At 43.7% G+C, this 57,671-nt stretch carries 47 protein-coding genes, 1 tRNA gene and 1 pseudogene (1 of these 49 running past the window's edge); 26 read left to right on the forward strand and 23 right to left on the reverse strand.

The window, feature by feature from the left end; all coding sequences use genetic code 11:
* Positions 1 to 112: 112 nt before the first annotated feature.
* From KF839_RS09750 to KF839_RS09760, 3 genes and pseudogenes are all read right to left on the reverse strand, one after another.
* Positions 113 to 289, reverse strand: coding sequence for a hypothetical protein (locus KF839_RS09750; protein ID WP_292917652.1), 177 nt, complete (start codon positions 287 to 289; stop codon positions 113 to 115).
* Positions 290 to 311: 22 nt separating this feature from the next.
* On the reverse strand, positions 312 to 536 hold the full coding sequence (locus KF839_RS09755; RefSeq protein ID WP_292917653.1) for a TrbJ/VirB5 family protein: 225 nt from the start codon (positions 534 to 536) through the stop codon (positions 312 to 314).
* Between the two features lie 3 nt (positions 537 to 539).
* Positions 540 to 2,095: pseudogene (locus tag KF839_RS09760) on the reverse strand (IS3 family transposase).
* Between the two features lie 73 nt (positions 2,096 to 2,168).
* On the opposite strand from KF839_RS09760, the gene flgJ reads away from it, so the two are divergent.
* From flgJ to flgL, 3 genes are all read left to right on the forward strand, one after another.
* Positions 2,169 to 3,044: a flagellar assembly peptidoglycan hydrolase FlgJ gene (flgJ, locus tag KF839_RS09765; RefSeq protein ID WP_292917655.1), complete on the forward strand. Its 876-nt coding sequence runs from the start codon at positions 2,169 to 2,171 to the stop codon at positions 3,042 to 3,044.
* A 79-nt stretch (positions 3,045 to 3,123) separates the two neighbouring features.
* Complete coding sequence (flgK, locus tag KF839_RS09770) at positions 3,124 to 5,022, forward strand: flagellar hook-associated protein FlgK (protein WP_292917656.1); 1,899 nt, start codon at positions 3,124 to 3,126, stop codon at positions 5,020 to 5,022.
* A 25-nt stretch (positions 5,023 to 5,047) separates the two neighbouring features.
* Complete coding sequence (gene flgL, locus KF839_RS09775; RefSeq protein WP_292917657.1) at positions 5,048 to 6,256, forward strand: flagellar hook-associated protein FlgL; 1,209 nt, start codon at positions 5,048 to 5,050, stop codon at positions 6,254 to 6,256.
* A 12-nt stretch (positions 6,257 to 6,268) separates the two neighbouring features.
* Here the strand turns inward: flgL and purD are convergent, their stop codons facing one another.
* The 5 genes from purD to KF839_RS09800 all read right to left on the reverse strand — a co-directional run bounded on the left by purD (position 6,269) and on the right by KF839_RS09800 (position 11,713).
* Positions 6,269 to 7,585, reverse strand: a complete 1,317-nt coding sequence (gene purD, locus KF839_RS09780; RefSeq protein ID WP_292917658.1) for a phosphoribosylamine--glycine ligase — start codon at positions 7,583 to 7,585, stop codon at positions 6,269 to 6,271.
* Between the two features lie 9 nt (positions 7,586 to 7,594).
* Complete coding sequence (gene purH, locus KF839_RS09785; RefSeq protein WP_292917659.1) at positions 7,595 to 9,154, reverse strand: bifunctional phosphoribosylaminoimidazolecarboxamide formyltransferase/IMP cyclohydrolase; 1,560 nt, start codon at positions 9,152 to 9,154, stop codon at positions 7,595 to 7,597.
* Positions 9,151 to 9,393: a helix-turn-helix domain-containing protein gene (locus KF839_RS09790; RefSeq protein WP_292917660.1), complete on the reverse strand. Its 243-nt coding sequence runs from the start codon at positions 9,391 to 9,393 to the stop codon at positions 9,151 to 9,153. The genes purH and KF839_RS09790 overlap by 4 nt, the downstream gene beginning before the upstream one ends.
* 3 nt (positions 9,394 to 9,396) lie before the next feature.
* Entirely contained in the window at positions 9,397 to 10,404 is a 1,008-nt protein-coding gene (dusB, locus tag KF839_RS09795) for a tRNA dihydrouridine synthase DusB (RefSeq protein WP_292917661.1), read from the reverse strand.
* Positions 10,405 to 10,540: 136 nt separating this feature from the next.
* A complete protein-coding gene (locus KF839_RS09800; RefSeq protein WP_292917662.1) occupies positions 10,541 to 11,713 on the reverse strand; it encodes an FAD-dependent monooxygenase in 1,173 nt (390 codons plus the stop codon).
* 337 nt (positions 11,714 to 12,050) lie between these two features.
* Here KF839_RS09800 and KF839_RS09805 point away from each other — a divergent pair, with 337 nt between their 5' ends.
* Both KF839_RS09805 and KF839_RS09810 read left to right on the forward strand, forming a co-directional pair.
* Positions 12,051 to 12,800: an ankyrin repeat domain-containing protein gene (locus tag KF839_RS09805; RefSeq protein ID WP_292917663.1), complete on the forward strand. Its 750-nt coding sequence runs from the start codon at positions 12,051 to 12,053 to the stop codon at positions 12,798 to 12,800.
* Between the two features lie 90 nt (positions 12,801 to 12,890).
* The gene (locus KF839_RS09810; RefSeq protein WP_292917664.1) at positions 12,891 to 13,565 is read left to right on the forward strand and encodes a tetratricopeptide repeat protein; all 675 of its coding nucleotides are present in this window, start codon (positions 12,891 to 12,893) and stop codon (positions 13,563 to 13,565) included.
* Between the two features lie 43 nt (positions 13,566 to 13,608).
* Here the strand turns inward: KF839_RS09810 and KF839_RS09815 are convergent, their stop codons facing one another.
* Positions 13,609 to 14,658 (reverse strand): class I fructose-bisphosphate aldolase, encoded by a 1,050-nt coding sequence (locus tag KF839_RS09815; protein ID WP_292917665.1) that lies wholly within the window; start codon positions 14,656 to 14,658, stop codon positions 13,609 to 13,611.
* Between the two features lie 186 nt (positions 14,659 to 14,844).
* On the opposite strand from KF839_RS09815, the gene KF839_RS09820 reads away from it, so the two are divergent.
* Positions 14,845 to 17,259 (forward strand): DNA internalization-related competence protein ComEC/Rec2, encoded by a 2,415-nt coding sequence (locus KF839_RS09820; protein WP_292917666.1) that lies wholly within the window; start codon positions 14,845 to 14,847, stop codon positions 17,257 to 17,259.
* 37 nt (positions 17,260 to 17,296) lie between these two features.
* On the opposite strand, the gene KF839_RS09825 is transcribed toward KF839_RS09820, so the two are convergent.
* From KF839_RS09825 to KF839_RS09840, 4 genes are all read right to left on the reverse strand, one after another.
* Entirely contained in the window at positions 17,297 to 18,571 is a 1,275-nt protein-coding gene (locus KF839_RS09825; RefSeq protein WP_292917742.1) for a sensor histidine kinase, read from the reverse strand.
* A 183-nt stretch (positions 18,572 to 18,754) separates the two neighbouring features.
* Positions 18,755 to 19,144: a response regulator transcription factor gene (locus KF839_RS09830; protein ID WP_292917667.1), complete on the reverse strand. Its 390-nt coding sequence runs from the start codon at positions 19,142 to 19,144 to the stop codon at positions 18,755 to 18,757.
* 253 nt (positions 19,145 to 19,397) lie between these two features.
* Positions 19,398 to 20,132: a bifunctional demethylmenaquinone methyltransferase/2-methoxy-6-polyprenyl-1,4-benzoquinol methylase UbiE gene (gene ubiE / locus KF839_RS09835; RefSeq protein ID WP_292917668.1), complete on the reverse strand. Its 735-nt coding sequence runs from the start codon at positions 20,130 to 20,132 to the stop codon at positions 19,398 to 19,400.
* 77 nt (positions 20,133 to 20,209) lie between these two features.
* Positions 20,210 to 20,587, reverse strand: coding sequence for a gamma-butyrobetaine hydroxylase family protein (locus KF839_RS09840; RefSeq protein WP_292917669.1), 378 nt, complete (start codon positions 20,585 to 20,587; stop codon positions 20,210 to 20,212).
* Positions 20,588 to 20,676: 89 nt separating this feature from the next.
* Between KF839_RS09840 and phoB the strand changes: the two genes are divergently transcribed.
* On the forward strand, positions 20,677 to 21,399 hold the full coding sequence (gene phoB, locus KF839_RS09845) for a phosphate regulon transcriptional regulator PhoB (protein ID WP_292917670.1): 723 nt from the start codon (positions 20,677 to 20,679) through the stop codon (positions 21,397 to 21,399).
* A 97-nt stretch (positions 21,400 to 21,496) separates the two neighbouring features.
* On the forward strand, positions 21,497 to 22,822 hold the full coding sequence (phoR, locus tag KF839_RS09850) for a phosphate regulon sensor histidine kinase PhoR (protein WP_292917671.1): 1,326 nt from the start codon (positions 21,497 to 21,499) through the stop codon (positions 22,820 to 22,822).
* 138 nt (positions 22,823 to 22,960) lie between these two features.
* On the opposite strand, the gene KF839_RS09855 is transcribed toward phoR, so the two are convergent.
* Positions 22,961 to 23,344, reverse strand: coding sequence for a hypothetical protein (locus tag KF839_RS09855; protein WP_292917672.1), 384 nt, complete (start codon positions 23,342 to 23,344; stop codon positions 22,961 to 22,963).
* Between the two features lie 211 nt (positions 23,345 to 23,555).
* Between KF839_RS09855 and KF839_RS09860 the strand changes: the two genes are divergently transcribed.
* The gene (locus tag KF839_RS09860) at positions 23,556 to 24,437 is read left to right on the forward strand and encodes a DUF6279 family lipoprotein (protein ID WP_292917673.1); all 882 of its coding nucleotides are present in this window, start codon (positions 23,556 to 23,558) and stop codon (positions 24,435 to 24,437) included.
* A gap of 304 nt (positions 24,438 to 24,741) precedes the next feature.
* Positions 24,742 to 25,932, forward strand: a complete 1,191-nt coding sequence (locus KF839_RS09865) for a DesA family fatty acid desaturase (RefSeq protein ID WP_292917674.1) — start codon at positions 24,742 to 24,744, stop codon at positions 25,930 to 25,932.
* 112 nt (positions 25,933 to 26,044) lie between these two features.
* On the opposite strand, the gene KF839_RS09870 is transcribed toward KF839_RS09865, so the two are convergent.
* Positions 26,045 to 26,476 (reverse strand): glycine zipper family protein, encoded by a 432-nt coding sequence (locus tag KF839_RS09870; RefSeq protein WP_292917675.1) that lies wholly within the window; start codon positions 26,474 to 26,476, stop codon positions 26,045 to 26,047.
* Positions 26,477 to 26,639: 163 nt separating this feature from the next.
* A complete protein-coding gene (locus tag KF839_RS09875; RefSeq protein WP_292917676.1) occupies positions 26,640 to 27,704 on the reverse strand; it encodes a cytochrome-c peroxidase in 1,065 nt (354 codons plus the stop codon).
* 398 nt (positions 27,705 to 28,102) lie between these two features.
* On the opposite strand from KF839_RS09875, the gene KF839_RS09880 reads away from it, so the two are divergent.
* The 4 genes from KF839_RS09880 (at position 28,103) to KF839_RS09895 (ending at position 32,852) form a co-directional block, all read left to right on the forward strand.
* A complete protein-coding gene (locus KF839_RS09880; protein WP_292917677.1) occupies positions 28,103 to 28,732 on the forward strand; it encodes a Spy/CpxP family protein refolding chaperone in 630 nt (209 codons plus the stop codon).
* Positions 28,733 to 29,626: 894 nt separating this feature from the next.
* A complete protein-coding gene (locus KF839_RS09885) occupies positions 29,627 to 31,315 on the forward strand; it encodes a bifunctional protein tyrosine phosphatase family protein/NAD(P)/FAD-dependent oxidoreductase (RefSeq protein WP_292917678.1) in 1,689 nt (562 codons plus the stop codon).
* Between the two features lie 8 nt (positions 31,316 to 31,323).
* A complete protein-coding gene (locus tag KF839_RS09890; RefSeq protein WP_292917679.1) occupies positions 31,324 to 32,145 on the forward strand; it encodes a sulfite exporter TauE/SafE family protein in 822 nt (273 codons plus the stop codon).
* Between the two features lie 197 nt (positions 32,146 to 32,342).
* Positions 32,343 to 32,852, forward strand: coding sequence for a DUF1269 domain-containing protein (locus KF839_RS09895; protein ID WP_292917680.1), 510 nt, complete (start codon positions 32,343 to 32,345; stop codon positions 32,850 to 32,852).
* A gap of 189 nt (positions 32,853 to 33,041) precedes the next feature.
* Here the strand turns inward: KF839_RS09895 and KF839_RS09900 are convergent, their stop codons facing one another.
* From KF839_RS09900 to KF839_RS09910, 3 genes are all read right to left on the reverse strand, one after another.
* Complete coding sequence (locus tag KF839_RS09900; protein WP_292917681.1) at positions 33,042 to 34,427, reverse strand: hypothetical protein; 1,386 nt, start codon at positions 34,425 to 34,427, stop codon at positions 33,042 to 33,044.
* A gap of 81 nt (positions 34,428 to 34,508) precedes the next feature.
* Positions 34,509 to 36,764: a bifunctional diguanylate cyclase/phosphodiesterase gene (locus tag KF839_RS09905; RefSeq protein WP_292917682.1), complete on the reverse strand. Its 2,256-nt coding sequence runs from the start codon at positions 36,762 to 36,764 to the stop codon at positions 34,509 to 34,511.
* 326 nt (positions 36,765 to 37,090) lie between these two features.
* Positions 37,091 to 37,501: a hypothetical protein gene (locus KF839_RS09910; RefSeq protein WP_292917683.1), complete on the reverse strand. Its 411-nt coding sequence runs from the start codon at positions 37,499 to 37,501 to the stop codon at positions 37,091 to 37,093.
* Between the two features lie 111 nt (positions 37,502 to 37,612).
* Here KF839_RS09910 and KF839_RS09915 point away from each other — a divergent pair, with 111 nt between their 5' ends.
* A complete protein-coding gene (locus tag KF839_RS09915) occupies positions 37,613 to 38,056 on the forward strand; it encodes a DUF1810 domain-containing protein (protein ID WP_292917684.1) in 444 nt (147 codons plus the stop codon).
* Here KF839_RS09915 and KF839_RS09920 read toward each other — a convergent pair.
* Positions 38,046 to 39,593, reverse strand: coding sequence for an NAD(P)H-hydrate dehydratase (locus tag KF839_RS09920; protein ID WP_323802061.1), 1,548 nt, complete (start codon positions 39,591 to 39,593; stop codon positions 38,046 to 38,048). The genes KF839_RS09915 and KF839_RS09920 overlap by 11 nt on opposite strands.
* A 77-nt stretch (positions 39,594 to 39,670) precedes the next feature.
* Here KF839_RS09920 and purL point away from each other — a divergent pair, with 77 nt between their 5' ends.
* From purL to KF839_RS09940, 4 genes are all read left to right on the forward strand, one after another.
* Positions 39,671 to 43,660, forward strand: a complete 3,990-nt coding sequence (gene purL / locus KF839_RS09925) for a phosphoribosylformylglycinamidine synthase (protein WP_292917685.1) — start codon at positions 39,671 to 39,673, stop codon at positions 43,658 to 43,660.
* 38 nt (positions 43,661 to 43,698) lie between these two features.
* Entirely contained in the window at positions 43,699 to 44,928 is a 1,230-nt protein-coding gene (locus tag KF839_RS09930; protein WP_292917686.1) for a ChaN family lipoprotein, read from the forward strand.
* 18 nt (positions 44,929 to 44,946) lie between these two features.
* Positions 44,947 to 46,986 (forward strand): M1 family metallopeptidase, encoded by a 2,040-nt coding sequence (locus tag KF839_RS09935; RefSeq protein WP_292917687.1) that lies wholly within the window; start codon positions 44,947 to 44,949, stop codon positions 46,984 to 46,986.
* 1,032 nt (positions 46,987 to 48,018) lie between these two features.
* Positions 48,019 to 48,831: a hypothetical protein gene (locus KF839_RS09940; RefSeq protein WP_292917688.1), complete on the forward strand. Its 813-nt coding sequence runs from the start codon at positions 48,019 to 48,021 to the stop codon at positions 48,829 to 48,831.
* 83 nt (positions 48,832 to 48,914) lie between these two features.
* Here the strand turns inward: KF839_RS09940 and KF839_RS09945 are convergent, their stop codons facing one another.
* A complete protein-coding gene (locus KF839_RS09945) occupies positions 48,915 to 50,201 on the reverse strand; it encodes an ankyrin repeat domain-containing protein (protein ID WP_292917689.1) in 1,287 nt (428 codons plus the stop codon).
* 85 nt (positions 50,202 to 50,286) lie between these two features.
* On the opposite strand from KF839_RS09945, the gene KF839_RS09950 reads away from it, so the two are divergent.
* The 4 genes from KF839_RS09950 (at position 50,287) to KF839_RS09965 (ending at position 53,870) form a co-directional block, all read left to right on the forward strand.
* The gene (locus KF839_RS09950) at positions 50,287 to 51,024 is read left to right on the forward strand and encodes a hypothetical protein (protein WP_292917690.1); all 738 of its coding nucleotides are present in this window, start codon (positions 50,287 to 50,289) and stop codon (positions 51,022 to 51,024) included.
* Between the two features lie 166 nt (positions 51,025 to 51,190).
* Positions 51,191 to 52,591 carry a replication initiation factor gene (locus tag KF839_RS09955; RefSeq protein WP_292917691.1) on the forward strand — a complete coding sequence of 467 codons (1,401 nt, stop codon included), beginning with the start codon at positions 51,191 to 51,193 and terminating at the stop codon, positions 52,589 to 52,591.
* A 2-nt stretch (positions 52,592 to 52,593) separates the two neighbouring features.
* Positions 52,594 to 52,941, forward strand: coding sequence for a helix-turn-helix domain-containing protein (locus KF839_RS09960; protein ID WP_292917692.1), 348 nt, complete (start codon positions 52,594 to 52,596; stop codon positions 52,939 to 52,941).
* Positions 52,860 to 53,870 carry a tyrosine-type recombinase/integrase gene (locus KF839_RS09965; RefSeq protein WP_323802062.1) on the forward strand — a complete coding sequence of 337 codons (1,011 nt, stop codon included), beginning with the start codon at positions 52,860 to 52,862 and terminating at the stop codon, positions 53,868 to 53,870. The genes KF839_RS09960 and KF839_RS09965 overlap by 82 nt, the downstream gene beginning before the upstream one ends.
* A 25-nt stretch (positions 53,871 to 53,895) precedes the next feature.
* Here KF839_RS09965 and KF839_RS09970 read toward each other — a convergent pair.
* A tRNA-Lys gene (locus tag KF839_RS09970) sits at positions 53,896 to 53,971 on the reverse strand.
* A 279-nt stretch (positions 53,972 to 54,250) separates the two neighbouring features.
* Between KF839_RS09970 and cysC the strand changes: the two genes are divergently transcribed.
* The 3 genes from cysC (at position 54,251) to galU (ending at position 57,161) form a co-directional block, all read left to right on the forward strand.
* Entirely contained in the window at positions 54,251 to 54,817 is a 567-nt protein-coding gene (gene cysC, locus KF839_RS09975; protein ID WP_292917694.1) for an adenylyl-sulfate kinase, read from the forward strand.
* A gap of 347 nt (positions 54,818 to 55,164) precedes the next feature.
* Complete coding sequence (galE, locus tag KF839_RS09980) at positions 55,165 to 56,199, forward strand: UDP-glucose 4-epimerase GalE (RefSeq protein WP_292917695.1); 1,035 nt, start codon at positions 55,165 to 55,167, stop codon at positions 56,197 to 56,199.
* 68 nt (positions 56,200 to 56,267) lie between these two features.
* Positions 56,268 to 57,161, forward strand: coding sequence for a UTP--glucose-1-phosphate uridylyltransferase GalU (gene galU, locus KF839_RS09985; RefSeq protein ID WP_292917696.1), 894 nt, complete (start codon positions 56,268 to 56,270; stop codon positions 57,159 to 57,161).
* An 86-nt stretch (positions 57,162 to 57,247) separates the two neighbouring features.
* On the opposite strand, the gene KF839_RS09990 is transcribed toward galU, so the two are convergent.
* On the reverse strand, positions 57,248 to 57,671 hold the final stretch of the coding sequence (locus tag KF839_RS09990) for a penicillin acylase family protein (protein WP_292917697.1). Its footprint extends 1,895 nt past the window's final position; only the last 424 of its 2,319 coding nucleotides appear in the window; its start codon lies off the right edge, out of view; it ends in the stop codon at positions 57,248 to 57,250.

Consider the following 57,671-nt stretch of genomic DNA (forward strand, 5'->3'; position numbering starts at 1 on the left):
CATTGACAGAAAATGCTGCCAGGATTATCAGGATTGTAAAATTAATAAGACTTATCTTTCGCATTTGCTTATCCTCTTAGCTAATTAAATTACAAATCAATTGCTAACCTGTTTATTCACCAAATTCTTCGATATCCATTACAGACCAACTTTTTCTTTCTGGTAATTCGCTTAATTCTTTTTTTGGCTCCTTTGTTTCGATAACCCCATCACCATCCTTGGAACAAGCCGGTAATAGAAACAAAGGTAATAAACATACGATGAAAATAATCAGGTGTTTCGTTCTCATGATGATCTCCTTTAAACAGAATTTAATATGCATCCCTAACTGACCATTTTTTTCCGGGTGGCAATGTTTGCGGGCTCAATCGTTTTGTGGCTGCTTCCCGCGCGGCCTGCCACATCGCTTTCTGGTCGACATCGGCCTGGTTCTGGGCATTAATGGCATTGTGTTGCGCTATGAGTAAATGGCGGATTTGCAATAGTTGGTTTGCCTGGTGACGGTAGGTGTCAACATACTTTTCGCCTGAATACATCATTTAAGCAACTTTTTTCTCGCAACTTCCGGTGGGTTGCTCATTACCGGGATTAAGCTTCACAACAGGCTCGTGTGCCCAGTTTCTGGTTTTACCTGACCAACGTTCCGGATGTTTCCTTTTTGCTTTCTCATACACGCGTTTTCGTTGTTCCAGAATAGTGATATCCTCACCATTATGGCGTTGCGCTGGCGTTACATATTTTATACCGCTATGGCGATGACAATCGTTATACCAGTCAACAAAACGAAGCACCCACTGACGTGCTTCATCAAGGTTTTCAAAAGGTTTTGATGGATAAGTTGGCGCATATTTCATGGTTCTGAACAGCGCCTCTGAATAAGGATTGTCATTACTCACCGATGGACGGCTGAATGAGGGAACAACGCCGAGTTTTTGCATTGTTGCCAGCATGGTTGCACCTTTCATCGGACTGCCATTATCGGAATGTAATACGACCTCATGACCCGCAGGTAATATCTCAGTCAGGCGCGCCTTTCGCAAGACCTCTGCTGCCTGCTCTGACGACTCATTCTCATAGACTTCCCAGCCAACGATTTTACGACTATAAATATCCATAAACAGATACAGGTAAAAGAACACGCCTTTAAGCGTGCTGGCCAGGTAGGTGATGTCCCATGACCACACCTGGTTGGCCCCATCTGCAATATAAGCTGCCGGTTTCTTTATTGTGGCTGGATTAGCTGAACGCCCCCGGTGATGTAACTGACCGGCGTCACGCAAAATACGATAGAAGCTGCTCTCCGATGCCAGATAAATCGCTTTATCCGCTAATGCAGGCACAATCTGTTTGGGTGTCCGGTTGCAGAATTCTTCGCTGTTACAAACGGCGAGAATGTGTTTTCTTTCCTGCTCACTGAGTTTGTTAGCGGGCGTTTTCCTGATTGTCTGCCGACGATCTTCTGTGCCTGTAACCCGCCAGTGTTGTAACGTGCGACAGCTGATGCTGACGACTTCACAGGCCAGGTGCTGTCGCACACCTTGGTCCACTGCTTCTGCTATCAGTTTTATGGCCATCTGGCGATCCTGCGAAGATATTAGTCTTCCTCGCTTATTCCCCAGATGGCCTCGCACTTTTTTGACAATACCAATAGCGCAGCTGCTTCTGCCAGCGCTTTTTCCTTACGTTTGAGTTCAGACTCAAGACGTTTTATCTGTTTCTTGTCTTCATGGCGGCAGCGACTTTTCTCTTTCTCAACCTGAGCGTTACGTTGATAGCCTGACAAAGCAGCCGTTTTCCACTGCTGAACCTGCTCCGGATAAAGACCTTTGCTGCGGCAATACTCACTCAGTTGCGCACTGTTCAAGCCAGCCGTTTCAATTACAACCGCTAATTTATCTTCCGCCGTCCAATTCTCCGATTTGCTGTGATCTCCCGGCACTGCGATTCCTCCATTCCGATATTCTTTTCTCCATTTGTAAAGCGTAACATCAGATACGCCGGTTTCTTTACACAATTGCGGGGCAGACACCGGGTTGGGCGGCATCATTCTTTTGATTACTGAATCTTTAAATTCTTTCGAATAACATTTTTGCATCGTATCCTCTCGCTTCGCCCTTCAGGTTTTTAAGTTTTAAATGAGGCGAAAGGTATCCTGACACGTAGGGTTCATGAATATGCTTCTTAAAAGTATGCGCGACGCCACCCCAAAAGATGGGCTGTTTGAGAGTCAACAAACGCAGTTTTTTACTGAAATGTATGATCAACAGCTTGCACAACAATTGTCAAAGCGTGGAATAGGCATTGCCAATATTATGGTTAAACAATTGGGTCGGAATAGTGATTCGATTTCATCGCAATCATCGATAAGCCAAACGGATGCAATCTTGTCTTCCCTTGATACTATTAATCAATCGCCACTGGCAAAAAATGGGCATCCCAATGATAAATCAGAAAACTTATGGCCAGGTTCTCTAAGCTCGATGGAACCGATGACTCCAGCATATAGCGAGAAATCAATAAGTGAGGTTTTTAATAAACCAACTGAGAACGATCCACAATTGAGAATTCCATCGAATTCATCGACTAATTTTATTGAAATGCTTCTTCCTCATGCAAAAACAGCCGCTCAATCGACGGGAATCCCTCCGCATTTTATGTTGGCACAAGCTGCGCTTGAGAGTGGGTGGGGTAAGCATGAGATACGCTATGCTGATAACAGCCCTAGTTATAATTTATTCGGTATCAAAGCTGGAGCAAATTGGAAGGGAGATGTGGTGGAGACAGTAACTACCGAATATATTAATGGCGTACCACAAAAATCGATTGAAAAGTTTCGCGCCTATAGCTCTTATGCTGAGGGTTTTCATGACTACGCGAAGCTCCTAATGGACAATCCTCGATATGCGAAAGTCCTGCAATCAACAGATGCGGTGTCTTTTGCAAACGGCTTGCAACGTGCGGGTTATGCGACCGACCCCAAATATGCGGAGAAGTTGATTCGAATACTTAATAGTGAAAGATTACAAAATCGGGAATTTATTTAACCAGCGAATTTTTTAACTCTTTTATTTTTGCGCCGATATCAACTCTATATTTAATTTTTTAAAGAATTAGTTATAAATCATGGGAAATAGTATTCTTGATGTTGGATTTTCGGGGTTATTAACATCACAAAATCAATTATTGACGACAAGCCATAATATTAGTAACGCAAATACACCCGGCTTCAATCGTCAGAAAGTACTGCTAACCACTAACACCGCTCAATCAACTGGCTCAGGATTTATAGGGCGCGGTGTCAGTGCAACAACTGTTCAGCGCGTTTATAACCAATTTCTGGTTGGTCAATCTTTACAAATTCAGACACAGAGTCAAGCGCTAGACAATAACTATACTGAGATAAAGCAGTTGGATAATATGTTTGCCGAAACCACTTCCGGACTTTCTCCAACTTTACAGAATTTTTTTACTGCTATACAGGATGTCGCAACAAATTCATCGGTAATTCCATCGCGACAATCTATGCTTAGTAATGCTGAAGCGCTTGTTTCTCGTTTTCATAGTATGGATCAACGTATTACACAAATTAGAGATGGAATCAATACCCAGATAACGAGTGCAGTTACAGAAATTAATTCTCTTGCTGGTCAAATTTCTCAGATTAATCAACAAATAATTTGGGCGGAAGGCGCAGCGAGTGGGCAACCTGCTAATGACATGTTGGATCAACGCGATGAGCTTATTAATCAATTAAATAAAATAATAAATACTGATACGGTACGTCAGAGTGATGGTACTGTGAATGTATATGTTGGTACAGGTCAAGCGTTAGTCGTTGGTGCTCAAACACTGACACTCCAAGCGATCAAATCTCCCGATGTCCCCGAGCAATTAACAATCGGACTTATGAATGGTTCGAGTACCATTAGGCTTCCGGAAAACCAGATTTCCGGTGGAACTTTAGGTGGGTTGTTAGCCTTTCGTAACGACACACTTGATAAAGCTCAAAACACATTGGGAAGAATTGCAATCAATCTGGCACAATCATTCAATGAGCAGCACCAGCTAGGTATGGATCTGAATGGAGACATGGGAAAAGATTTTTTCGCTCTACCAGCTCCAAAAATTATCTCAGCGCTGAGCAACAATGTTGCTTCGAATATTACTACACAAATAACTGACTATAGTGCTTTAACAACCAGTGATTATCAGTTTTCTTATGATGGTACAAATTACACGTTAACGAGATTATCTGATAATACTTCTACTACTCCATCAAGTACATTTCCGATAACTCTTGATGGAGTAACGGTAACTACTGCTTCGATGCTGCCAAGTGAAAGATTTCGTATTCAACCGACCGTTAATGGCGCAAAGGATATTGCCGTAAATATTACTGATACCACCAAAATCGCAGCTGCTGCACCTAATCGCACTAGTGCGGCATTGACAAATACTGGCACAGGAACGATTAGTGCAGGTTCAGTCAATCCTTTACCACTGGATGCCAATCTACTGCAACCGCTCACAATCACATTTACAGCATCGGGTTTATTTGATGTGACGGGTATTGGTACTGGGTTACCGGCGACAAATCAAGCATATAATGCTGGTACAGACATCAGTTTTAATGGTTTTACGTTCCAAATTAATGGAAATCCGGCAGCGGGTGATGTTTTTACGGTGATACCCAACAGCAGTGGTGTTGCAGATAATCGGAATATATTGAAGCTGGGAGCATTGCAATCAGCCAATACAATTCAAAATGGTACGGCAACTTACCAATCTGCCTATGGACAGTTAGTTAGCGAGATTGGTAATAAAACTCGAGAGCTAGAAGTTACAAGTAAAGCTCAAGCGAACTTATTGACGCAAACTCAGAATTCGATTCAATCGGTTTCTGGTGTTAATTTGGATGAAGAAGCGGCAAATCTGCTGCGATTCCAGCAAGTTTATCAGGCCTCAAGCAAAGTCATTGAATTAAGCAAGACTTTATTTGACTCTATTCTTCAATTTGGTTAAATATTATTAATTGAAAGGCGGGATTATGCGTATCAGTACTAATACCATATATGAAGCTGGAACTAATATGATGCTTCAGCAGCAAGAGAAGCTGATGAAAACACAACAACAGCTTTCCACAGGTAGAAGGATACTTACACCTTCCGATGATCCTATTTCGGCAGCGCAAGTGTTAAATATCGCACAATCAGCTTCGCTAAATGAGCAATACTCCGTAAATCGAGGTAGTGCCAGCTCATCGCTATCATTAGAAGAAAACGTATTGAGACAAGTAACAACGGCGCTTCAAGACCTTCACAGTACAACAGTCTATGCCGGAAACTCGTCATTAACTGATAATGAACGCAAAATTCTGGCGACTGAGTTACGCAGTAATTTAGAATCTCTCGTGGGTTTGGCAAATACGACGGACGAAAAGGGGCAATATCTATTCTCGGGATATCAAGCACAAACGAAACCTTTTGTGCAGACGGGGCTCTCGGTTACATATGCTGGTGACCAAGGGCAGAGAATGAATCAAGTCGGTTCTGCGCGACAGCTTGCTATCAGTGATTCGGGTACAGATATTTTTGAGCGTATCAAGAATGGTAATGGCGTTTTTTCAACAGCTGCAAATCCTTTAAACACTGGTACAGGAGTCATTGACGTGGGTTCGGTGATAACCCCAGCAAGTCTTACCGGTGATAATTATGAGGTGACTTTTAATGTATCAGGTAGTGTGACAACTTACGATATAGTCGATACTACAACTGCTACAACTATTTCATCAGGGAATCCTTACACAAGTAACAATACAATTAGTTTTGCTGGAATGCAGTTGAGTATTAAAGGTGATCCCGCTAATGGCGATAAATTCTCAGTGTCACCAAGTCAAAATCAGAGCATTTTTGATACTGTGAGTAATTTGATAACAGCGCTTGAAACACCATCAAGTGGTCAGCCTGGTGGTACACGGCTGGCAAATAGCCTGAGTTCCGTGCTGCAAAATGTTAATAATAGCTTGGAACATGTACTGACTAAGCAAGCATCCATAGGAGCTCGACTACAAGAAATCGAAACGCTTGAAAGCGTTGGCGATGATCAAAGCATTCAATTTGAGCAATTACTTTCAAATCTGCAGGATGTTGATTTTGCTAAAGCGATATCCGATCTAAACAGGCAACAACTTTATCTGGAAGCGGCTCAACAATCTTATGTGAAGGTATCCGGGTTATCGCTATTTAATTATATTTGATAGTGCATCACTTTAATTCGGAATATTTTTTTTCTGATAATTGATTCCCTGGTATCCGATATCATGGCGGATTTGAGAGCCGTCAAAGTGGATTTTTTCTATAAGCTTATAAGCAAATTGTTGCGCAAGTTTAATATTTTCTTCTAGCGCCACTACACATAAAACACGACCACCAGCTGTAACAATTTCATCATCTTTACCTCCCAAAGCAGTTCCTGCTTGAAAAATATGAAAATTATCAGTTTGCTGTTGAACTGCAATTAATTCTCTCAAACCGCTGATGGCATCATTCTGTCTTGGTTTCTCAGGATAGCCCGAAGAAGCCATTACTACTCCCAGCGCAGTTCGGCGGTCCCATTCGATATTAGCTTTATCCAATGTGCCATCAATCGCATGTTCAATGAGTGCCACCAGATCACTTCTTAAACGTAACAGGATTGGTTGAGTTTCAGGATCACCAAGGCGGCAATTGAATTCCAATACTTTCACCTGATTCTCAGGTGTAATCATCAAACCCGCATATAGAAAACCGGTGTAGGTGATGCCTTCCTTCATCATCCCATTGACTACTGGATCCATGATATTGCGCATAATTTGAGCGTGCAAGCTGGGTGTGACAAAAGGTGTGGGTGAATATGCACCCATGCCACCTGTATTGGGTCCAAGATTTCCATCTAAAAGACGTTTATGATCCTGGCTGGTTGCTAAGGGCAGGATATGAACACCGTCGGTCATGACGATGAAGCTGGCTTCTGTTCCTTCGATATATTCCTCAATAATAATCTCGTTACCCGCTGTGCCAAGATTATTTTCAACGAGTAATGCATTAACGGCTGCATGAGCTTGCTCTGCAGTTCTGGCAATGAATACGCCTTTTCCTGCTGCTAAGCCGTTAGCCTTTATTACCAATGGCGCACCATGCTGCTTTTCTATATAGGCATGAGCAAGATCCGGATGCTCAAAACTTGCATAGGCGGCGGTCGGTATGTTATGCCGCGTCATGAATTTTTTAGCAAAAGTTTTTGACGTTTCAAGTTGCGCGGCTTGCCGTGTTGGTCCAAAAATTTTTAAACCGGCCGCTCGAAATGCATCGACGATACCAGCGGCAAGCGGAATCTCCGGGCCAACCAGTGTTATGGCAATTTGTTCTTTTTTTGCAAAATCAATCAAGTCCGGAAACGAAGTGATTGGAATATTTTGTAGCGCTGGTTCCAATTCAGTTCCGGCATTACCTGGCGCAACAAATACTTTATGTACTCGAGGCGATAAACTGAGTTTCCATGCTAACGCATGTTCCCTGCCGCCATTACCAATAACCAACAATTTCATATAATGTCGTCAATGTCTAAAATGTCGAACACCGGTGAAAACCATCGCGACGCCTTGTTCATCGGCGGCTGCGATTACTTCGTCATCACGAATACTGCCGCCCGGTTGAATGATCGCTGTGGCACCAGAATTAATCACGACATCAAGACCGTCACGGAATGGGAAAAATGCGTCCGATGCAACGACTGAATCGATCAGTGAAAGATCCGCTTCTTGTGCCTTTATTGATGCAATACGAGCACTATCAATACGACTCATTTGGCCTGCACCGATACCGACTGTTTGGCCATTACGGCAAAATACAATGGCATTTGATTTAATGAATTTTGCAGCACGCCAGGCAAACAATAGATCCTCTAATTGACGCTGGGAAGGTTTTACTTGCGTAACAATGCGTAAATCGGAGGTCGTAATATTGAGGATATCCGGTGTCTGAACCAGAAGGCCGCCGCCCACTTTTTTTAAATCATAATTATGGTATCCAGTTTGCAATGGAATGATCAGTACCCGGATATTATTCTTTTGCGCTAATAGTTGTTGAGCTTCTGGGGAGATATCGGGTGCGATGATCACTTCTACAAACTGTTTAAGAATTGCTTCTGCGGTAACACCATCGATGGTTCTATTGAACGCAATGATGCCTCCAAAGGCGGAAACCGGGTCCGTGGAAAAAGCGAGCAGATAAGCCTGCAGTGTGGTTTCAGCAACTGCTATCCCGCACGGATTGGCATGCTTTACAATTACACAAGCAGCCTGATCAAAAGTTTTGACACATTCCCACGCCGCATCCGTATCTGCGATATTGTTATAGGATAATTCTTTCCCTTGCAATTGACGGTAATTGGCTAAACTACCCGGAACCGTAATTTCATCCCGGTAAAATGCCGCTTTCTGATGAGGGTTTTCACCATAGCGCAAATGTTGGGCGACACTGAAGTTCAAATTCAGAGAATCAGGAAAATCTTTGCGGCAATAGTTAGCATCCAAAGCAGTTAGATAGTTACTGATTGCGCTGTCATAAGAGGCGGTGTGAGTAAAAGCCTTTTGCGCTAGCATAAAACGTGTTGCGAGGCTTGTTGATCCCTGATTGGCCTCCAATTCCTGACACAGTAAAGAATAATCTTTGGGATCGGTTACGATGGTTACTTTTTGATAATTCTTTGCAGCAGCGCGCACCATGGTAGGACCACCGATATCAATATTTTCGATGGCGTCTTCCAAGGTGCAGTCTGGCTTTGAAATTGTTTGCTTAAATGGATAAAGATTCACTACTACCACATCAATATTCGGGATTGATCTTGCTCTGAGTGTTTCTTGGTGTTCAGCTAAGTCAGGTCGAGCTAGAATGCCGGCATGAATTTTGGGGTGCAGTGTTTTGACTCGACCATCTAACATTTCCGGAAAGTCAGTATACTGACTGACTTCAAGTATCGGCAGATCGACTTCGAGTAATAATTTTGCAGTACCTCCGGTTGAAAGCAGCGTAAAGCCATATTGAATCAGCTGGCGAGCAAGTTGCGTGAGTCCGGTTTTATCTGAGACACTGATAAGTGCATATTTTGTAGTCATTTAATTTGATATTGTTTCATTTTTTGACGTAGCGTATTACGATTGATTCCGAGTAACTCGGCTGCTCGTGTTTGATTACCTTTTGTATATTGCATGGCAATTTCAATTAACGGTTTTTCAACACTTTGAATGACCATATTGTAAATATGTCCGGGCTTCTCACCGTCCAAATCGTTAAGATAACAACCAATCGCTTTACGTATACAGGATGCAATTTCGTTTTCTTTGATTGCATTCATAAACTAATTACTCTCCTCTTTGGTGTAACTTAATCTGTGTCCAATCTCAGCCAATTTTGAGAAAAATGTATTGGTTTCGAAGATTTGTTGATTACTTGTTTGCAATTGATTCATTGATTGACGGAAGTTTGCCGAACCCATCAATCCTTTGGTATACCACGATATATGTTTCCGGGCGATGCGAACACCCGCATACTCACCATAGAATTCATAAAGCTCGTACAAGTGTTTAATTAGCACGTGATGTATTTCGGATACCTCTGGTGATGGCAGTTTTTGTCCGGTCGTAAGGTAATGATCAATTTCACGAAATATCCAAGGCCTACCTTGCGCGGCACGACCGATCATAATCGCATCCGCCTTTGTATACGATAGAATTTCTTTGGCTTTCTCTGGAGTAGTGATATCGCCATTCGCGATAACCGGGATATTAATGGCAGTTTTAACCGCTGCGATGGTGTCGTACTCAGCGGTGCCGGCATAAGCGCACGCCCGGGTGCGACCATGAATGGCCAGTGCTTGCACACCTGAGTTTTCTGCAATGCGTGCAACGGATAATGCATTTTTATGCTGTTTATCCCAGCCAGTGCGTATCTTTAGTGTGACTGGCACATCCACTGCTTTAACTACGGAATCAAGAATACGTCCTACCAATTTCTCATCTTGCAGTAGAGCCGACCCTGCCATTACATTACATATTTTTTTTGCGGGACAACCCATATTGATATCGATAATTTGTGCACCGTTGTCGACATTATATCGAGCCGCGGTAGCCAGCATCTGTGGATCGGCGCCTGCAATCTGGACTGATATGGGAGATACTTCGCCATCGTGATTAGCGCGTCGTTGGGTTTTTATTGAACCCCATAGTAGAGAGTTGCTTGATACCATTTCTGATACCGCCATTCCAGCGCCCATTTTCTTGCATAATTGCCTGAAAGGGCGATCGGTTACGCCCGCCATCGGAGCAACAATCAGTTTATTTTTCAAAGCATGGGAGCCGATTCGCATAAGAATGTGATAGTGCAATAAAGTTGTTAGATGGTGATCAGATTAAATTTTTCAAAAAAACAGTTTGATTGATGGGCAAATGCATTCCTCCATTTTCCCGGTTATAGTTTTTGTTTAAGCGAGATGAAGAAGCTTATTAGCCGCGCACTCCAAATATCATGCGGCGAGCTACAAAATGCTTGAGCGAAGGAATACCATCCAGAGCGCTCAATCCAAGCCCGCATGCCTGTTGTAATAATCGATTATTATTAGAAAAAATATTTATCAGAGAATCTGTAAACATTCTACTGGCACTGCTGTCGATTTTTCTGTTTTGATAAAAACTTCTTAACATTGCTGCCGAACCGATATCTTGCAATCGGTTCGATGCATTAATAATTTCTCTGGCCAATTCATAAGCATCGCGTAAACCCAGATTAAATCCTTGACCTGCCACGGGGTGCAGGGTTTGTGCCGCATTGCCGATCAACGTCACCCTTTGTGCGGTTGTTATGGGTGCATATTTAAGTGATAACGGAAAAGCTGAGCGTTTTCCTGCACGAACAAATTTTCCGAGTCTGTCGCCAAAATGCTGATGTAAGCGAGCTAAAAAAGTATCGTCATCCATCGCAATGAACTCTTTAACAGTAGTAGGAGAAACAGTCCATACTAAAGCGAAATCATCCGCATTGGGAAGCAATGCAACCGGACCATCAGACGTGAAACGTTCATAAGCGATACCGGTTTGCTGTTGGGTGGCTTGAATGTTCGCTACGATGGCCCATTGCTGATAGTCATGGATTCTGTATGATAAATTAGGGATTTGTTTGGCTAATTGCCCGCCATCTGCGAGAACAATAAGCTTTGCGCTAATGTTTCTTTTTTCGTTTTGATAAGTAAAAAGAACCTCTCCCAAGTTTCTTGTGGTTTCGAGTCGGGTAACCGTTGCTCCGGCGATATAGTCTGACTTGTTTGTCATCAATTGCTGATGCATTGCGCAAAAGAGATCGTGATAATTTACTACGAAGCCAAGTGCAGGGACATCAGCGTCGCTCGATGTTAATATGGTTCTTCCAAAAACACCGCGATTGGATATATGAATCGTCTTGATCGCTGTGGTCCGTGATAGATCGCGCCAAACTCCAAGCCGTTCCAGAATAAGATGGCTTCCATACGATAATGCCAGTGGTCTTGGATCTTCTTCTTTTTCTGGGATACCGCGCGCTTCGAGCAGGATACTTGAAATCTTTGTTTGCCGTAGAGCCAGCGCTAAGGCCATACCTACTGGACCACCGCCAATGATAGCGACATCGTAATGATCAGTGATCATATAATTTGCACTTTTGAAAATATTAACAGTGTATGGATTTCAGTTGTAAAGGGATGCCACCTAAGGAAGTTCAGGAGACAGCTATCAAACCGACCAAGCAATATCAGCTAAGCAATATCAGTTAATCAGTTTACCCATAAGAATAACATAGAGCCATTGTTGTTGGAATCGGTGATAGGGTATTGTTTGATGAATGATGAGACGGCAATGTTACTAAAATTGTATAATCCTGCGCTTATCTCATAGATTGGGAGCTGATAAGCTTCAAGCGTACTATACATATACATTAGAGTATTTGCGTATACGAAGTTTATATTGTCATAAAAAGGGATTTTGTATGTTGAAGTTGCTGAATTACAAGTTACTGTGCTGGTTGATAGTCGCGATTTTCATTATGAGTGAGAATGCATGGTCGCAAAGTGCAGACACCGAATTGACTGACGCGGTTGATAAGTTAAATTTTTCACGCGTAAAAATAATCTTAGAAACCAATCAATTTGAGAAAGAGCAGTTAAATCATGCTTTTCAGGTTGCTGTTAAAAGAGGAAGTGCTGAAATAGCTGCATATATCCTACAGCTTGGCGTAGACATCGATAGCCGGATCGATGGTGATTATACACCATTGCTACAAGCCGCACGTGATGGCCGTGAACAAATTGTACAGATGTTACTTGCAGCCGGAGCCGATGTGCATGCTGTATCCGATGATGGCAGTACGGCTTTAATTCTTGCAGCAGGGAAAGACCGGAGGAACGTGATAGATTTGTTGCTGGCGGCGAAGGTCGATGTAAATGCGAAAAGAAACGATGGTATGACTGCGTTGTTATTGGCGGCGCAAGAGGGTCATAAACAAGCCATACAAACTTTGGCTAATGCGAACGCGGATGTCAATTATCAATTGGAAAATGGTGCGACAGCATTAATGATGGCTGCGCAGCATGGTAATCTTGGCGCTGTTTATGCGCTCATAGCCGCGAAAGCGGATCCTAACCTGAAAGCTAGCAACGGCGTAACCGCATTGACACTCGCCAATCAATATCGCCATCGGGAGATTTCAGAATTATTAAAAAAAGCAGGTGCAAGATAGTAAATAATCAACCGATTCCCAGTATCAATGGGCTATGGGAATAGTTAAGCGGTACTGTATTTATCTCGGATAATAAAGGAAAAGACACACATGAGATTTTTGTATGGTTTATTGTTGGTGGCAGCAATTAATTTTATCGTAGGCTGCGGTGAGTCACCGAAAAATAGTAAGCAGGAGACCGATCAGTCTTCGATGCCGTTGAGTGAGGTCACCAAACTTGGTGAAATTCCATCATTTATGAGTGAAGGGCTATCTGATGAAGAAAAAACGGAATTGAAGAAACAGATCCTGCCGCATGATATCGACGATGTCAGTGTAGCTGAGGAAAAATTCAGGGCACTTACGGAAAAAGCGAAAGCCGGAGATCCGGTGGCGCAGAATCATTTAGGCGTCATGTACTATACCGGAGAAGCGGTTTCTAAAAGTCCGAGCGGCCAGATTATGAATAACGATCCTGAATTAGCAGCAGGATGGTTTTTTCGTTCGGCTGAACAAGGCTATGCCGACGCACAATTCAATTTAGGATTGATGTATGTGAATGGTGAAGGTGTGTCGCAAGATCTTATGCATGCTGTCGAATTATTTCGGAAAGCTGCTGAACAAGGTCATGTCGATGCACAAAATAATTTAGGAGCCATGTATTTTATCGGAGAAGGCGTGGAACGAAATGTCAATAAAGCTATTGAATGGTTTGAGAAAGCTGCGGCCCAAGGTAATGAAGAAGCTCAAGCTAATCTAGAGGCGATAAAAGCATCTCAAAAGTAATTGTCTTTTGTTTTGTAAAAAACAAAAGGTACTTGGCATCAATCTAAGCAATTGTCACTTTGTCAGATAAGTATACGTCCTGGATGGCATGAAGCAGTTTGACACCGTCAGAAAATGGTTTCTGAAAAGCTTTACGACCTGAAATGAGTCCCATGCCACCAGCACGTTTGTTAATAACCGCCGTTCTGATAGCCTGATGCAAATCATCGCTACCCGATTCACCGCCAGAATTAATCATGCCGATCCGCCCCATAAAACAATTAGCAACTTGATAACGCACCAAATCGATAGGATGTTCTGTTGTAAGGTCGCTGTATACCTTGGGGTTGGTTTTCCCAAATTTTAGGGCGGTATAACCACCGTTGTTCGTAGCCATTTTTTGTTTGACGATATCGGCGCCGATAGTTACTGCCAGATAATTCGCTTGCCCCGTCAAATCAGCGCTGACATGATAATCTCTGTCCGTGGTTTTAAACGCGGAATTGCGAGTATAAGCCCATAGTATGGTGACCATTCCTAAGTTGTGCGCGTGCTCGAATGCTTCTGAAACTTCCAAAATTTGACGGCGTGATTCATCAGACCCGAAAAAGACAGTGGCACCAACAGCACAAGCTCCCATTTCAAAAGCTTGCTCGACACTGGCAAAAAGCGTTTGGTCGAACTTGTTCGGGTAAGTGAGTAATTCGTTATGATTGATTTTAAGAATCATTGGAATCTTATGCGCATATCGGCGCGATACGATTCCCAATACACCCAGTGTCGATGCAACGCCATTGCAACCACCCTCGATCGCGAGCTCAACAATATTCTTGGGATCGAAGAACATCGGATTGGGAGCAAAAGAAGCGCCTGCCGAATGCTCAACACCTTGATCGACGGGTAACAGAGATAAATAGCCGGTTCCCGACAGACGGCCATGATTGTAGAGTGCTTGAAGATTACGTAACACACCGGGTTTTCGATCGCTTAAACTCATAACTCGATCGACGAAATCGGCGCCGGGTAGTTCCAAGTTATTTTTAGGAATGGTGCTGCAAATATGATTCAGCAATGTATCACTCTCATTGCCGAGGATTTCTGTAATGCCTGTCATTTCTGCTCCTTCGTTTTGATGATGGCTTGATGACTAGAGATGCGATGATAGTACGCTAAGTCATTCGACAAGAAAATAAATATTTCCAAAATTTTACTTATTTCATTAAGAGTCGATAGAACTTTGTGCTCTTACTCATGATAATTGCACTTTTTTCTGTTTCAATCATTGAAGAGGTATATAGACTTGTTTCTGCAATTGAATATTCTTGCGTTTGTAGCCGGTACTTGGTTATTGCAGCAGCAAGCCAATTTGCCAGAAGCGGATAAAGCCTGGTGGTTGTTGCCCATAGTGTTATTAATTCGATTGCTTTGGCGTGCTCAATCGAAGATTAGTATTGTAATAAAGCGAATCTTAATTTCGGTTTTCATAGGAATGATTGGGTTTTTCTGGGCAGCTACAGCTGCGCACTGGCGTTTATCCGATGCATTACCAGAGAATTGGGAACGGCGCGATATCCAAGTCATTGGCGTGATCGCCAGTGTTCCTAACTCAAATGATTATGGTACACATTTTTATTTTGATATTGAAAAGATTATTACAGAAGACGCAATTGTTCCCAGGCATGTCTCTTTAACTTGGTATAAGGATACTCAACCAACCGATCAGCAGACCGGAAGACCCATGCTTCGAGCCGGAGAGAGATGGCAATTAACCGTACGACTCAAGCAACCTCATGGCAATGCAAATCCGCATGGTTTTGATTATGAAGTATGGGCATTGGAAAGAAACATCAGAGCCACGGGCTATATTCGAAAATCTGATGAGAATAAACGTTTGGATGCCATGGTTCAAAAACCTGGTTATTGGATTGAAAGAATTCGCGAGAAAATTCAGCAAAATCAGTCTCAATATCTTGCCGATCGAACTTATACAGGCATCTTGAGCACGTTGGCTACGGGTGATCAACATAGGATTCCACGCGAGCAATGGCAGGTGCTTATTCGGACTGGCACGAATCATTTAATGGCGATCTCCGGTCTACATATTACGATGGTTTCCAGCTTGATTTTTGGATTGGTTTATTGGTTGTGGCGCTGGAATTCCTACTTGACCTTGCGAATATCCGCAAAACGAGCTGCGGTGTTAGCAGGATTAATCGTTGCTTTTGGTTATGCGTTGATATCCGGTTTTGCTATTCCGGCACAGCGGGCATTTTGTATGCTGGCTGTCATCGCTTGGGCTATCTGGAGAGGGCGGTCAGTCTCGGTAACCAGAATCTTGTCGTGGGCATTGTTTTGGGTAGCTTTACTCGATCCTTGGGCAACAGTTTCTCCGGGATTCTGGTTATCTTTCGGTGCAGTCGCAATCATCATGCTGGTAACAGTCGGGCGTATCGGAAAACTTCATTGGTTGACAGAATGGGTACGGATACAATGGGCAATTACGCTAGGACTAATACCAATCCTTTTAGTCTTATTCCAGCAAGTGTCGCTGGTGTCACCCATCGCGAATGCGTTTGCCATACCGATCATCAGTTTGATAGTTGTCCCGCTTACGTTATTGACTATTATCTTGCCATTTGATTTTTTGTTGCTACTCGCTCATGGTGCATTGACTGTTGTGATGAGTTTTCTCAGTTTTCTCGGTGATTTCCCGCAGGCCGTATGGTTGCAACATTCTCCTCCATTTTGGACGATAGCGACGGCATTTATTGGAGTTGTGTGGATGCTGCTTCCGGGAAGTTTCGGATTGGGATGGTTAAGAGGGTTTCCAGCCCGTTGGTTAGGGCTCATAGCAATGTGCCCGATGTTCTTAGTACAATTGCCGAAACCAAAAGCAGGTGAGTTATGGCTTACGGTATTGGATGTTGGACAAGGATTGGCAGTAGTTGCACGCACCGAACAACATGCGCTATTGTTCGATACTGGTCCAAAATTAGGTGAAACTGATAGCGGTCGCCGCATTATTATCCCCTTTTTGTACAACGAAGGAATACGGAAGCTGGATGTCCTAATGGTGTCTCATGCCGATTCGGATCATAGCGGAGGGGCGTTGTCGGTACTGTCGGGTATGCCGGTAAAGAAGGTGTTGTCATCACTCAATGATGATCACCCAATCCGGCAGTATGTGCCTGATAATGCGCTGTGCCATGCTCCTCAATCTTGGCAATGGGATGGAGTGCATTTCGAAGTATTACACCCACTGAAGCAGGATTATTTCGAACTTAACCGTAAAACCAATAGAAAGAGCTGTGTGTTAAAAATTACAACTGCACATGGTAGTGTACTATTGCCTGCGGACATTGAAAGTAAAGACGAACAAGCTTTGCTTGCTCGAAGTATTGAGAATTTAGCCGCAACAGTAGTGCTTGTACCACATCATGGCAGTTTAACTTCATCGACCGACGCCTTTGTTAAAACCGTTGATCCTGCGGTGGCGATTTTTGCAGTTGGTTATCTGAATCGCTACGATCATCCAAACACTGTGGTTACACAGCGTTATCACCAGTTAGGCAGCAAGTTACTGAGAAGTGATCGAGACGGAGCGATTATGTTACGTTTCGCAGAGCAGAAAGTAGTGTTTGATAGCTGGAGAAGGTTCAATCAACGTTACTGGCACCATCGTTTCTCAGAGCCTGTTACAAAATCCGGTACATAGAATTCAACCGATGTAATGTCAGTGAATGCGAGACCGATTAAGCAGTTACAATATGCTCCTCAGGAATTTCGATGTTATTGAATATGATAGAGAATGATGTTCCTATACCAGGTTCGCTGGCAACCTTAATTTTTAATTTATTATTTTCAGCGGCGATTTTAACAATCGATAAGCCAATGCCACTCGTTGCTTTGTTATGCATAGCCGCTCGTGGTGAATAAAAATATTCGTTGAAAATATTGGGTAAATCCTTACTTTCGATGCCAATGCCGTGATCAGTAATTGTGATATTAGCACCATGATTCAATGTATCAATTTCTGATGTAATTTCAACCGATGTGTTTTCATGTGAATATGTGATTGCATTGGAAATAATATTTTCCAATAAAATTCCTAATTGATCGGGAATTACATCGCAAATAAAATTTTTAATGGATAAATTAAGCGTGACATGTTTGGAACTGGCAACAGGCGTTAATTTTTCTATGCATTTTTGTAATACAGCCTGGATTTCAACCGATTCAAAAACTGCCGTATCAAGGCAAGTATCCTTTAGTCGCTCTAACCTCAGCAAATCAAGAATCAAACCGGACATATTTTTTGCACGAACATCCATTTGTTCAAGCGCGGTATTAACTTCCACCGAGGTTTCACCAAGATAACCGTCTTTAATCAAATTGATTTTGCTGCGAATGGCATCAAGCGGAGATTTCAATTGATGCGTAATGAGTAGCGCATATTGATCTTTCTCGACTTGTGCTTGGTTGATTTGCTTATATGCTTCCAAAAGGTGGCGTTCGTGAGCGCGAACTATCAATGAAAGCCTAGAAACCACGTACCAAACGATAATAAACAGCGTGTCGAGAAAGGACATCCAGAGTAGCGCACTTTCTGTGCGATCGGTATCGATCGAAAGATGGCTACTTATTAACGTTGAAAGGGGTGTTTGTGTAATAAAAAAATTGTCCAACAGAATTACGATCGTATCCATAAAACAGACTAAGATCGTTACATACAAACTTTCCCTTGTTGAGAAAAATATACATGCAAGAGCAATGTGCAGTACGTAGAAAAAGGAAATCGGTGTGGTGGTGCTTCCGATATAATGCACGACAACGGATAGGCAGAGCAGATCAACAATGATCTGTACCCATAAATTGATTGAGGGTGAATTATATTTACTGGGACGACAGTGATCTAGGGCAAACAGATAGGTAATATTAGCAATAATCAATATTACAATAATAGCGATCGGCCATTTTTTCTGTTCACTGATACCAAATTGCGCCAGGGTATCTGACGCGGATAGCATCAAGATTTCGAAAAATACCAGCGTAACTATCAGGATCCAGCGAAATGTTATGAACCAGCGGATATTGCTGATCAAAACATCGTCACTGAGCTTTAGCTTGTCTCCTTTAATTTCAAGAAGAATATTTTGATTACTTGGTTTATTCCAGGAAAACTCGGTCGCTGCCATTCATTGTTAGCTCTGTTATGCGGCTTCGCCGGTGTGCTTTAAGCGTTCATTGATGGTTGCGAGCAGACTTATCGGCTCAACGGGCTTTTCCATGATACAAACCCATTCATGCGATCCATTTTCAAAGTAAGGTCTGATCATATCGCCCAAAGACGTCAAGAAAATGGCTTGCATCCGTGGAAAGCGTTTGTGAATCGTTGCATAGGTTGTCAAGCCAGAGTCCATCGATTCAACCATAACATCAAGAATAGCCAAATCCGGGTGCTTATTTTCGTCTTCTAAAGAGTCAATGAATTCCTGCATAGATAGATAGCTATCAACATCGTAACCGTTTTTAGTTAAAATCCGCTGAACCGATTCTCGAATATCTGCGTCATCGTCAACGTGTGCAATTTTTGGTGCCATTATAATGAACCTCCTTTTTTATCTTGCCTCGATTTGAGTAACTAAGAAACCCCTTACAAATCGGGGTTATTATACCCAATCATATCGCAGCGTGTGTGAATAATATGTGAAATATATCGGCGCATAATAGGAAAAAAGTAGTTATTTGAACAATTGTATGTACTGATTAGATTTTTTAAGTTTGCTAAAAATTAAAGTCAGTTTTCTTTAAATAGTCGCTCAAGAAAACCAAGAAAATGGCGAAGATGCACGATTAAAATTTATATCCACGGTGTAATGCAACGATACCTGCTGTCAAGTTGAAAAATTCCACACGCTCAAAACCGGATTGTTGCATGAGTTCTTGCAATTCCAATTGTGTAGGGTGCATACGAATAGATTCGGCCAGATAACGATAACTTTCACTATCATTGGCTATTACTTTTCCCATTACCGGGAGTATTTTGAATGAGTACGCATCATATGCGAATTGCAAAGGTTTCCAGACTCTGGAGAACTCCAATACGATAACAGTTCCGCCAGGTTTGAGGACACGCAACATTTCTTTAAGTGCTACATCTTTGCGTGTCATATTTCTCAGACCGAAAGCGACGCTGACGCAATTAAAATAGCTATCGGGGAATGGTAATTTTTCAGCATCGCACTGTGCAGCCGGGGTCGGTGCACCATCATCAATCAAGCGATCCCGGCCGATAGAGAGCATGGAATTGTTAATGTCGGTTAACCAAACCTCCCCGGAATTACCGACTTTTTGCAAGAATAATGAGCTTAAATCGCCAGTTCCTCCAGCAATATCGAGTACTTTATCGCCCTTTCGTACACCGCTAACCTCGATTGCAAATCGTTTCCAGATACGATGAAGCCCCATTGACATTAAGTCATTCATCAAATTGTAACGTTCGGCTACGGAATGGAAAACTTCTGCAACTCTGCCGGCTTTTTCTTCTTCGGCAACAGTGTTAAAGCCAAAATGGGTTGTCTTACGCATAGTTAATTGAATTTGAAATGTAAAGTGAATATCGATTACTTGGTTGAAATAGTTCGCGATTTGCAGATCTATGTGATTCAATCAGCATCCCGACTAGCGCCTGCTTCCGATAAACGTTGCAGATAGTGTTGCCACATTTTATCGTGATTCAATCCGTAGCTATAAAGTAAATCCCAAGAATACAATCCGGTATTATGACCATCGGTAAAATTAAGTTGAATGGCATAATTGCCGGCAGGTTCAATTTCTTTAATGTTGATCATTCTTTTACCAGTTTGCAGTACTTCCTGCCCTGGGCCGTGGCCACACACTTCGGCAGAAGGCGAATGAACTCGCAAAAATTCGCATGAATAATGAAAAGTTTTTCCATCGGAAAAAGAAATATCCAATATTCTCGATTTTTGATGTAGTTTGATTTCTACAGGAAAAGGAGTGTTCTTTGTCAAACCTGCCATATAATCTTTACGAATGATTCGGGAAAGGATGTTCTTCTCATTGTAACAAACTGTGTCAATAATAATTGACCAAAAATTGGAATCTCTTTATGGCGGCAAAAATACTGGTCGTAGAAGATGAAGCAGCTATTCTGGAATTGGTTATTTTTAATTTGCAGCAGGCTGGATATGACACTATTCGAGCGGAAAATGCAGAAAAAGCCATGATTGTGATTAATGATTCGCTACCGGATTTAATTTTGCTTGATTGGATGCTGCCTGGTATGAGTGGAATTGAATTAGCACGAAAGTTGCGACGTAATGAACGTACACGTTTAATCCCGATTATCATGTTGACTGCTCGCGTACAAGAGGGGGATAAGGTGGCCGGGTTGGAAATTGGTGCGGATGATTACATTACTAAGCCGTTTTCTCCGCGTGAGCTGATTGCACGGATTAATGCGGTACTTCGCCGCATAGCCCCTGAAGCTTCTGATGAAGTGATTGAAATTAAAGGATTGAGACTTGATCCGTCGAATCATCGTGTTACTGCAAATAAACATGAAATTGATTTGGGTCCAACGGAGTATCGGCTATTACACTTCATGATGACGCATACCGACCGAGTCTATTCTCGCGGCCAGTTGCTGGATCGAGTGTGGGGCGATCATGTGTTTATCGAAGAGCGGACAGTCGATGTACACATTCGGCGATTACGTAAAGCATTACAATTAACGGGAATGGATGATTGGATTCAAACGGTTAGAAGTGCTGGTTACCGGTTTTCGGTTGCTCCCGATTTATCTACAAGCGATTCTAATGAGGGAATTTAGTCACCGCTTCGGAATTCGATTGATTACATTTTTTATAAATACGCTGATCGATTGTTAATCGAGAATTTTCAGCATCGTTATCTTGGAATTAATTTAAGTGTCAGATATTTGGCAGCGTTCTTCTAATATACTGTTAATGGTTTTTGCTACCTCTATCATTTGGATGATCTTTGGTACAGTGAAAGCGTTAGTCTTTTTCAATTTGGCCTTGTTGTGGACGGTTTTTCACCATATACGCCATCTTGTCATGTTGGAACGGTGGTTACAGCTATCCGATCACACACCAGCAAGTATTCCGGCTGGATCTGGTGTATGGGACGATGTTTTTGCGCATCTGGCTCGCTATGTCCGGCAACATAGCCAAAGCCAGGAATTGTTGAGCCTCGCGCTGAAACGTATGCAAAGCGTCACTTCTGCGATGCCGGATGGCATTGTTATCTTGGATGAAAGCGATCGAATCGAATGGTGCAATCCGATCGCGGAACAGCATTTGGGTATCGACTTATTGATGGATGCTGGTCAGCAAATTACCTATCTTGTGAGGCAAATGCCGTTTGTAGAGTATTTGGCTGCCCGTCAATATAGTAATCCGCTGATTCTGAAGCAAACCCGCATGCAAAATCTAATCATTTCTTTGCAGTTAGTTCCTTATGGCTTTAATCAGAAGCTATTGATCAGTAGGGATATTACGAGATTCGAGAAGATAGAAACCATGCGTCGTGATTTTATCGCGAATGTTTCTCATGAATTACGTACTCCTTTGACAGTCATTGGCGGCTTTCTTGAAACACTATCATCCAGTGAGAACTTGAATCCGGAATTTACTCAACGTGCGTTAGTATTAATGACAGAGCAAACGACACGTATGCAGCATTTAATCGAAGATTTGTTGATTTTGTCGAGACTGGAAAATGAACAAAATAAAGTTAAAGAGAAAAAAGTTGACGTTGTTCGGTTGCTGCATGGCATTTTACAGGATGCAGAATCCATCAATGCTGGATGTCATCATATTAAGTTAAATATTACTTCACAAGATCAATTGCTTGGAAGTGAAGAAGAATTACGTAGCGCGTTCGGTAATTTAATCAGTAATGCGATTCGCTACACGCCGGATGATGGTGAGATCTGCATCAATTGGGAGAAGCGGAACGGACAAGGATTATTTTTTGTACAAGATAGTGGTATCGGCATCGAACCCGAGCATATTCCACGGTTAACAGAACGTTTTTATCGAGTTGACAGCAGCCGCTCTCGGGAAACAGGTGGTACCGGGTTAGGTCTTGCGATAGTCAAACATGTACTAAACCGTCATGATGCTCACCTGGAGGTAACTAGCGAAGTTGGCAAAGGGAGTCGATTCGCTATCTTGTTTCCTTCCAAACGATTGATTTCTGAGGATGGTATTAATGCCGAAAGTAAGTGAGATTATTTATTCCAAGTTGCTACGAAAGGAATGGGATGATTGCAGATTATGATACTGACAGTTGAACACGGTGAAAAACAACCACTGGCTAGTCAATGGTTGTTTTTCTGCTATTTAAACATGACTAGTTGTTTTTACTTATCTGATTGCTGATTGCTCGTGGCCAAAATTGGCTTGTGCTTTATTAATAATAACATTACTTTGCTCTAAGGCCATTTTCTTGTGAAATTCAACAGCACTCCGGCTATTTGCTAAAAGTGTCTCGTATTCATGGATATTGGCGATGGTGTGTGCTCGAAAACTCTGTCCTTGTCTGCCGTAGTAGTAAGGGTGAGCTTCATACTTCTCAAGGTATTCTTTATTTTTTTGCAGTTTTTCTTCCATTTCCTTTGTTTGATTTTCGAAATATGAAGTCAGCGCGGCATGGTCGCTATCATCAATACCATCCACTGCAAATACTGAAGAAACTGATAGACTAAACGCTAATACTGATAATAACGAAATAAGTTTTGCTGCTTTCATGTAAGTACCCTCCAACGGTAAATGAATGTTGTTTCTTAAAGTGACGTCATATTAACGCTGGTAATTCGATGAGTATATTGGGGAAACCTTGGTTTTTATCTAATGGTTTCCATTAAGCGGCAGGGGCTGGTTACATTGAAAAAATCTGGCGGCTGATAATAGCAAGGAAGAAATATCTGAATCTAAAAGGTGCACACATATCACACGGGCGATGATTGCAAGAATCACTATTATTTGTTTTCTTACGTTATTAAGCGGATGTAGCTTGCTGCGCTTAAGCTATGATCATGGACCACGGTTGACATGGTGGTGGATTGATAGTTACGTGGGTTTCAACAATGAGCAAATACCGCTTGCTAAGCAAGCGATACATGAATGGTTCGATTGGCACCGCTCATCGCAATTACCGCATTATGCAGACTGGCTGGCGGTGGTGCGTGAACATATGGATAGCGCCGTTACTTCGGCTCAAATTTGTCAATGGTCCGATGAATTACAGAAATTGATTGCTCCAGCCATTGATCAAGCTGTACAGCTCAGCACGCCGTTGATTATGAATCTAAATAAAGCGCAATGGGATAATTTAGAGCGAGGTTTTGCTAAGAGTAACGATGAGTTACGAAAAAACTTCCTGCAACCTGATCTTAACGATCGTTATAAAGCATCTGTCAAACGCGCGGTTAAACGCATTAAAAATCTCTATGGGGATATTACCGAAACACAACAGCAACTCATCGATACCAGTATCAAAACCTCACCATTCAATCCGGAGCTATGGTTAGCCGAACGTCAGCGTCGGCAGGGAATAACTTTACAGATACTCAATCAATTGACCATTGGGCTAATTTCGGATGATCAGACGGCAAGCGTACTTCGTAGCATAATTGAATATACCGTTCGTTCAGACGATCCTAATTATCGAGCTTATCAAGTGGAAATGACTGAGTATACTTGTGATGTTATTGCACGAATGCATAATAGCGCGAATAAAATCCAACGCCAGCACGTGCATGATAAGTTAAAAAATTGGGAGATTGATTTACGTGTATTATTTGAAGAAAATCATCGAAATATTTCAATAGAAACGAGGTAATTCATGTCTCACAAAATTCTTATTGTATTAATACACTGACTTGGTCAGCATGGTTTTCTGAGTACTTTATCTATATACCGTGATCTGCTGAGCGCTGTTTTTGTTTTATAAATTTCAAAAAAGAAATTAATAGTTAATTAATATTTCTTTTCCACATAAGGTGGTATAGAATTTTGATCGAAAATAATAAAATTAAAAATGGCACATTAGGTATTTTTTAAGAATTTATAGCACAGAGTTGACAGTTTATTTGTTTTATTAGTCAGATCTGTAAATCGCAGGCCTTTAAAAGGATGGTAATTATATGATTTCTGATTTTCTCACATTGATTTCGGGTGTGATCGTTATGCCATGGTGGGGATATGTCGTTGTTACTCTGGTTTTAACTCATATCACAATTGCTTCTATCACGATTTATCTTCATCGTCATTCTGCACATCGTGCATTGGAGTTGCATCCACTGCCGAGCCATTTTTTCCGTTTCTGGCTATGGCTCACAACTGGCATGGTTACAAAAGAATGGACAGCTATACATCGTAAACACCATGCAAAATGCGAAACGAACGATGACCCGCATAGTCCGGTTATTTATGGCATTGGGAAAGTATTGGCCGAAGGTTCCGAGCTTTATCGAAAGGAAGCTAAGAACAAAGAAACACTCAAACGTTATGGATACGGAACTCCGGATGATTGGGTGGAGCGTAATATATATAGTAAACATAGCGCCAAAGGTGTAGCGTTAATGTTGATTATTAACGTGATTTTATTTGGACCGATCGGTATTACGATATGGGCCATACAAATGTTATGGGCTCCAGTTTTTGCTGCGGGCATTATTAATGGCGTAGGTCATTATTGGGGGTATCGTAATTTTCAAGCAGAAGATGCCAGTAGAAATATCGTGCCATGGGGTATTCTGATTGGTGGTGAAGAATTGCATAATAACCACCATGCTTATGCAACGTCTGCACGATTGTCCAATAAATGGTATGAATTTGATATTGGATGGCTTTATATAAGAATTTTGGAAATGGCAGGACTTGCAAAAGTTAAAAAAATTGCACCTAAACTGCGTATTGATAGTGCCAAGACCGAATGCGATTCGGATACCTTGCAAGCAGTAATATCTCATCGCTATGAAGTGCTAGCGAAATATACAAAGTCGCTAAAAGCGACGTTGGCACAAGAAATAATTCATTTGAAAGAAGCAACCGCTGAATATGGAATAGATAATTCCACTTTGAAGCGTTGGATATTAGCGGATTCTAGAACTTTGCAAGATCATGAGCGCGAGAAACTGAATCAAGTTTTGAGTAATACTAAGACACTCGATAAAGTTTATACCATGCGCGAAGAACTAGCTGAGATTTGGCAACGCTCAACAGCTTCGACTGAAGAACTTGTTAAAAAATTAGAAGACTGGTGTCGGCGTGCAGAAGAAAGTGGTATTGAAGTTCTACAAACATTTTCTCAACGGCTGCGTTGTTATGCATAGCTTTAAGTCTTGTTTTGCCTAGCAAAGTGATTTCATTAAGAATGATAGTTCAATGCAGTTGCATTGAACTATCAATGAATATCTTCCTTTATTTGTAACCAAATCAATTCAGTTATTGCCAACCGGTTATTTCATATCCTTTTTCTTGCAAGCAACGCGAAACAAAATTAATGTACGCATGATTGGGTTTTGAAGATCTTGAAGAAAATAATAAGCTTCGAAGGAGCCCGGCAGTAGCGCCGCTGGCTGCGCCGATTAATGAACCTCGTCCTGCTGCTCCGTAAATAGCGCCACCTACGGCACCGCTGGCAGCACCAACGCCGGCACCCATTGCCGTATTGGTAGCAACGTTACCTAATTGCCCAGTATTTTCTCTAGCTCCCGCCGATTCTGCTAATTGCCTGCATGCTTCGATATCCTGTTCAGCTACTTGTTTACCTACTGATAGAAAATGCGAGTTAGGATATACGACCGGACCGGTAGCTGAACAAGCGGATAAGCTCATAAAAACCAAACTGATCAGTAATGCCATCAGTATTTTCATAGTTGTGATCCTTTTTATTTCTTTCAGTACGCAATAATTTGCTACTGTGATATTTCTATAATTACTTTTCATGCAAGGGCAGCGAAGCGATGCGGAGTGGAAAAATTACCCCTGCAACGAGGGCTTTGCGGGGGTAAATAATTTTAAACAATACTTGATTAGACTACTTGCCTTTGCTGGTCAACGAACCCAAAAACGCTTTGACATCTTCAACAAAACCAGGGCCGACTTTACGACCGAGCTGATGCTCTGCCATCTCTTCGATCGCTTGATCTAGTGTGGCGACGGAGCCGTCATGAAAATAAGGAGCGGTTTTAGCAATATTTCTTAAGCTTGGGACTTTGAAAACTTTTTTATCGGTCTCCAAACCGGTTACCTCGTATCTGCCGAGATCCTTTGTTTCATACGGTTCGACCAAGCCGATTTTTTTGTATGAATTACCGCCGATAGCTACGCCGTTATGGCAATTGGCGCATCCCATGTGGATAAATTTTTGCAAGCCCCGTTTCTCGGCATCATTCAGGGCATTTTCATCGCCTTTGAGATAATCGTCGAAACGTGAAGGTGTTAAAAGCGTACGCTCGAAGGCACCAATTGCTTTACCGATATTTTTGTATTGAATTGGATCTTTTTCACTTTTGAAAGCATCGGCAAACATGGTTTTGTATTCATCAATTTTTTTCAGTTTGCTGACCACAGCTTCTTCGCTGGGCATACCCATCTCGATCGGATTTAGAATTGGACCAAGCGCTTGTTCTTCAACATCTTTGGCGCGTCCATCCCAGAATTGCGCAATATGCAGTGCGGCGTTGAAAGTGGTTGGAGAATTTCTGCCGCCGCGCGTGCCGTCATGACCCGGTGAGGTGGGTTGACTATCGACCCCGAAATTGGTCAATTGATGGCAGGAATTACAGGAAATCGTATCATTAATCGAAAGCCGCGGATCAAGATATAATTTTTTGCCGAGCGCGATCAAAGCGGCGTTTTTCTTTTCATCGATAATCGATGCCGGTAGCGGTTCAAAGAAATGCTTCAGCATCGTTTTATCCATTTTGTGATGACCGCCACCATGCATCATTCCACCCATGCCTCCCATGCCATGATGATCGCTATCGTGCATATCGCCGTGCTGATCTCCCTTTTTATCTGAATCGCTTTGATGATCGTGCCCGCTTTGCGCGTAACTATAGGAACTTACTATTAATGCGAAAAATAAAATTGCTTTCATACAACCTCCAAAAGTTTAACGTTAGCACACCCGGTCAGATTCGCGGAAAAACTTTTGAAACGCTTTACAGTCGAACGGTTTTTCCAATGAATTTTTGACCGGTTTTTAGTATACCCAGATTGTATTTACTATTGATAGCAGAGTTGCATGTTTTATGGACTTTGAAATAGATAACCGCTACATGTAAGGAAGGTTTTACAAGCGTTGATTTCGTCGCAATACTGTTTTCGATTTCCGATGACTTAAAAATTATCTAGGTATTGCAAGAACTCAAGAGTCATCTTTTTCATTGCATTGATCGTTCTTAGTTCAAAGCGAACGATTTTCAGAAGTTATTTGCATTTTTGTGAATAACACCCCGTGTATATTCAATCACATTTCTTTAAGGAGAAAATCTTATGATTAACAAGAACTATCTATTTACAAACGTAGCAATTTTGACTTTCTTTTTGATTGTTGGTTATGCCCCCGCACTATTTGCAAGCGATTCGATCATTGTTGCTCAAACGAATCAGCAAACGCATGAAAAAGACCTTACCAAAAGCGGTGATGGACAGCACCGGCATAGCCAAGAGAAAGAGCATAAACATGACGGTGATCACCAGAGTGGTCATGGTAAAGGGAACCGACACGGCGGGGGACATGGGCATTCTATGGATTACGCGCATGCGATTATTTTGCATACCGACATGCTTAAACTAACCAACGAGCAATTGGGGCAAATTGTCCGGATTCACCTGAAGAATAAGGACGTGCATGGAGAACTCAAACAGCGACTGAAGAAAGATATACAAGCTTTTCGGCAAGTAGGTATAAATCCAGGTTCGGATGATGAACAGTTACGTGATTTAGGAAAAAAACATATCGATGACTTTAATGCGATGATTGAGCACCACATTAAAGAACGCCAGGCTATTCGTGCGATTTTAACGGATCAGCAGAAAGCGCTGCTAAAAACCATTCAAGCGGATCACAATCATGGCTCGCATGACAGTGACAAAAAGAAACACCGACATGGCGGTTACTAAATGTTATAAGAGTCACCCTTGACAATGAATAATTGCTTGATTTGTTCATCAACATGACATTTCAAGGAAGAAGTGTTTCCATATTGAAAAGTTTGCGTAACCCAATCCAGGGTGGCTCACTATGGCTAATTTTGTTTCAATTTTTGTATTGCAGACAGTACTGGCGTAACCGCTGCTGCCGTCCAAGTCTTGTAGATTCCTAAAGGTATTCGAAGATTTATTCTTTAGCAGTTTACGGATAGATTAATAGAGCTCTGGCAAGCATCGCCTCCTGGGAAATCAGTGCGCGTAGACCAACAAAATATCGCACCTTCGAATTGGTAAACCATGTTGGCGGAGGCATACTTCGAAATAGCTTTGGCACTTAACTTACCGGCGCTGAATGTTTCGTCATCGGTCAGCAAACGATTGAATTGCCGATCATCTGCTGAAAACTACGATTTCATATTGAGCAATTTCTTGAATACTACTTGTTGTATTGCGAAATATGATTACCAGTAGCGGTTTTTCCTCCCAATTTTTCTTCGATATCATACGGCGATCAAATGATCGGCGAATAGAACTCTGGTTCTGTCCGGTTTCGGGCCATAATCAAGTACCGGATTGATGATGAAACAGTGTCCACGAGCTTTATCATAAATCACATAACTGATAGTCCGTGTTGTTGAGTCAAAGAATGCATTATGTCGGTTACATAATAATCTTCTCAGAATATTCAATTGTTACGATATATTAGATAATGTTATGTTATTGATAGAAATCCTTGAAAAATATGTATGTTGACTATTGATAAGAAATATTCTTAACTACCAGATTTTGTTGACTAAATCATAACACATGCTAGAGATTTGAAACATTGAGACAATCTGAATCGATTCATTGCGGAGGAATCAAATGAACATGATCACGAAAAAACTTGATGAAAAGTTGTCAGTTACCGGACAAATCACTGTCGATGACTTGACCGAAATTGCCGCAACTGGTTATCAATCGGTTATCTGTAACCGCCCTGACTATGAGGAAGGCGCAACGCAACCCGCCAGCGCGGAACTGGAAAAAGTAGCGCAATCGCTAGGAATTAAATTTGTATATTTACCAGTCGCCAGGGGATCGATTTCCTTGGAAAAAAGTGAATCATTCAATCAATTACTTGCCGAACTGCCGGGACCTGTCCTTGCTTTTTGTAACTCGGGCAATCGCTCTCAAAAATTATACGAATTGAGCAGACAAGCGCAAGTATCCGAAAGCGACGACGAATCCGTCACAGCGGCTTGCAGTTGGACTGACGAAGCGCCCGAAACAATTCATATTTCTCATGTATCGGAGAATCAATCGGCCTCGGTAGTTGCTGCTTGCAATTGGGGTAATGCATTCGATATTGTCGTCATTGGCGGTGGTGCGGCGGGTATCGGCGTGACCGCCAGTCTTCTGCATCGTCGGTCAACACTTCGCATTGCCATTATCGAGCCTAGTGAAAAGCATTATTATCAGCCCGCTTGGACATTGGTAGGCGGCGGTGCTTACGATATCAATCAGACAGTGCGGAATATGGCGTCTGTCATTCCTACAAAAGCAGAATGGATACAAGCAGCAGCCGCGGAAATTGATCCCGACAGCAATCTGGTTAAGCTGACGGATGGCCGCGCTGTTGGTTATCGGCAATTGATCGTTTGTCCAGGTATACGTCTTGCTTGGGAGAAAATCGAAGGTTTGCAGGAAACACTCGGTAAGAATGGCGTAACTTCCAATTATCAGTTCGAGTTGGCGCCTTATACTTGGTCGTTGACGAAAAATCTTAAAAACGGTAAAGCCTTATTCACACAGCCTCCGATGCCTATCAAATGCGCCGGTGCCCCGCAAAAAGCCATGTATTTGTCATGCGATTACTGGTTACACCAACATGTACTGGATACTATCGATGTCGAATTCAATACGGCAGGCGCAGTATTATTCGGTGTTGCCGATTTCGTGCCATCGCTGATGACGTATGTAAAGCGTTACCATGCGCACTTGGTGTTTAATTCCACGTTAGCGAAAGTCGACGGCGTCAGAAAAATTGCTTTTTTTGATATCAAAGATAGTGAGGGAAATGTAACACGCGTGGAGAAGCCGTTTGATATGTTGCATGTAACACCGCCCCAAGCAGCGCCGGATTTTATCCGGAAAAGTCAATTAGCCGATGCCGCCGGATTTTGCGAGGTAAACCCAAGAACGTTGCAGCACGTACGATATGCGAATATCTTTTCGTTAGGGGATGCGTGTTCTTCTCCCAATGCCAAAACTGCTGCTGCAGCCAGAAAGCAAGCTGTTATCGTAGCGGAGAATATTCTAGCTGCTAAAGAGGATCGCTTATTATCAAGTACCTATGACGGTTATGGCGCTTGCCCACTTACTGTGGAAAATGGCAAGGTGATCTTGGCCGAATTCGGCTTCGGCGGTAAATTAATGCCTACTTTTCCGCTTGATCCGGTAGTACCCAGGCGATTCGCATGGTTGCTAAAAACCAAATTATTTCCCTGGTTATACTGGAACGGTATGCTGAAAGGGCGTGAATGGCTCACGCGTTCAACCGGCAGTAATTAAGACGATTGATGGAAATCTATTTAATCAGCATGCTGCCGGGTTTATTTACGGGCATTGTGCTTGCATTGACAGGTGCCGGCGGCACTGTTATTGCGGTACCGTTGCTCATGTTCAGCTTGCATCTGACTGTCGTGGAAGCCGCTCCAATCGGGCTGCTGGCCGTGAGTATATCGGCCGGAATTGGCGCGCTAATCGCTTTCCGGCAGAAGAAAGTACGATACCGCGCTGCCAGTTTGATCGCGTTAACAGGTGCGCTGGCTGCCCCGGCAGGTTTATGGGCCGCACAGCGTTTGCCTAATACACCATTGACTTTATTATTTGCCGGCGTGTTAATTTATGTGGCGATTCACATGCTTCGATACAATCGGTTGAACAATGACGGTGATGTAAAAACATTTGTTGAACCGCCTTGCCGAATCAGCGATATCGACGGGCGTTTGTCGTGGAATTTTTCATGCTTTAGAGCACTCACCTTGTCAGGTGTAATGGCAGGCTTCTTATCAGGCTTGTTAGGAGTAGGGGGCGGCTTTGTCGTGGTGCCTGCGCTTAGGAAAGCCACAAATCTTGACATGCCATCCATCATGGCAACATCGCTGGCTATTATCGTTCTGATTTCCTCTGTCGGCGTTGTTTCGTCGATATTGATTAATGCCATGCAATGGTCGGTTGCTATTCCGTTTTGCGCCGGAACGATTGCCGGCATGTTGCTGGGTAGAATGTTTGCCGCACACTTTGCCGGTCAGCAATTACAGTATAGCTTTGCAATATTGGCGATCATTGTTGCAATTGCAATGATGACTCAAGCGGTCTGGAGTCTTCTTTCTTTGTAAAGCTTTATTATGGCAAATAATTGGTTTTTATCATCTATCATATTGTTTCAATTAAAATATTAATATTAGAAGATAATTACCTGAGTATTTGTAATGATTAAGGTGTACTATTGGCCAGCACCAGAGCTTTGATGAGATCGATTCTGAAAATTTGTAGATTCTTTGTTGAACAATTTTTAATCAGATAGGAGGGAATCATGCGCCGTGTATATTTTCTAGCTCCAGACATTACTACCACCAAGAAAATTGTCGCTGATCTATCGCTGGCGAAAATAGAAGAAAAGCATATTCATGTAATCGCAAAGCGCGGTACGCCGCTGGAAGATTTGCCGGAAGCGAATTTGCTGCAGAAATCCGATTTTATTCCTGCAGTGGAGCAAGGGCTTGCGGTCGGCGGTGCAACCGGCTTGCTTGCGGGCCTGGTTGCGATTGCGCTGCCACCGGCATCAACTGTAATCGCGGGTGGTGTATTGCTGGCGACTACGCTGGCTGGTGCCGGCGTGGGTTCGTGGTTGAGTGGTATGATCGGTATGAACGTTGGTAACCGGCGAATCAAAGAATTCGAGGATGCGATTGAAGCCGGTGAGTTATTGGTACTAGTCGATGTATCGGCCGATCGGGTAACGGAAATTGAGAGTCGTATCAAACAACATTTGCCGCAAGTCGAAGTCGAACAGACGGAACCTCGAGTACCTGCATTTCCATAATAATCGATCGAACGAGAAGCCGGCGCTGATTTCGATTGCTGGCTTCCTAAAATGCCCCCGAATTAACCGAGTGCTATTCCAATTATTGATGCCGCGATATTGATGCAACAGGACTCGGTAACCACAGCCGACTGAACGAACCGGATTCCTGTAATCGAATTTGTGATTTAGATGCTATTTGGCGAGCGGCTATTTCGAAATAGTAATCGGTAAACCAAGTGATTTTGCATCAGTGACTGTCAAACGGAACAAAATATACAATAACTGGAATGCATTGCGATTCCAATGCGCATTTTCGCCGGTAGTATCCACCGCATAGTATTTGCCATGAGAGTGAGCGTATAGCTTGGTATCATGATGTAATTGATCGTCGACAATCAGACCCAACGTATGGCTTGGATTCACATTTTTGATAAGAGGCGGCGTGCGCGGATCCTTATCGACAAAATATTCCGCTTGTTCGCCAAGTGAATGTCCGAGAAAATTCAGGATAGTATGAAAGCTTCTCAAGCGGAAAGCGCCGCGAATGGGCCACTCACCGCCCGGATAGCCAGGCCGGATATCGAAAGCAACATCATTTTCTATCCAAGGGTTGATCAAATCGTATAAAGCCACGCGCTCTTCGCAGCAGAGTATGCTCGGATCATAGTTGGTAATCAGGATAGGGCCCGGTAACTGCTTGCTTAAGGTATACGTATTTCTTTGTTCGTCATGACTCACTGTGAAATCTTTTTCGATCGCTTGAAACAAACCTTCCGGTGAAATGACGTTTGACGGAATTGTCCAGTTACGCTCGAAAGTCAGCGGTTCAGCATACAGTTGCTTTTGGTTTTGAATAGCCGCTAAGTGCAATACAATTCGTCGGAACATTTCGTAATCCGATCTATCGGACGGGTTATTGTGATATACGGTTTGTTTTTGATGAATATGTTGTCGACTGCGAAGCCGGTGTTCTTGCTCTTTGGTTAACTGAATGCCGGGAAGAAACTGTTTATTTCCGGTTTGTTCATTAGAATCCATTACCATGAAACCTGTTGATGCCTTCGGGCCATGATGCGAACGGTGTTTACGTTTTTGTTTTTCCGGTAATGTATCGCCAGTCATCGCATGGGATTCAATCTGATGCAACTGTACCTCTTGTGCCATCATCCTGAGCAATAAGTCGATATTGAAATGCTGGCGCAATAGCAACGTTAATTTGTGCTGACTGAAGGGAGTGAGAATACGTTTGGTAAACTCGTCGCCAGCGATCGGATCGATACTGAATGTCGGGTTTTCTGCAACACTCGCGCCGAATACCGGTGCCAGCAAGCCGCCGCTTTCTCCGGTTAATGCAGGGGTTGCACCGGCATTGGCACTGAAATTGAAAGTTGCAGCGATGCTTGAAACGCGCGTGAAATGCAAGGGCTCATGGTGTTGAGCGCGGGCAATGTTGGTGAGTAATTGCCGTGACTCCGCATGAATCGCGGCATTGTCGTAAACTTCGATTGCGCGATTCAGGGCAATGGGGGATACACAACCGGTAACTGAAGAAAAAACAAATAAATTAAGGAAAAACCACGATAGTAATTTCATTCTGTTGAGTCGCAGAAATTTGCAAGCAATGTAGTAATTTCATTCTGTTGAGTCGCAGAAATTTGCAAGCAATGGTGAAGCTTATTGATCGCCCGAATTATGCAAAAAAGCTTCAAACTTATCGACTGTCAACGGTTTGCTGAAAAAATAACCTTGACCGTAATCGCACCGCATTTCAAGTAACAGTTGTTTCTGCAACTCTGTTTCCACACCTTCGGCAACGACTCTCATGCCAAGCCGGTGCGCCATTGTGATAACCGCCTCGCACAAAATACGATCATACGATTCGCTGTCCAAATTTGCGACGAACGATTGGTCGATTTTGAGGTAATCAATATCAAATTTTTTTAAATACGAGAGTGATGAATACCCGGTTCCAAAATCATCGATCGCCACTTGTACGCCAGCATCCCGGTAGTTAAGTAATTGTTTTACTACCAGCTCATGTACATCGAGCAATAAATTTTCGGTAATTTCCACAATAATGCTTTTGCCGCTGATTTTACGTTCATTCAGATGATCGACCCAGTCGCTCATCTTACTGATGAACTGTTTGGGGGATTTATTGATACTGATTTGAAAATCCCTGTTGTAATGAGCTTGCCAGTGTGCAACCTGGTCAGCTGCTTGTTTAAAAACCCAATCGCCAATATCAGTGATGAGATTGATTTCTTCAGCAATGGCAACGAATTCCGCAGGATAAATAACACCACGTTCCGGATGTTGCCAACGGATAAGCGCTTCGGCTTTGTATATCCGGTTCGTCGCAAGTTCGACGATCGGTTGATAGGTTAAGAAAAACTGCTCAGATCGCAGTGCATGGCGGAGTTCATAGGCTGTTCGCGATCGAATCTCAATGGCGGTGCGCATATTGGATGTGAAACAGTTCCAACAATTACGGCCGCTATTTTTGGCGGTATACATGGCTTGGTCGGCGTTTTTCATCAATAACTCGGCATTGTTTGCGTCATCCGGAAAAAAAGTAACACCGATACTCGCGGATACATAAGCCTGTTTGGAATTCAAATGAAAAGGTTTTGCCAACTCGACAAGAATCATCTTAATAATCATTTCCGCACAATGCTGATCGCTAATTCCATTTAAGATGATGGTGAATTCATCACCGCCCAGACGCGCTACCGTATCGGCTTCGCGCACGCATCGATTAAGCCGTTTCGCTGCCTCGACCAATAAAGCATCGCCGGTACTGTGGCCGAATGAATCGTTGACTTCCTTGAAACGATCAAGATCGATGAACAATACGGCTAATTTGATGCCAGCGCGCGATGCATTTTTTATTTCATGATCAAGCCGTTCGTAAAACATATTGCGATTCGGCAACCCGGTTAAGGAATCATAATTGGCTTGCCGCCAAATAATTTCATAGGATTTCTTTTTGTCGGTGATATCCGAAAAATTGATCAGATAGTAATTAATAACGTGATCCTTACCAAGTACCGGGGTGATGCTGAACCATGCCGGATACTCGAGTCCGCGTTTATTCCGGCCCCATACCTCGCCTTGCCAATGGTTAAATTGTTTGACACTCAGCCAGATTTTTTGGAAAAATTTTGTACCGTGGCGAATCGAAGTCACAATCGATACCGGTTTGCCGACAACTTCCTCCGATGAGTATCCGGTAATCTTGTGCAATGCACGGTTAATGGAAATGATCATTTTGTCGGCATCAGCGATCATAATCGCTTCGGGGCTATTCTCAAAGACTTTGCTGGATAGATTTAATTGTTCATTTATTTTTTGTTGTTCGAGTGCAATTCCGATAATAAATGATCCTATTTCCAATAGCTTACGGTGAAATGAGCTGGGCAATCGACGTTCAAAACTCGAAAGTGCGAATGATCCGACGCATTCACCGCCTTTACTCCGAATCGGCATAGACCAGCATGAGAGAATGTTAAAATCAATCGCTAATTGACGGATGCTTTGCCAACGCGGATCATCGAGCGTGCTTTCGATATACACCGGCTCCTGCCGGAAAACCGCATTGCCGCATGATCCAGCTTCAGGTCCCGGGCGCAAACCATTTAATTTCGTAATACATGCTTCAGGTACGCTCGGTGCTGCAAAAACATTCATGCATTGTTTTTCCTTATCCAATAGCATGACTGTCGCAACTGCGTTATCCAGCAATTGCTCCAATAGCAAACAAACCGTCTCGCAAACTTCTTTGCAATCATCCCCTAAAACGACTAACTGCAGAATTTCTTGTTGAAATTGAAGAATTCTTGCTTGCTCGGCTTTAGTTAGATCGAAATAGTCGGTTGGAGTAAAATTTTTCTGGAATAAGTCACTGACAATAGGAATATTGGTATTCATCACGTGTTATTAGATAATTTTTATTATGTGAATATTGCATGTCTGGTTATTAACTTACTGAAAATAGCATGATAAATCAATCTGATTATGTTGCGTGAAGCATTCTCTTGTTTCAGGATCTATACGAATCGGGAATTTTTTCTGTTTCAAAAAAACAGTAAGCATAAATTTTAATTAACGCCCGGAATTGGAAGAGGGTTCATTCCAGTAAGAAATATTCATGTCATATTGATTTCGGAAAAAATCTGCACCATCAGCATGGTATGGGAATTGTCATTTACTGGCATGCTTTGCCGATGAATAATCGGCGATTTGCTGCCAAATTGTCAGCGCGTGGCAAAGCCGCTTACCTTGAGAATCTCCCATTTAAAGTCATGCACATCGGCCACATCATCGGGTAATGCCATAGATAAAGCACCTTTGCTTGATGGAGGCAGATCGAGATTGATTCGATGTATCTTCGGATCGTGCGACATGTTCGGGTGCATGTGCATATGATGATGATCATGAATCGGTGTCATGCTGACAACGAGTTGTGTGATATGGTAATTATCGTTGCCGTTATAAATCGTACCGCTGAAAATCCCCCAGCCGAATCCGGCATCAATTTGTAGTTTTCGGATGGCTTCTTGCGGTAACTCCACTAAATCACTGGCGATTACATGGGGCGATAAAAGCAGCGATGCTAATAATATTCGCAAGCAGGCAAGTTTAATAAATTTCGATGTAGCAATCATTCAATATCCTTTAAAGTGACAGTCAAAATTTGAAATTATGCGGAATTATAAATCCTGTTGTGATGCCACATTATTTTTTCATTGAAATAATAACCGAGCGGGGGGCGTTGCGTGATCACTGATTCGAATGATCCTTTTGCATTGGATCGTTTTGTACAAGCGCAATCACATGCTTTCGAAACCGCTTTAGCTGAAATTATCAGCGGCTGCAAACGCTCGCATTGGATGTGGTATATCTTTCCGCAATACGCGGGACTAGGATACAGCGCCTTGTCGCAGCGTTATGCGATCAGCAGTGCCGCAGAAGCGCGTGCATACTTGGATCACCCAATTCTCGGGCCACGGCTGCTGCGATGCTGCGAAGCGCTGCTTGCAATCGATAATCGCTCGGCGTACGAAATCTTCGATTCTCCAGACGATATGAAGCTGAAATCCTGCGCGACATTGTTTGCCAGCATAACACCGGAAGGGTCGGTGTTCGAGCAATTACTGAATCGATATTTTCAGGGAAATCGAGATCAAAAGACGCTGGATTTGCTTGGAATCAGCAGTTGAACGGCTGCGATGCGCGTTGGTAAACCCATTCATTCAATAACAAACGTGCTTCTGTAATGATTTCCGATGCCACCATTCCCAGTTTTCCTTGATGATGGCATACCCAGCGGTCTGCCGCAGCGCCGTGCAAATGAACTGCCAGCAATAAAGCCTGACCAGGGTGTAAGCCTTGCGCAAGAAGTGCGCCGATGATTCCTGCCAGCACATCGCCAGTACCGGCAGTGCTGAGCGCAGGGTTCCCGCTGGTGTTGAGGTAACGTTCGCCATCGGGAAAGCAGCAGATGCTGCCAGCACCTTTCAGAACAACATAGCTGTTGAATTTATGCGCGATTTGTAATGCAGCATGCATGCGATTACTTTGCACGAGGATGCTATCGGTATTCAACAAGCGCGCGGCTTCGGCAGGGTGCGGGGTTAAAATGCTGACAGCGGTGCGTTGATTCAGTTTTTCGGCTAAATTGGAATGTTGAGCAATCAGATTCAATGCATCGGCGTCCAATACGAGCGGGTGTGGACTGCCAAGCACGGCTTCGAGCAACGCCAGTGCCTGCGCCGATTGCCCTAAACCGGGACCAGCGATCAAGCAATTCAGTGATTCCAATTCCATTAATGCGGATGGCGGGCGCAACATCAATTCCGGTTGAGAGAAATCGACAGCAGGCGCATTTTCAGCCAATAATCCCGCATATACCCGGCCAGCACCCAAATGCAATGCAGCTCGGCCAGCGAGTAATGCTGCGCCAGTCATGCCGGTCGAGCCGCCGAGGATGGCAACATTGCCGAACGAACCTTTATGGCTATTGGCTGGCCGCGGTGGCGGCAGCAGGGAGGTAACGAACGCGTAGTTCAATAGCCAAGCTTGCGGTTGTGGTTGTTCCGGCGGTAAATGAACGCCAAGATCGCACAGCACCACTGTACCGCAGCATTCCGGCCCGAAATTAGTATACAGGCCGGGTTTGCGTCCAATAAAGGTGACCGTAAGCGTTGCACGAATTGCAATGCCGTAAATGCATCCGTCGTCGCTGCCTAGACCGGATGGAATATCCAGCGCAACAATAGGTATCGCCATGCGGTTGACAATTTCGATCCAATTCCGATACTGACCCTCAATCGGCCGGTTGCGTGATTGATCCAGGCCGATGCCGAACAATCCATCTACCGCAATATTCCAGCTGCGATCGCCATCGGGGATATCGTGATGGATATCGCCGCCGCAATCCAGCCAAGCTTGCAATGCTTGCTTGGCATCGATTGGAACACAATTGCGGTCGCCAGCGAAAATTACGGTGACGGCATTACCCCATTCTTTCAAATAACGCGCCACGACAAAAGCGTCGCCCCCATTATTGCCCGGACCGGCAAGAACAAGGATCGCTTGATTTGAGCGCTTCAATAGCTGATCGCGAATCACTTGTGCCGCCGCCAAGCCGGCTTTTTCCATCAGCGGCGGCGGATTAGGCAATTTCAGCGCTTGTTGCTCGATATCGCGGATCTGAGTGGTAAAAAAAATTGGGGCAGCGGCGGGCATAATAGTCATACAAATGGGATCGTCAGCGATAAGTACATCTTCTCGTGTAAAATTGCAAACTTTTAATCTTCGAACGATTGCATTTGATGCTTCAATTTTGTGGTGGGCGTGCGTTGTCGCCGTTCCGGTTGGATAAATTACGACGACAACTCAATGCGTTAAATATTGCGATCGCTGAGATCGATACCGACTACTGGTATTTTTGCTCGGTAACTCGCGATTTACAAAGTGATGAGCTGACAGCGTTGCGTAAGCTGTTAAATCATCAGCAACCGCTGAACCATTCCTTGCGGAATGATGAATTTTGGCTGGTTATTCCACGACCCGGTACGATTTCGCCATGGTCGAGTAAAGCCACTGATATCGCGCATCACTGCGGGTTAACGGCGGTTGAACGCATCGAACGGGGCATCGCCTATTACATTCAATCCACATCGCCTTTATCAACTACCGATAAAGCTCGACTGAAACCGTTGCTATACGATCGCATGACTGAAGCTGTGTTTGCGTCGATGGGTGATGCTGCGCGGTTGTTTCAACACTTTCCATCCAAACCGCTCAATACGATCGATATAATCGGTGGCGGTATCGATGCGTTGCAGCAAGCGAATCAAGCAATGGGGTTGGCGTTGTCGGCGGATGAAATCGATTATTTACAGCACCACTTCCAGCAAATGCAACGCAATCCGACCGATGTTGAATTGATGATGTTTGCGCAAGCGAACTCTGAACACTGCCGTCACAAAATTTTCAATGCGGATTGGGTTATCGACGGCAAGCCGCGCAATTATTCGCTGTTTGCGATGATTCGCAACACTCACCAAACGCATCCGCAAGGCACTCTGGTGGCGTATGCCGACAATGCCAGCGTCATCGAAGGCGCGGATATTGCCCGGTTTTATCCTGGCGACAAGCAAATTTACGGTTACGCTCGCGAAAAAACGCATGTATTGATGAAAGTGGAAACGCATAACCATCCGACTGCCATTTCACCGTTTCCTGGTGCTGCAACCGGTGTCGGCGGAGAAATCCGGGATGAAGGTGCAACCGGACGAGGTGCAAAACCGAAAGCCGGGTTGTGCGGTTTTTCGGTATCCAATTTGAATATTCCGGGCTTCGTGCAGCCTTGGGAAATTAATCAATTCAATGAACAAACGCCGTATGGTAAACCGGAACGTATCGCATCAGCGCTGCAAATCATGCTGGAAGGTCCGATCGGCGGCGCTGCGTTCAATAATGAATTTGGCCGTCCGAATCTGGCGGGATATTTCCGTACCTATGAGGAACGTGTCGGCGGTGAAATGCGCGGTTATCACAAACCGATCATGTTGGCTGGCGGTATTGGTCAAATCACGGATGCACATGTGCGCAAGGAAAAATTCCCATCGGGTGCGTTGCTGATTCAATTGGGCGGACCTGGCATGCTCATCGGTTTGGGTGGCGGCGCGGCTTCCAGCATGGATACCGGCGTCAATACCGAGGCATTGGATTACGATTCGGTACAACGTGGCAACCCGGAAATGCAACGGCGTGCGCAAGAAGTAATTGACCGCTGCTGGCAGTTGCAACGCTGCGGCATGGAAAATCCAATTCTGTTCATTCATGATGTCGGCGCGGGTGGTTTATCCAATGCATTTCCGGAATTGGTGCATGACTCCGGCCGGGGCGGGCGTTTCGATTTACGCGCTGTGCCTTCGGAAGAAACCAGCATGTCGCCGATGCAAATCTGGAGCAACGAAGCGCAAGAACGCTATGTACTGGCCATCAAGCCGGAATCATTGGCGTTGTTTCAGCGCATTTGTGAGCGCGAGCGTTGTCCGTTTGCGGTAGTGGGGGAAGCCACTGCCGATGAAATATTACGAGTGACCGATCCGCAATCGCCGGTTCTGCCGGTCGATATGCCATTGCCGGTGTTGCTCGGCAAACCGCCAAAAATGACGCGTGATGTCATGCACGATTGCCGGGTATTACCGGCGCTTGATTGGAGCCATATCGAATTAACCGATGCGGTTTATCGCGTTTTGCGATTGCCTGCGGTTGCCGATAAAACTTTTTTAATTACCATCGGTGATCGTAGCGTGGGCGGATTGTCGGTGCGCGATCAAATGGTGGGGCCATGGCAGATTCCGGTGGCCGATGTCGCGGTAACCAGTATGGGTTATCAGACAGTATTGGGGGAAGCTTTTGCGATCGGCGAGCGCACGCCATTGGCGTTGATCGACCCGAAAGCGGCTGCGCGGATGGCAGTCGGTGAAGCGATTACCAATATCGCTGCGGCGGCGATTGAAGGCATTGAAAGCGTTAAATTATCGGCCAACTGGATGGCAGCAGCCGGTCATCGCGGTGAAGACGCCGGATTGTACGATGCGGTGTATTCCGTTGGCATGGAATTATGCCCGCAACTCGGTATCAGCATTCCGGTCGGGAAAGATTCGATGTCCATGAAAACCGCATGGGAAGACTCGGGAGAACACAAGGAAGTAATCGCGCCACTATCGCTGATTATCTCGGCTTTTGCGACAGTTTCCAATGTGCGTCAGACACTGACGCCGCAATTGCGCACCGATCGTGGCGAGACCGAATTGATCCTGATCGACTTAGGGCGGGGATTAAACCGTCTCGGCGGTTCCGCTCTGGTGCAAGTTTACAAGCAAATCGGCAACTTGGCGCCGACGATCGACGGTGAATTTGGTGCTGCCCGGTTGAAAGCTTTTTTTACGGCGATTCAACACCTCAATCGAGCCGGGAAGCTGCTGGCGTATCACGATCGTTCCGATGGCGGTTTGCTGGCTACCTTGTGCGAAATGGCGTTTGCCGGACATACAGGGCTGACGGTCAACTTGGATCAACTGTGCTTCGATCCGCACAGCAGCGATATCGACGGACTGGAAATACGCTCCGAGCAATTAAGCGGACGCTTTTGGGATCGTTTATTGGCGGTATTGTTTAATGAAGAATTGGGTGCAGTGATACAAATTGCTGCCACAGAACGCAATGAAGTCGTGCAAATCTTGAATGATGCCGGATTGCGCGATCATAGTTTTATCATCGGTCATTTGAATCAAATCGACGAAATCCGTTTGATGCGCAACAACAAACCGGTTTTGTCGGAAAAACGAGCCGATTTGCAGCGTGCTTGGTCGGAAACCAGCTATCAAATGCAAAAGTTGCGTGATCATCCGGTTTGTGCGCAACAGGAATTTGATCGTATCCTCGATAGTGAGGATCCCGGTTTGAAGATTGCGCTTAGCTATGAAGCAAGCGACGACATCGCCGCTCCGTTTATTCAAGCCGGTGTGCGTCCGTCTATCGCGATTCTGCGGGAACAAGGCGTCAACGGTCATGTCGAAATGGCGGCAGCATTTGATCGTGCCGGTTTTTCCGCGATCGATGTACATATGAGCGACATCATCGCCGGGCGGATATCGTTGAAGGATTTTCACGGTTTTGTCGCTTGCGGCGGATTTTCTTATGGCGATGTGCTTGGCGCCGGCGAGGGCTGGGCCAAGTCGATTTTGTTCAATCCGCGCGCGCGCGATGAATTCGAAGCATTTTTTCGACGATCCGATACCTTCGCATTGGGTGTATGCAATGGTTGCCAAATGATGAGTAATTTGCAGGAAATCATTCCAGGTGCAACGGCATGGCCGCGATTTAAACGCAATTTGTCGGAACAATTCGAGGCGCGTTTGGTCATGGTGGAGGTACAACAGAGTCCATCACTGTTTTTTGAAGGCATGACTGGAAGCCGTATGCCGATCACGGTGGCGCATGGCGAGGGGAAAACGGAATTTACGTCTACAGAGCAATCGCGGCAATCGGCAAGTCTGGTGACACTGCGATATATCGATCATCGCGATCAAGTGACGGAAATTTATCCGTATAATCCGAATGGTTCGGCGCAGGGAATCACCGGCTTAACGACACCGGATGGACGTTTTAATGTATTGATGCCGCATCCGGAAAGGGTGTTCCGCGTAACGCAGCATTCCTGGCATCCGGATTTACGCGTTGACAATGCCGAAGATGGCCCCTGGATGCGTTTGTTCCGTAACGCGCGCAAATGGATCGGGTAATTGTAAATGCCTATTAACTCACTGAAAGAACAATTCAAATGGTAAATTTTCTTGACAATCGCGGTAACCGCATTCTAGGACTCGTGGTCATGGTGCTCGGGCTGGCGATGAATCCAGCGTACGCAATGATCACGCCGTCAAAAAAACCGGTTTCGAATCGGTGCGTGCCGCTGGGAGACTGGGTAGTGCCGGGCTCCGGCAAGGTTTCGCAACAGCAGGTAATCGCTCGCGCCGCTGAGGCGGAAGTGGTGTTGTTAGGTGAAACGCACGTCAATGCCGATCATCATCGCTGGCAATTACAAACACTGACGGCGCTGCACGCGCAGCGTCCGAATATGGTGATCGGTTTTGAAATGTTTCCGCGCCGGGTGCAAGGCGCATTGGATCGATGGGTTGCAGGCGAACTGACGGAGCAGGAATTTCTACGCGCATCCGATTGGAATCATGTATGGAATACCGATCCGAATTTGTATTTGCCATTGTTTCATTTTGCCCGCATGAATCGGATTCCAATGTTGGCATTGAACATTGAAACAAAATTGCGCCGCCAGGTGGCGGAAAAAGGTTTTTACGGCGTATCGTTGGAAGAGCGTGAAGGTTTGACGCGCCCAGCCGAACCGAGTCAAGCTTATTTGGATTATTTAATGCCGATTTATAAACAGCATGACCGGAAGAATAAACCGGCAGGGGAGATCTCTCAACACGACCCGGATTTCCGCCGGTTTATCGATGGTCAATTGTTGTGGGACCGGGCTATGGCGCAAGTATTGCAGCAAGCAGTCAACGATTCCGTCGCATCAGGTAAACCGCTAGTGGTCGGTGTGATGGGCTCCGGTCATGTGTTGCACGGTTTCGGCGTACCGCATCAGCTGCATGATTTGGGGATCAAAAACGTTTCAGCATTGTTGCCGTGGGACAATGATAAATCTTGCAAGCAACTGGTAGCCGGTGTCGCGGATGCGGTTTTCGGCGTGTTGCCGCATGTTCCGGAGCTATTCCGCCCGCAATTTCAGCGGCTTGGAATTCGTTATGAGATGGGGCGGGGCGGAGCAGTGGTTTTACAAGTTGAAAAAAACAGCGTTGCCGAGGCTGCCAATCTGATGGATTCCGACGTTATTGTGGAAATGGCCGGCGTATCCATTAAGGCAACAGACGACGTGATCAATGTGGTCAAACGGCAAGCGCCGGGAACCTGGCTGCCGATCAAAATTAAACGCGATAATCAGGATATGGAAATTATCGCGAAATTTCCACCAATCAAAACTTAATATTCTGTTTTTAACTCTATGACTTTGTTGGCATTACTCAGAAATACTTTGTTGCTGATTTTGCTGGGTATCGGCTGCAATAACGTCTTGGCTCGCCCTGCACCGTTTCAATTCAATCAGATCGAATACGACATGACGGTGACCATCGATCCCGTTAAACGCACGCTTGAAGGTGTCAGCATGATTACCGTGGAGCGCCCGCGGGAATTGCAATTGCTGCTGGATGGCGCGTACGAAGTCACTCAGGCTGAATTCAACGATGGTCCGCTCGGGCAAGGGCGTGAGCAAGCCGGTCAACCGCATATCTGGAATATTCCCTTTCATTTCCGCCAGAAAATGCAATTTTTGATCCGCTGGCACGGTGTTCTGGATACGCTCGATACATCATTGGATCATCACCAAACACTGGGAAAACCGATCGCGGTCAGTGGCGCGGATGGCATTTTTCTGCCGGATGGCTCGAACTGGTACCCACGCATAGCCGGTGAATTGGCCAAGTATAAGGTTAAAATCGAACTGCCACCCGGCTACAAAGGGTTAGTTGCTGGCCGTTTGGCCGAGGAATCCGATACCGATCAAGGCTATCACGCATCGTTTGAATTTTTGCAACCTGCCGAAGGCATCGATTTGATGGCCGGGCCGTACGTGATCGAAACGCAAATGTATCGCAATATCAAGCAAAAACCGGTTCAATTGCGCACCTATTTTCATCCCTCAATCCGCGATCTGGCAGATGATTATCTGGAGGCAGTTAAACAGTATTTGGCACGCTATGAAACGCAAATCGGCGAATATGCTTACTCCGAATTCAGCGTGGTATCGAGTCCGACACCGACCGGGTTCGGCATGCCAACCTTGACATATTTGGGTATCGATGTGCTGAAACTGCCGTTTATCCGTCATACTTCGCTGGGTCATGAGGTGTTGCATAACTGGTGGGGTAACGGAATTTATCCGGATTATCGCAGCGGTAACTGGTCGGAAGGTTTGACTACGTTCATGGCCGATTACGCTTATCAGGAAGATCAAAGCGAAGAAGCCGCGCGGGAAATGCGCCTGGGATGGTTGCGGGATTTTGCTGCGTTGCAGCCGGGGCAGGATCAACCGCTCACCGCATTTACTTCGCGCACGCACGATGCTTCAAAGATTGTCGGTTACAACAAGGCAGCGATGTTGTTTTTCATGTTACGCGATCAACTCGGGCCGGCGATGTTTCAACGGGGTCTGCAGGGTTTATGGACCACGCATCGATTCAAGATCACGCCATGGAGTGATTTGCAAAAGATGTTCGAAATCGTATCCGGACAATCGTTACAGCCATTCTTCTCACAATGGCTCGAACGCGCCGGTGCGCCGGCTATTGCAATCGCTTCAGTGGCAAACGATGTATCGGATAACGGTTATGAATTAACGCTGAATCTGACGCAATCCGAGCCAGCTTACCAATTACAAGTACCGGTGGTGGTTGAAACCGATCAAGGACCGACCCCGCATCGGCTCGATTTGCAACAAACACAACAAACCTTCAATTTGAAACTTGCCGGAAAACCGCAAGCCGTATTGCTTGATCCGGATGTGCGTCTATTCCGCCGATTGGCATCGCAGGAAGCACCACCTATCCTGCGTGATGTGATGGTGCATCCGGCAACTGAAACGCTGATTCTGTCGGATAAAAACGATATCCGGCAACTTGCTGCAACGCTTGCGGAGAGACTGCAACGCCGGACGCCGAAATTGCTCACGGATGCCCCAGCATTTTCCGGCGCTCCGACTTTGATCATCGGTTTGCAAACGGATGTCGAACGCTGGCTATCTAAGCAAACACTTCCTCCGATTCCACATACAATCGCCGCAAACGGCAGTGCAAAAGTGTGGACTGTCGCAAGACCCGAAGGCGCAACACTTGCGATTGTCTCCGCAACAGACGCCGCTGCGCTCGAAGCGCTACTGCGTCCGCTGCCGCATTACGGACGGCAAAGCTACCTGGCTTTCGATGGGCGGCAAGTAATCGAAAAAGGTATCTGGCCGATGCAAGTGCAACGCACAATGGTGGAATGAACTTTATTACTGGAAGCAACATCATTTGCGACAGAATTTACTGCGAGAGTATTCAAGAAAAGATTACTGAAAATAATTGCCAATGAATAAATAAGGTAATCCCCCGACATCTTGAAAGATTTTTTAACTACGTTAGAAAAAAATATTTCGAGTCACATGAGTAATCAAGCCACCGGCACTCTAGTCAATGCAACGGCCTGATCGAATTGGATTGTGACTACTGCAGATTATTGAGCAGAAAGAGATTTCAAAAAATAGAATTCCAGGCTTTTCTGCATTCTTGCATTTTTATGTCACCATAAAAAGCAAATCTCTCTTGTATAACATACACTTGTTTGTTTAATCAAAACACCGACTGTTTGCGATCGCTATTAGTTGGATGTTTAATCCGCACGCTGGCTCTCTCATCAATTGAGGATGGATGCGAAGGAGATGGGGGGGATATTGTGAATCTGTCACGTTCAAAAAGAAAAAAGGGATTAGTGTTTAACTAACCCCTTACTATTTGGTAGGTCGTGGCAGATTCGAACTGCCGACCAACGGATTAAAAGTCATTATAAATAATTGTTTTTATTAATATAATTCTCGCCAGTGTTCGCTAATGCTCGCTAGCAATCGCCATATTTGTCACGTTTTCAATTTTTAGAGAAACTAATTACCTGCGACCTGTGATTCACAGTCTGTCCTAATTCTGTGTATAAGAGCGAAGCTTTTGTACCTATAGTAATTTTGAGAAATTGATCTAATGATTACTGAGCGTAAAAACAGTGTCATACAACTACATACCGTGACGTTTTTGTGTACTTTTGTACAAATTTGGCACAATCTTTCACCATTTTTGAAATGTTTTTTTACAAGATAACAAGATATGAAATGAGTTTTTAGTGTCAATTATCAATGATATTTTATAATTGTGATATTATCACTGCTAGTGGAAAGTTTTTAACATCATGCAATTACGTATCAGCCACAATATTTGTGGATTTGAAGAAAACATACCCAATAGTATTTAATTCTGTCTTATTGTTATAGATGGCGGATAAACACCCTCAAGAAAATGCATGGTTTTACCGCGGAAATATTACATCAATTTCCGCAGCAGTTATTATTGCTATTGCTGGGTCAGCATGGGGAGCATTAAATTGGGAAAAATTCACATTAGCTGAGAAAACTATACTGATTGTTCTGGTTATCAGCGTTGTAACTATAATTGGAATTCTTGTTTATTATTTTTTTTGCTTAAAAAAACAATTCGATGTAATTAGCAAGAAACTGGAATCTGTAGAAGAACCCCGCAGATATGATAATTGGGATCAAGTTCAGCCTCGAATACGTGAACTTATCTCTGATAGCTTCATTCATTCAGAATTAACCGAGCTTCAATGTGTTGGGGTGGCGCTCCATGTATCATGGAAAACTGTTCGTGAATGCCTAGAGAATCATTTGGAAAAGTATAAAACATATCCCAATGTAAAAATTTGTTTGAAAGTACTCAGAAAGGATAGTGTGCACTGGGAAAAAATGGGGGTTGACTGGAAAAGACGAAATAATAGTTTTTATGATGGTGCTAATCTATTTTGCAATCAAATTAAAGGCGTTCCAAATGTATCGCTCCATGTTTATGACTATGAATATACTCCAAATTGGCACGGAGTACTTATTAACAAGAGTCATTTATTTCGATCAAGCTGTTTATACCGAAATAACGAATTTACCGTTCACAAAAATCCATACGTTTATTTTCTGGCTGGTGCAAACAATTATTCCAACATGCAAATTGATGAGTTTCAGTACTGGTTTCAATTTGGTTCGCGAGAAATAATCAAGAATTATTCACATGAATAGTATACTTTTAACAACGACTCTTTATTTAGATAATTTTTGATTTTTTCTCTACTATACTAGGGATAGAATCAACTATTTTTTGTTTATTTATCTTTATCGATCCAGCTAAGATTCTTTATCAAATTTGTTTTGTCTTCAGGTCTAGTATCGTCAAGCTTTAGCATGTGTGTTCTAAGTAATTTTGCGACCTCTCCTTGTTTAGATTCCATGGCTATATCTAGTGCTGTTTTGTTTTCTTTGTTTTTGTATGTCACGTCCGCCCCAAATTCGACGAGTAGTTTTACAACTTCTAAATGGCCTTTGTCAGCTGCTGCTGATAAAGGAGTGAGATCAGTAAAACCGGAGATATTTGGAGTAGCTTTATTTTCGAGTAATACTTTTGCGATTTCATAGAATCCATAATTTGCAGCATACATAATTGCTGATCTTCCAAGGTAGTTAACAATATTGGGGTCAGCCCCGTATTCGAGAAGTAGCTTGACAATATCAATATGCTTTTCTGCTGTTGCATACATAAGAGGACTCCACCCGCGTGGATCTTGAGAATTGGGATCAATACCGCTCAATAAGAGTTCTTTTACTTTTTTAAGTTCTCCATTCTTTGCAAACGCACAAATCGGAATTATTTCATAGTTTTTAAGATTTTCAATTCCAATGAATTGATAATGCATTTCATGTAAATCTGTGGCTTTACGAAACCTTCTCAGCTTATCCAAAGCTTTCTTTCGTATTTTTTGTGGTCCGAGACAGAGTAACAAATTTAAGAAATTGCTAGTATTAATAAGAATTGTGGGAATTATAAAAATAGTAATCCAATGATTATTAGGTGATATTATTGGTAATAAATGCTCATACTTAATGAGAGAGATGATAATGCCGACATTGAGTGGAATCAGGAGAAATAAACTCCTAATGAGAGCTTTTGATGCTGAAGGAACTCTTCCAAGTCCCATTTTTTTCATTTCTTCTACGGATCTCAGACTAAATAAAATGAATATTATAAAGTCAACTGTAATAGCCAAGAGAAAACCCAATAACAGTACAGTAATTACTGTAGTAATTACTTTCCAGTCAAGTGGATAGTTTTTAAAATAATCGTAAAGAACTGGAGAAATTGCAAAAAATGCTATGACGATAGCAGTTATGAATTCAAATAAACTCCTATCACTTTTTTGTGTTAGCCAATAGTAAACAAACTGTACGCCAAAGAATAATATTAATACTATAAATATAAAAGGGATACTTGCGTGAGAGGAAACTCTCACTTGGGTGAATGGAATATTGCCATCAAGTTCCAATCCAAAATATTGAAACCCAATAAGTATTGCTGAAAAAATTAATAAGTATTTCCTATTGTTGTCAGCTTTCATTTTTGAATTTTAAGATAAAGAATTTATTAATTCTGGCGTAATTAATAAACATTTTCTAATATTTGCTCCAATCTTAAACAGAAATATGCTTGTGCATGTCAATACTTTATCCTTATGGGAAATTGCTCATTACTGGCATGATTGTGATCCAAGACTGTCCAGTACTCATCAAATTCCATTAGAAGTTCGCGACACTTTATTGGTACTTATTAAAACTCCTAGTAAGAAATTTAGTGTATATGTAGAGAAGCGCAATGCGTATTTATTTAAAATTTTTCGCTATATACAAGAAGTTTGTACTGAAAGTTTTTTGCAGAACTTACAAAAATCTATAGATAACAAGCTGTTCGATAAGAGACTTTTCAATAGCATGCTTATAACTCGTAATACATTAGCTTGTTGGTGCATCGAGAATAATGAGCCATTACCTAAATTCTGGTTTCCCGATAATGACATGTATCCGTATGATTTAGAGAATCAGGAAATGGAAGGTGCTGATCGTTATGAGTTCTTAATGGTATATGATGGAGTGAGAAAAAGGGACTCAGAATCAGAGGTAAAGCAATCAGTTTCCTTGTCGGTTAGTAGCAATGCTATTAAAGCCGCAAGGGTTAAGCATGCACCAAGAAATGCTGTTAAAGATCGATTCATTGATTACTATTTTGCTGAAGGCAGTAAACATTCTAGCAAAGCAGCAGCGGCAATACAGTTCTTCTGTACTCTGGATAAACGGGAGCAATTACTTTTTGATACTCGTGAAACAGCTACACGCACTCTTTTGAATGCTCTGAGAAAACACGGTAAGCAAACAAAATCTTATTAATCTCAATATACATATGCATGCAGATGTATGGCTAAATGGATTTAAATATATAGGCAATTAAATCGCTGTTTTTGTGTAGGCGTATTTGCGTTTGCATGCAGCCGTAATAGTCAATAAAGTCAAGAAACAAGATATTGCTTCCTTCATTTAACTTATGGAGGCAGTAATGAAATTCAATAAACAATCTGAAACTGAGAATAAATCTTCGATATTTGAAGTTGGACTAGCAGAAAGCTACCAATCCGCCGAGCCAACGCAGAAGACGACGAGCTTCAGCGAGGAGGAGAGATGCGAGGGCGAGGTGGAAAAGGATTGGACGGATGCATTACATCTGTCAGATTCATCCCCACAGGGTACGCCCCCTAGTAACACAGTACCCAATAACTGCAATAGGGAGTATTTCAAGCTTTTAAGATTTGGGGTTGATAGTCTTTATTTATCCTATCCAGGTGAGTTATTGCCGGAAGTGGATGAAGAGTTAAAAGAGCTAAAGCAGGTTGCGCAGTCGCCTGAGTTGCATGAACAAGCGCTTGCTCAGTACCCAATAAATGAGCATATCTTTGAAGTAAAAAGTAGCGGCAAAGGTTTCTTTCCTTATGTGCTGAAAGATAATGCCTTTCACATTCAATTATCCCGTAGCCGGTCTATTCCGTTTGCCTATGTGCAGCTTTCCAGCCAATACCTGACGCATAAGGCCCCATTGGATGCGGAAAAATATTTGCAATTTGTTCTAAAGCGGCTTGGAACAATCGAAGAATCCGCCAATGTCAGCCGGATCGACCTGTTTGTAGACTTTGTCACTTCGGAAAATATGGAAAGCTGGGATCGTCATGCCTGGGTCACGCGTGCAGCAGCTATCAATACTTATTCGGTTGAACGGGAATTCTCCGGCTGGATGATCGGGGCGGGAGGCGTTATCAGTTGCCGTTTGTATAACAAGACACTGGAGATAAAACAATCCAAGAAAGCTTATTTGCTAGAACTATGGCATAAAGCCGGGTGGAATGGATACGATCCGGTTTGGCGGCTTGAATTTCAATTAAAACGGGAAGTACTCACCCAAAAGGGATTAGGCAAGCTTACCGAGGTGATTGATAACCTCAACGGCTTGTGGAGCTATGCCACCACCGAATGGCTGCGGTTAACGCTGCCCAATCCAGAAGATAAAACCCGTTCACGCTGGCCAATTCATCCATTATGGGGCTATTTATCATCAGTGGATTGGCAAACCGATAACAATCCCTTATTGCCGCGTTTCAATTCTGCACGGATTCCCAGCAATGAAATGATTTTTCGTGGCGCATTGAGTTCTCTTGTTTCCTTCATGGCGCGCGAGCAAATCACAAACTTCGATCATGGGTTTGCTGCCTATAAATTGGCTTTCTGTCAGCATTTCGAAGAAAAAAGCTTCAATCTAGGATTGTCTTTCGATGATTTCATCAAAGAAAAGGTGGCCATCAAAGTGCGTCAATTCAATACCATCCTGAATCGTTCTATCGAAGCGGAAGAAAAAGCCAAGCTGGATAAATCTGCTGCTGAGTACCGGAAACAGTCAGACGGCGAATAACAATGGATAAAGTTAGTCTGCCACTGCCTGCCATTCGATGCTTATCCAAAGAAGAAGCGGCGCAATATCTCGGTATTGGCGTTACATTGCTGACAGAATTGGAGATTCCTTATATCAAGCTGGGTCGTCGTTGTTTATACGACAGGGTTGACCTGGATGCCTGGATAGAAGAATATAAGCAAGGCGAGCACGGGCGGGCTAAGAAGGAGGCAACATGGCCCAAACCCAAGAAGGAGTCTACCGGAGACAAGATTCTCGCTTCTGGTGGATTGCAACAACGCTCCCAAACGGCAAAAGAATACGCCAAAGCGCTGGGACTGAAAACCGGCAAGATGCCGAAGCACTGCTAGCCAAAATACGGCTGGAAGCGTTCCGGGAACATCATTTCGGATTCAAACCCCAACGCTCATGGCAAGAAGCCGTAGTACGGTATCTCACGATTAAAGTGAATTTGCGAAGCTTTGATGATGTTCAGCGCATTTGCCGCAAGCTTGATCCTTTTTTAGGTCACTTATTTTTAGATCAAATTACCGGTGATGTGATCTGGTCTGTTATACAAGGTGTACTTGCCAAAGGAAATAAGCCAGCTACAGTAAATCGTTATCTGGCGTTAATTCGTAGCTTGTTACGTATGGCTCGAGATGAATGGCAATGGATTGAAACTATGCCAAAAATTCGCTTTTTAGCAGGTGAGATGGAACGTGATCGATGGTTAACAAGAGAAGAAGCTAATCGGTTAATAGCCGTTAGTCCTCCTCATCTAGCAGCATTGATCCGTTTTGCTCTTGCTACTGGCTGCCGTGCTAGGGAGATTACTGGTTTGGAATGGAATCGGGTTGATTTACAACGTAAAACGGCCTGGCTTAACCAAACCAAGAATGGAACACCGCGAGGTGTGCCGCTTAATTACGATGCTATCGCTGTTCTTGAAGAGCAACTCGGAAAGCATGAGCAGTTTTGTTTTACCTATCAAGGTAAGCCGATTCTCTGGGAAATTACGAACAGTGCGTGGCATACCGCTCTAGCTAAAGCAGGATTGGAGGATTTCCGGTTTCATGATCTCAGGCATACTTGGGCCTCATGGCATCGTCAGGCTGGCACGAGCTGCGATGAACTGAAGGATTTAGGCGGCTGGAAATCCAGGATCATGGTGGATCGCTATGCGAAGTATGCTACTGAGCATTTACGGGTTGCAGCGGCTAGAATCGAGGATGGACGTGGCGGGAATGTTGTGAATCTGTCACGTTTTTGTCACGTTCAAAAAGAAAAAAGGAGTTAGTGTTTAACTAACCCCTTATTCAATTTGGTAGGTCGTGGCAGATTCGAACTGCCGACCAACGGATTAAAAGTCCGCTGCTCTACCGGCTGAGCTAACGACCCAAAGCGGTGCATTATACCGATTAGACCGTCGTAATAAAAGACCTAACCGCGGGAATGATTCGATTACAGAGTGATAGAATACGTCAGGTTGCAGCATAGAGTTTTAGTAAAGACTCTAATTAACTTGTATAATTTCCTATTTATAAAAGAAATTAGCCAATAATTATTATTGGAATTGAATGCAATCGGTGTTCGTAATTTCAGCGTCAATCAAGTTACTGCATTCGATTTTTATCGGGATAACCGGAGTATTGCCACGGTCAACATATCCGCGCCGTCATGAAAAAACAAAAAACATTTATTCTTTGGCTTACAGGCCTATCAGGTAGCGGCAAGTCGACGATCGCCAAGTTATTGGAAAAAAAACTGCATGCAATGGGTAAGCATACTTACTTGTTGGATGGGGATCATATCCGCCGGGGTCTCAGTAAGGATTTAGGATTTACCGACGCCGACCGGGTTGAAAATATGCGCCGTGTCGCAGAGGTTGCGAAGTTGATGATCGATTCCGGACAAATCGTGTTGGTATCCTTGATTTCTCCATTTACTGCAGAACGCCGGATGGCCCGGGCGCTGGTAAAAGATGGTGAGTTTTTTGAAATTTTCGTGGATACGCCTTTACATATGGCGGAACAACGCGATCCCAAAGGATTGTACCGAAAGGCGCGCCAGGGCGAATTAAAAAACTTTACAGGCATTGATTCTCCGTATGAAGTTCCGCTAAATCCTGAAATTCATATCAACACCTTGCGACAAACACCCGAGCAAGCGGTTGAGACGATTATCACTTATATTTCACAAGTAGGAGCGCTGGATAATGCGCCGACCGACTATGTCGATTCATAAATTCCGCCAAAGCAGGTTATGGTATCGATTCAGCAAGCTGTCATCGGGGAAAAGTGCGTCATATTTGCATTTTACCTTGCGAAACTTTGTGAGATAATGTAAAAATAATCGGTAATTCTTTGTATCTTATAAATAACTTAAAACTTAAGAAAATTTATAAACTAGCGGCAAGATATTAAAACATCCGCTACGAGTAAATGTAATTCATGTTGTGATCTCAGATTAATGTATTACATCACTTTGTCATAATTTTTAAGCATTATTTCAACGCTTATTAATATCTAAGTATCAAGTAGATTGAGCAAGATGTTCAATTGCGATCATCAATCGTTCTTATTGAATTTATTATGATTTTTGTCACGGGTGGAGCAGGGTATATCGGGTCGCATATCTGCGTCGAATTGTTGAACGCGGGCTATGATGTCACGGTTTTCGATAATTTCAGTAACAGCAGTCCGGAAGCACTTGTTCGCGTGCAGCAGATTACCGGCAGGAATTTGCAGGTTATCCGGGGCGATTGCCGGGATCGTGATGCTCTGATCACCGCATTGCAGCAGAGTCAAACCAATGCTGTGATTCATTTCGCAGGTTTAAAGGCTGTTGGTGAATCGGTGTCTAAACCGCTTAATTATTACGATCATAACGTGGTTGGCACATTGCGGTTATTGGAAGCTATGCAGGTGTGCCATATCCGAACGATCGTTTTTAGCTCATCTGCAACAGTGTATGGTGATCCGGTGCATTTGCCCATTACGGAGGATCATCCGTTATCGCCTACTAATCCTTATGGTCGCAGTAAATGGATGATTGAAGAAATTCTTCGCGATGTTTACCGCAGCGATCCTTCGATACGGATTTGCATATTGCGTTATTTTAATCCGGTAGGTGCGCACGACAGCGGATTGATCGGCGAAGATCCGCAAGGTATCCCGAACAACTTGGTGCCTTTCATCGCTCAAGTCGCGGTGGGGCGAAGAGAGCGACTGAATATCTGGGGTAATGATTATCCAACACCGGATAGAACTGGCGTACGTGATTATATTCATGTGGTTGATTTGGCCATCGGACATCTTCAGGCACTGGCGGTTTTAAAAAATATCGATCACGAGCGAAATGATCAATCTTTCGGTTGCATGACCGTAAATCTAGGCACCGGGCAAGGTCACAGCGTATTGGATGTCATACATGCTTACGAGAAGGCATGCGGACATTCCATTCCATACCAAATGGCTCCGCGCCGTTCCGGTGATATTGCAGTTTGCTACGCAGATCCTCAATTTGCATACAAAATACTCGGCTGGAAAGCGCAATTAAGTTTAGAAGCCATGTGCAGAGACAGTTGGCGCTGGCAGAGCAGGAATCCCAATGGTTATCAGAAGTGATTACGAGAATGATTGTTTGGTTAATGAATTTCTTATCCTAACTGATTCAATATAAAGGAGAGCAATCAATGAAAGCGATTAAAAAAGCGGTTTTCCCTGTTGCCGGGTTAGGAACACGTTTCTTACCCGCCACCAAGGCAAACCCCAAGGAAATGCTGCCCATTGTCGATAAGCCATTGATCCAATTTGCTGCGGAAGAAGCCGTTGCCGCAGGTATTGATGTGTTGATTTTTATTATTGGCAGAAATAAAAATTCAATTCCGGATCATTTTGATAAGGCATTTGAATTGGAAGCAAAGCTGGAGGGGGATAGTAAGTGGGATATGTTGAATGTGGTTCGTGACATTCTACCGTCACGCATTGATTGCATTTATATCCGCCAGGCTGAAGCGCTAGGCTTGGGGCATGCGGTTTTGTGCGCGCAATCGGTAGTCGGCGATGAACCTTTTGCGGTTTTGTTGGCTGATGATTTGATTAAAGCGGGTGAACGTTGTTGCTTAAGTCAAATGGTCGATATTTATAGCCAACATCATTGCTCGATACTAGGTATTGAGCGAGTACCGAATGATACAGTTCATCGGTATGGAATTATCGATAGCTCAATCATGGCAAAGAATCTATCGAAAGTGAATGCCATAGTCGAAAAACCGGCGATTGGCACGGCGCCTTCCAATTTGGCGGTTGTGGGCCGGTATATCCTAACGCCGCGAATTTTCAAGTTACTGGAACAAACAGAGCGCGGTGCTGGCAATGAAATCCAATTAACCGATGGAATCGCGAAACTGTTGAAGGATGAAACAGTATTGGGATATGAGTTTGCCGGAAAACGGTATGATTGCGGTAGTAAATCGGGTTATCTGCAAGCAACAGTGGAATTTGCTTTGCAGCACCCGGAACTAAAAGACGATTTTGAGTTGTATTTGCATGATTTTGTAAAGAAGAACCCCATTAAACCCACTTGATGCAATAAAACCTTACATGCGGCTATCGCCTATACTATAGAATTTGCAATTCGTGCGAAGATATTGATAGACGTGAAATGTAATCATCAATTAATTGGCAGCAGCTTCAGTTGCCGTTCAACAATACCAGGAAGAAGTGGCGTCGGTTTTCCTCGAACCCAATTAGCATGCCCGCTGCCGTAATAGGGTGAAAGCGGATGGCCGCTTTGCCCTCCTGGCATATCGAAATAACTTTGCTCTTCCTGTCCTGGAGCGATTACCGAACGTTGCGAAGCGCCAAAATTTGGTGACTGTACACGTGGCATATTATGATCGCCGGGCAGCGGATCATTGGCCATATCCAACCACCGCGCTATCCAATCCGGAAGCTGCCGACTAACCGGATGTTTGATCTGCGCGGCATTGACCGTGCCCCACTTTTGTATAGTGACGCGGCCATCTTTATTCATTCGTGAGGTGACTGTTTGCAGACAATGGAACAGTAGATCATTCCAGTTTCGATGCGGTGAG

This window comes from Nitrosomonas sp., from assembly GCF_019635155.1.
Classification (GTDB): Bacteria; Pseudomonadota; Gammaproteobacteria; order Burkholderiales; family Nitrosomonadaceae; genus Nitrosomonas.

Bases quoted from the DNA above. Each gene is read 5' to 3' on its own strand.
- KF839_RS09880 (WP_292917677.1), top strand. From the start codon at position 28,103: ATGATTAACAAGAACTATCTATTTACAAACGTAGCAATTTTGACTTTC.
- dusB (WP_292917661.1), bottom strand. From the start codon at position 10,404: ATGCGAATCGGCTCCCATGCTTTGAAAAATAAACTGATTGTTGCTCCG.
- KF839_RS09790 (WP_292917660.1), bottom strand. From the start codon at position 9,393: ATGAATGCAATCAAAGAAAACGAAATTGCATCCTGTATACGTAAAGCG.
- KF839_RS09940 (WP_292917688.1), top strand. From the start codon at position 48,019: ATGGCGGATAAACACCCTCAAGAAAATGCATGGTTTTACCGCGGAAAT.
- galU (WP_292917696.1), top strand. From the start codon at position 56,268: ATGAAAGCGATTAAAAAAGCGGTTTTCCCTGTTGCCGGGTTAGGAACA.
- KF839_RS09840 (WP_292917669.1), bottom strand. From the start codon at position 20,587: ATGGCAGGTTTGACAAAGAACACTCCTTTTCCTGTAGAAATCAAACTA.
- KF839_RS09895 (WP_292917680.1), top strand. From the start codon at position 32,343: ATGCGCCGTGTATATTTTCTAGCTCCAGACATTACTACCACCAAGAAA.
- KF839_RS09800 (WP_292917662.1), bottom strand. From the start codon at position 11,713: ATGATCACTGATCATTACGATGTCGCTATCATTGGCGGTGGTCCAGTA.
- KF839_RS09860 (WP_292917673.1), top strand. From the start codon at position 23,556: ATGATTGCAAGAATCACTATTATTTGTTTTCTTACGTTATTAAGCGGA.
- KF839_RS09855 (WP_292917672.1), bottom strand. From the start codon at position 23,344: ATGAAAGCAGCAAAACTTATTTCGTTATTATCAGTATTAGCGTTTAGT.
- galE (WP_292917695.1), top strand. From the start codon at position 55,165: ATGATTTTTGTCACGGGTGGAGCAGGGTATATCGGGTCGCATATCTGC.
- KF839_RS09750 (WP_292917652.1), bottom strand. From the start codon at position 289: ATGAGAACGAAACACCTGATTATTTTCATCGTATGTTTATTACCTTTG.
- KF839_RS09920 (WP_323802061.1), bottom strand. From the start codon at position 39,593: ATGACTATTATGCCCGCCGCTGCCCCAATTTTTTTTACCACTCAGATC.
- KF839_RS09910 (WP_292917683.1), bottom strand. From the start codon at position 37,501: ATGATTGCTACATCGAAATTTATTAAACTTGCCTGCTTGCGAATATTA.
- KF839_RS09900 (WP_292917681.1), bottom strand. From the start codon at position 34,427: ATGAAATTACTATCGTGGTTTTTCCTTAATTTATTTGTTTTTTCTTCA.
- KF839_RS09935 (WP_292917687.1), top strand. From the start codon at position 44,947: ATGACTTTGTTGGCATTACTCAGAAATACTTTGTTGCTGATTTTGCTG.
- flgJ (WP_292917655.1), top strand. From the start codon at position 2,169: ATGAATATGCTTCTTAAAAGTATGCGCGACGCCACCCCAAAAGATGGG.
- ubiE (WP_292917668.1), bottom strand. From the start codon at position 20,132: ATGCGTAAGACAACCCATTTTGGCTTTAACACTGTTGCCGAAGAAGAA.
- KF839_RS09930 (WP_292917686.1), top strand. From the start codon at position 43,699: ATGGTAAATTTTCTTGACAATCGCGGTAACCGCATTCTAGGACTCGTG.
- KF839_RS09885 (WP_292917678.1), top strand. From the start codon at position 29,627: ATGAACATGATCACGAAAAAACTTGATGAAAAGTTGTCAGTTACCGGA.
- KF839_RS09875 (WP_292917676.1), bottom strand. From the start codon at position 27,704: ATGAAAGCAATTTTATTTTTCGCATTAATAGTAAGTTCCTATAGTTAC.
- phoB (WP_292917670.1), top strand. From the start codon at position 20,677: ATGGCGGCAAAAATACTGGTCGTAGAAGATGAAGCAGCTATTCTGGAA.
- KF839_RS09905 (WP_292917682.1), bottom strand. From the start codon at position 36,764: ATGAATACCAATATTCCTATTGTCAGTGACTTATTCCAGAAAAATTTT.
- cysC (WP_292917694.1), top strand. From the start codon at position 54,251: ATGAAAAAACAAAAAACATTTATTCTTTGGCTTACAGGCCTATCAGGT.
- KF839_RS09950 (WP_292917690.1), top strand. From the start codon at position 50,287: ATGCTTGTGCATGTCAATACTTTATCCTTATGGGAAATTGCTCATTAC.
- purL (WP_292917685.1), top strand. From the start codon at position 39,671: ATGCTTCAATTTTGTGGTGGGCGTGCGTTGTCGCCGTTCCGGTTGGAT.
- KF839_RS09755 (WP_292917653.1), bottom strand. From the start codon at position 536: ATGTATTCAGGCGAAAAGTATGTTGACACCTACCGTCACCAGGCAAAC.
- KF839_RS09815 (WP_292917665.1), bottom strand. From the start codon at position 14,658: ATGACAGGCATTACAGAAATCCTCGGCAATGAGAGTGATACATTGCTG.
- KF839_RS09805 (WP_292917663.1), top strand. From the start codon at position 12,051: ATGTTGAAGTTGCTGAATTACAAGTTACTGTGCTGGTTGATAGTCGCG.
- flgL (WP_292917657.1), top strand. From the start codon at position 5,048: ATGCGTATCAGTACTAATACCATATATGAAGCTGGAACTAATATGATG.
- KF839_RS09870 (WP_292917675.1), bottom strand. From the start codon at position 26,476: ATGAAAATACTGATGGCATTACTGATCAGTTTGGTTTTTATGAGCTTA.
- KF839_RS09865 (WP_292917674.1), top strand. From the start codon at position 24,742: ATGATTTCTGATTTTCTCACATTGATTTCGGGTGTGATCGTTATGCCA.
- flgK (WP_292917656.1), top strand. From the start codon at position 3,124: ATGGGAAATAGTATTCTTGATGTTGGATTTTCGGGGTTATTAACATCA.
- KF839_RS09830 (WP_292917667.1), bottom strand. From the start codon at position 19,144: ATGGCACCAAAAATTGCACACGTTGACGATGACGCAGATATTCGAGAA.
- KF839_RS09955 (WP_292917691.1), top strand. From the start codon at position 51,191: ATGAAATTCAATAAACAATCTGAAACTGAGAATAAATCTTCGATATTT.
- KF839_RS09960 (WP_292917692.1), top strand. From the start codon at position 52,594: ATGGATAAAGTTAGTCTGCCACTGCCTGCCATTCGATGCTTATCCAAA.
- purH (WP_292917659.1), bottom strand. From the start codon at position 9,154: ATGACTACAAAATATGCACTTATCAGTGTCTCAGATAAAACCGGACTC.
- KF839_RS09945 (WP_292917689.1), bottom strand. From the start codon at position 50,201: ATGAAAGCTGACAACAATAGGAAATACTTATTAATTTTTTCAGCAATA.
- KF839_RS09825 (WP_292917742.1), bottom strand. From the start codon at position 18,571: ATGCTATCCGCGTCAGATACCCTGGCGCAATTTGGTATCAGTGAACAG.
- KF839_RS09810 (WP_292917664.1), top strand. From the start codon at position 12,891: ATGAGATTTTTGTATGGTTTATTGTTGGTGGCAGCAATTAATTTTATC.
- KF839_RS09890 (WP_292917679.1), top strand. From the start codon at position 31,324: ATGGAAATCTATTTAATCAGCATGCTGCCGGGTTTATTTACGGGCATT.
- purD (WP_292917658.1), bottom strand. From the start codon at position 7,585: ATGAAATTGTTGGTTATTGGTAATGGCGGCAGGGAACATGCGTTAGCA.